The 57,671-nt window shown below is 52.1% G+C and carries 50 protein-coding genes (2 of these 50 running past the window's edge); 24 read left to right on the top strand and 26 right to left on the bottom strand.

Annotated features, from left to right (window positions below; translation table 11 throughout):
- Positions 1-1,249 carry the 5' portion of an Rne/Rng family ribonuclease gene (locus BLQ17_RS06530; RefSeq protein WP_092221010.1) on the bottom strand. The gene continues 1,121 nt to the left of window position 1, outside the view, so only the first 1,249 of its 2,370 coding nucleotides appear in the window; it begins with the start codon at positions 1,247-1,249; its stop codon lies off the left edge, out of view.
- 695 nt (positions 1,250-1,944) lie between these two features.
- On the opposite strand from BLQ17_RS06530, the gene BLQ17_RS06535 reads away from it, so the two are divergent.
- From BLQ17_RS06535 to BLQ17_RS06555, 5 genes are all read left to right on the top strand, one after another.
- On the top strand, positions 1,945-4,275 hold the full coding sequence (locus BLQ17_RS06535) for an LPS-assembly protein LptD (RefSeq protein ID WP_092221013.1): 2,331 nt from the start codon (positions 1,945-1,947) through the stop codon (positions 4,273-4,275).
- Between the two features lie 75 nt (positions 4,276-4,350).
- Positions 4,351-5,313, top strand: coding sequence for an acetyltransferase (locus tag BLQ17_RS06540; RefSeq protein WP_092221016.1), 963 nt, complete (start codon positions 4,351-4,353; stop codon positions 5,311-5,313).
- 56 nt (positions 5,314-5,369) lie between these two features.
- Entirely contained in the window at positions 5,370-6,419 is a 1,050-nt protein-coding gene (locus BLQ17_RS06545; RefSeq protein WP_176761115.1) for a lytic murein transglycosylase, read from the top strand.
- A 247-nt stretch (positions 6,420-6,666) separates the two neighbouring features.
- On the top strand, positions 6,667-7,854 hold the full coding sequence (gene mltA / locus BLQ17_RS06550; RefSeq protein ID WP_092221023.1) for a murein transglycosylase A: 1,188 nt from the start codon (positions 6,667-6,669) through the stop codon (positions 7,852-7,854).
- 11 nt (positions 7,855-7,865) lie between these two features.
- Positions 7,866-8,675, top strand: coding sequence for an SAM hydrolase/SAM-dependent halogenase family protein (locus BLQ17_RS06555; RefSeq protein ID WP_092221026.1), 810 nt, complete (start codon positions 7,866-7,868; stop codon positions 8,673-8,675).
- A gap of 133 nt (positions 8,676-8,808) precedes the next feature.
- On the opposite strand, the gene aroA is transcribed toward BLQ17_RS06555, so the two are convergent.
- The 3 genes from aroA to BLQ17_RS06570 form a co-directional block, all read right to left on the bottom strand.
- The gene (aroA, locus tag BLQ17_RS06560) at positions 8,809-10,092 is read right to left on the bottom strand and encodes a 3-phosphoshikimate 1-carboxyvinyltransferase (RefSeq protein WP_092221029.1); all 1,284 of its coding nucleotides are present in this window, start codon (positions 10,090-10,092) and stop codon (positions 8,809-8,811) included.
- Between the two features lie 79 nt (positions 10,093-10,171).
- Positions 10,172-11,116 carry a dihydroorotate dehydrogenase gene (locus BLQ17_RS06565; RefSeq protein WP_092221036.1) on the bottom strand — a complete coding sequence of 315 codons (945 nt, stop codon included), beginning with the start codon at positions 11,114-11,116 and terminating at the stop codon, positions 10,172-10,174.
- Entirely contained in the window at positions 11,104-11,892 is a 789-nt protein-coding gene (locus BLQ17_RS06570; protein WP_092221039.1) for a dihydroorotate dehydrogenase electron transfer subunit, read from the bottom strand. The genes BLQ17_RS06565 and BLQ17_RS06570 overlap by 13 nt, the downstream gene beginning before the upstream one ends.
- A 70-nt stretch (positions 11,893-11,962) precedes the next feature.
- On the opposite strand from BLQ17_RS06570, the gene BLQ17_RS06575 reads away from it, so the two are divergent.
- Positions 11,963-12,754 (top strand): prepilin peptidase, encoded by a 792-nt coding sequence (locus BLQ17_RS06575; RefSeq protein ID WP_092221042.1) that lies wholly within the window; start codon positions 11,963-11,965, stop codon positions 12,752-12,754.
- A gap of 41 nt (positions 12,755-12,795) precedes the next feature.
- Here BLQ17_RS06575 and BLQ17_RS06580 read toward each other — a convergent pair whose 3' ends face one another.
- The 8 genes from BLQ17_RS06580 to BLQ17_RS06615 all read right to left on the bottom strand — a co-directional run bounded on the left by BLQ17_RS06580 (position 12,796) and on the right by BLQ17_RS06615 (position 22,038).
- Entirely contained in the window at positions 12,796-13,428 is a 633-nt protein-coding gene (locus BLQ17_RS06580; RefSeq protein WP_143005450.1) for a flavodoxin family protein, read from the bottom strand.
- A 297-nt stretch (positions 13,429-13,725) separates the two neighbouring features.
- A complete protein-coding gene (dsrP, locus tag BLQ17_RS06585) occupies positions 13,726-14,904 on the bottom strand; it encodes a sulfate reduction electron transfer complex DsrMKJOP subunit DsrP (RefSeq protein ID WP_092221048.1) in 1,179 nt (392 codons plus the stop codon).
- Positions 14,905-14,911: 7 nt separating this feature from the next.
- A complete protein-coding gene (gene dsrO, locus BLQ17_RS06590) occupies positions 14,912-15,739 on the bottom strand; it encodes a sulfate reduction electron transfer complex DsrMKJOP subunit DsrO (protein ID WP_092221050.1) in 828 nt (275 codons plus the stop codon).
- Entirely contained in the window at positions 15,739-16,140 is a 402-nt protein-coding gene (gene dsrJ / locus BLQ17_RS06595; protein ID WP_092221053.1) for a sulfate reduction electron transfer complex DsrMKJOP subunit DsrJ, read from the bottom strand. Before dsrJ ends, dsrO begins: the two co-directional genes overlap by 1 nt.
- Positions 16,141-16,168: 28 nt before the next feature.
- On the bottom strand, positions 16,169-17,800 hold the full coding sequence (gene dsrK, locus BLQ17_RS06600) for a sulfate reduction electron transfer complex DsrMKJOP subunit DsrK (protein ID WP_092221058.1): 1,632 nt from the start codon (positions 17,798-17,800) through the stop codon (positions 16,169-16,171).
- A 21-nt stretch (positions 17,801-17,821) separates the two neighbouring features.
- Complete coding sequence (dsrM, locus tag BLQ17_RS06605) at positions 17,822-18,862, bottom strand: sulfate reduction electron transfer complex DsrMKJOP subunit DsrM (protein ID WP_092221061.1); 1,041 nt, start codon at positions 18,860-18,862, stop codon at positions 17,822-17,824.
- A 104-nt stretch (positions 18,863-18,966) separates the two neighbouring features.
- Entirely contained in the window at positions 18,967-19,482 is a 516-nt protein-coding gene (locus BLQ17_RS06610; protein ID WP_092221064.1) for an RsbRD N-terminal domain-containing protein, read from the bottom strand.
- Positions 19,483-19,665: 183 nt separating this feature from the next.
- Positions 19,666-22,038 (bottom strand): carboxy terminal-processing peptidase, encoded by a 2,373-nt coding sequence (locus BLQ17_RS06615; protein ID WP_176761116.1) that lies wholly within the window; start codon positions 22,036-22,038, stop codon positions 19,666-19,668.
- Between the two features lie 163 nt (positions 22,039-22,201).
- Here BLQ17_RS06615 and BLQ17_RS06620 point away from each other — a divergent pair, with 163 nt between their 5' ends.
- Entirely contained in the window at positions 22,202-22,501 is a 300-nt protein-coding gene (locus BLQ17_RS06620; RefSeq protein WP_092221067.1) for a nucleotide pyrophosphohydrolase, read from the top strand.
- Here the strand turns inward: BLQ17_RS06620 and BLQ17_RS06625 are convergent.
- The 8 genes from BLQ17_RS06625 to BLQ17_RS06660 form a co-directional block, all read right to left on the bottom strand.
- Entirely contained in the window at positions 22,498-22,998 is a 501-nt protein-coding gene (locus BLQ17_RS06625; RefSeq protein WP_092221071.1) for a hypothetical protein, read from the bottom strand. The genes BLQ17_RS06620 and BLQ17_RS06625 overlap by 4 nt on opposite strands.
- Complete coding sequence (hemA, locus tag BLQ17_RS06630) at positions 22,991-24,280, bottom strand: glutamyl-tRNA reductase (RefSeq protein WP_092221074.1); 1,290 nt, start codon at positions 24,278-24,280, stop codon at positions 22,991-22,993. Before hemA ends, BLQ17_RS06625 begins: the two co-directional genes overlap by 8 nt.
- Entirely contained in the window at positions 24,270-25,097 is an 828-nt protein-coding gene (ccsB, locus tag BLQ17_RS06635) for a c-type cytochrome biogenesis protein CcsB (RefSeq protein ID WP_092221077.1), read from the bottom strand. Before ccsB ends, hemA begins: the two co-directional genes overlap by 11 nt.
- Positions 25,098-25,154: 57 nt before the next feature.
- Positions 25,155-25,862, bottom strand: a complete 708-nt coding sequence (locus BLQ17_RS06640) for a precorrin-2 dehydrogenase/sirohydrochlorin ferrochelatase family protein (protein WP_092221080.1) — start codon at positions 25,860-25,862, stop codon at positions 25,155-25,157.
- A 35-nt stretch (positions 25,863-25,897) separates the two neighbouring features.
- Positions 25,898-26,593 (bottom strand): class I SAM-dependent methyltransferase, encoded by a 696-nt coding sequence (locus BLQ17_RS06645; RefSeq protein WP_092221083.1) that lies wholly within the window; start codon positions 26,591-26,593, stop codon positions 25,898-25,900.
- Positions 26,594-26,623: 30 nt separating this feature from the next.
- Positions 26,624-27,445 (bottom strand): undecaprenyl-diphosphatase UppP, encoded by an 822-nt coding sequence (uppP, locus tag BLQ17_RS06650; protein WP_092221085.1) that lies wholly within the window; start codon positions 27,443-27,445, stop codon positions 26,624-26,626.
- 250 nt (positions 27,446-27,695) lie between these two features.
- Complete coding sequence (gene extJ, locus BLQ17_RS06655; protein WP_245695010.1) at positions 27,696-27,905, bottom strand: selenite/tellurite reduction operon protein ExtJ; 210 nt, start codon at positions 27,903-27,905, stop codon at positions 27,696-27,698.
- A gap of 153 nt (positions 27,906-28,058) precedes the next feature.
- A complete protein-coding gene (locus BLQ17_RS06660; protein WP_092221091.1) occupies positions 28,059-28,556 on the bottom strand; it encodes a TlpA family protein disulfide reductase in 498 nt (165 codons plus the stop codon).
- Between the two features lie 223 nt (positions 28,557-28,779).
- On the opposite strand from BLQ17_RS06660, the gene BLQ17_RS06665 reads away from it, so the two are divergent.
- The 4 genes from BLQ17_RS06665 (at position 28,780) to BLQ17_RS06680 (ending at position 31,947) form a co-directional block, all read left to right on the top strand.
- Entirely contained in the window at positions 28,780-29,784 is a 1,005-nt protein-coding gene (locus BLQ17_RS06665) for a SurA N-terminal domain-containing protein (RefSeq protein WP_092221094.1), read from the top strand.
- A 55-nt stretch (positions 29,785-29,839) separates the two neighbouring features.
- Entirely contained in the window at positions 29,840-30,505 is a 666-nt protein-coding gene (locus BLQ17_RS06670; RefSeq protein ID WP_092221097.1) for a helix-turn-helix domain-containing protein, read from the top strand.
- Between the two features lie 3 nt (positions 30,506-30,508).
- On the top strand, positions 30,509-31,273 hold the full coding sequence (recO, locus tag BLQ17_RS06675) for a DNA repair protein RecO (protein ID WP_092221099.1): 765 nt from the start codon (positions 30,509-30,511) through the stop codon (positions 31,271-31,273).
- A 164-nt stretch (positions 31,274-31,437) separates the two neighbouring features.
- Positions 31,438-31,947, top strand: coding sequence for a hypothetical protein (locus tag BLQ17_RS06680; protein WP_245695012.1), 510 nt, complete (start codon positions 31,438-31,440; stop codon positions 31,945-31,947).
- Positions 31,948-31,957: 10 nt separating this feature from the next.
- Here BLQ17_RS06680 and BLQ17_RS06685 read toward each other — a convergent pair whose 3' ends face one another.
- Together BLQ17_RS06685 and BLQ17_RS06690 are read right to left on the bottom strand one after the other, a co-directional pair.
- Positions 31,958-32,899 (bottom strand): biotin--[acetyl-CoA-carboxylase] ligase, encoded by a 942-nt coding sequence (locus tag BLQ17_RS06685; protein ID WP_092221102.1) that lies wholly within the window; start codon positions 32,897-32,899, stop codon positions 31,958-31,960.
- Positions 32,900-33,556: a biotin/lipoyl attachment domain-containing protein gene (locus BLQ17_RS06690; RefSeq protein ID WP_092221105.1), complete on the bottom strand. Its 657-nt coding sequence runs from the start codon at positions 33,554-33,556 to the stop codon at positions 32,900-32,902.
- A 271-nt stretch (positions 33,557-33,827) separates the two neighbouring features.
- On the opposite strand from BLQ17_RS06690, the gene BLQ17_RS06695 reads away from it, so the two are divergent.
- From BLQ17_RS06695 to BLQ17_RS06730, 8 genes are all read left to right on the top strand, one after another.
- Positions 33,828-36,245, top strand: coding sequence for an intermembrane phospholipid transport YdbH family protein (locus tag BLQ17_RS06695; protein WP_176761117.1), 2,418 nt, complete (start codon positions 33,828-33,830; stop codon positions 36,243-36,245).
- A 1-nt stretch (position 36,246) separates the two neighbouring features.
- Positions 36,247-36,444: a YnbE family lipoprotein gene (locus BLQ17_RS06700; RefSeq protein WP_092221111.1), complete on the top strand. Its 198-nt coding sequence runs from the start codon at positions 36,247-36,249 to the stop codon at positions 36,442-36,444.
- Between the two features lie 132 nt (positions 36,445-36,576).
- Complete coding sequence (locus BLQ17_RS06705) at positions 36,577-36,849, top strand: YdbL family probable chaperone protein (RefSeq protein ID WP_218121731.1); 273 nt, start codon at positions 36,577-36,579, stop codon at positions 36,847-36,849.
- The gene (gene cmoA, locus BLQ17_RS06710) at positions 36,834-37,604 is read left to right on the top strand and encodes a carboxy-S-adenosyl-L-methionine synthase CmoA (RefSeq protein WP_245695014.1); all 771 of its coding nucleotides are present in this window, start codon (positions 36,834-36,836) and stop codon (positions 37,602-37,604) included. Before BLQ17_RS06705 ends, cmoA begins: the two co-directional genes overlap by 16 nt.
- A gap of 15 nt (positions 37,605-37,619) precedes the next feature.
- The gene (gene cmoB / locus BLQ17_RS06715; RefSeq protein ID WP_092221116.1) at positions 37,620-38,588 is read left to right on the top strand and encodes a tRNA 5-methoxyuridine(34)/uridine 5-oxyacetic acid(34) synthase CmoB; all 969 of its coding nucleotides are present in this window, start codon (positions 37,620-37,622) and stop codon (positions 38,586-38,588) included.
- A 93-nt stretch (positions 38,589-38,681) separates the two neighbouring features.
- The gene (locus tag BLQ17_RS06720; protein ID WP_092221118.1) at positions 38,682-39,227 is read left to right on the top strand and encodes a hypothetical protein; all 546 of its coding nucleotides are present in this window, start codon (positions 38,682-38,684) and stop codon (positions 39,225-39,227) included.
- Positions 39,228-39,616: 389 nt separating this feature from the next.
- On the top strand, positions 39,617-40,213 hold the full coding sequence (locus BLQ17_RS06725; RefSeq protein WP_092221121.1) for a rhodanese-like domain-containing protein: 597 nt from the start codon (positions 39,617-39,619) through the stop codon (positions 40,211-40,213).
- A 3-nt stretch (positions 40,214-40,216) separates the two neighbouring features.
- Positions 40,217-40,972, top strand: a complete 756-nt coding sequence (locus tag BLQ17_RS06730; protein ID WP_092221126.1) for a rhodanese-like domain-containing protein — start codon at positions 40,217-40,219, stop codon at positions 40,970-40,972.
- A 149-nt stretch (positions 40,973-41,121) separates the two neighbouring features.
- Here the strand turns inward: BLQ17_RS06730 and BLQ17_RS06735 are convergent, their stop codons facing one another.
- Positions 41,122-43,029 (bottom strand): biotin/lipoyl-containing protein, encoded by a 1,908-nt coding sequence (locus BLQ17_RS06735; RefSeq protein WP_092221129.1) that lies wholly within the window; start codon positions 43,027-43,029, stop codon positions 41,122-41,124.
- Positions 43,030-43,094: 65 nt separating this feature from the next.
- A complete protein-coding gene (locus BLQ17_RS06740) occupies positions 43,095-44,537 on the bottom strand; it encodes an acetyl-CoA carboxylase biotin carboxylase subunit (RefSeq protein WP_092221132.1) in 1,443 nt (480 codons plus the stop codon).
- 598 nt (positions 44,538-45,135) lie between these two features.
- Between BLQ17_RS06740 and carA the strand changes: the two genes are divergently transcribed.
- The 5 genes from carA to BLQ17_RS06765 all read left to right on the top strand — a co-directional run bounded on the left by carA (position 45,136) and on the right by BLQ17_RS06765 (position 54,797).
- Complete coding sequence (gene carA / locus BLQ17_RS06745; protein ID WP_092221135.1) at positions 45,136-46,248, top strand: glutamine-hydrolyzing carbamoyl-phosphate synthase small subunit; 1,113 nt, start codon at positions 45,136-45,138, stop codon at positions 46,246-46,248.
- Between the two features lie 70 nt (positions 46,249-46,318).
- Complete coding sequence (gene carB / locus BLQ17_RS06750) at positions 46,319-49,531, top strand: carbamoyl-phosphate synthase large subunit (protein ID WP_092221137.1); 3,213 nt, start codon at positions 46,319-46,321, stop codon at positions 49,529-49,531.
- Positions 49,532-49,716: 185 nt separating this feature from the next.
- Entirely contained in the window at positions 49,717-51,756 is a 2,040-nt protein-coding gene (gene ftsH / locus BLQ17_RS06755; protein WP_092221140.1) for an ATP-dependent zinc metalloprotease FtsH, read from the top strand.
- Positions 51,749-52,558: a dihydropteroate synthase gene (gene folP / locus BLQ17_RS06760; RefSeq protein WP_092221141.1), complete on the top strand. Its 810-nt coding sequence runs from the start codon at positions 51,749-51,751 to the stop codon at positions 52,556-52,558. Before ftsH ends, folP begins: the two co-directional genes overlap by 8 nt.
- A 64-nt stretch (positions 52,559-52,622) precedes the next feature.
- Positions 52,623-54,797: a Tex family protein gene (locus tag BLQ17_RS06765; protein ID WP_245695015.1), complete on the top strand. Its 2,175-nt coding sequence runs from the start codon at positions 52,623-52,625 to the stop codon at positions 54,795-54,797.
- Between the two features lie 67 nt (positions 54,798-54,864).
- Here BLQ17_RS06765 and BLQ17_RS06770 read toward each other — a convergent pair whose 3' ends face one another.
- Both BLQ17_RS06770 and BLQ17_RS06775 read right to left on the bottom strand, forming a co-directional pair.
- The gene (locus BLQ17_RS06770) at positions 54,865-56,172 is read right to left on the bottom strand and encodes a histone deacetylase family protein (protein ID WP_092221204.1); all 1,308 of its coding nucleotides are present in this window, start codon (positions 56,170-56,172) and stop codon (positions 54,865-54,867) included.
- 20 nt (positions 56,173-56,192) lie between these two features.
- Positions 56,193-57,671: the 3' portion of a hydantoinase/oxoprolinase family protein gene (locus BLQ17_RS06775; protein ID WP_092221144.1), read on the bottom strand. 168 nt of this gene lie beyond the right edge of the window; only the last 1,479 of its 1,647 coding nucleotides appear in the window; the start codon falls outside the window, past its right edge; it ends in the stop codon at positions 56,193-56,195.

Below are 57,671 nucleotides of genomic sequence, written 5' to 3' on the forward strand. Positions count from 1 at the left end.
CCACGCATCGTCCCGGAATGGAGAGGTAGGTGGTCATGTTGGCCCCCTTTTTCCCCACCTCTTCCTTGACGACCTGGGCAAGTATCTCCTGCCCCTTTTCCATCACGTCGGTAATGGAGAGCTTTTTCCACTGATGAGTATCGACAAGATGCCGCAGTTCCTTGCTCAGGTCCTGCCTGTAGTATTCCGGATGTATCTCGTTAAACGGGAGAAACCCGTTCTTTTCTGCACCGTAATCGACAAATGCAGCTTGCAGACTGGGCTCAAGAGCAACTATCCGGGCCTTGTAGATATTGTTTTTGCGCTGGGTACTTGATGCGGTGGAGATATGAATCGATTCGAGTTTACCGTCCTCAAGAAGTGCAAGACGGCACTCCTCGGGCTCCTCGGCATTGATGAGGAGTTTGCACAGTTTTGATGTTTCGGCTTCTTCCTGTGTCTTGTCCGGCCTTGAATCAACCTCGGCCTCGGCAGACACCGTCTGTTCGCGCTGTTTGCTTACGGCTTCTTTTTTAGCCGCAGCCTCTTTTTCTGCAGGCGCATCTTCTTTGGCACCAGCATCCGGCGTCACCTCGCCACTCTTTTCGGCTTTTCCCGCTTTGACCGCAGTTTCCTGCGCTGCAACCTCCTGTTGTTCAGGAACAGCCGAGACCGCCTCTTTCTGTTGCTTGTCCGCCGTCCGGCCTTTTTTTCCCTGGGTAGTTTCGGCGCCGCCACCCTTTTTGCGCGGCCTTGCCCTTTTGGGCTTTGGTTTTTCCTTTACTTCAGCCTCCACCCCGGGACCTTCGCTTTGCCCTGCTTCACCCTTGCCCCTGTTGCTCTTTTTGCCGACACCAGCGGCCGGCGCCTTTTCTTCAGGTGTCGACGCAGCCGATTCCTTGGTGCTACCCTGATCAGCTGCTGCTTTTTTCCGGGTTCTTCCCCTCTTAGCCTTGGCAGGCTCCTTTTTCACCGGCTCAGAGCCATCCGCAGACAGTTCCTGTCCGGCAGCGTCCGCTTCAACCTCATTTTTTCCTGTAGCCGGACTCTTTTTCCGCGGTCTTTTTGGGGCGGAACCGGTTTTCACCTGTTTCCTGCTTTTTTTCTCAGGTGCTTCCTGTTGCTGTGCTACTGCCGTTGCCGGGAGTGCATTATCCTTCGGCTCTTCCTGGGGTACCTCGAGTTTGGAGGTGCTTTTCCACCATGCACCGGTTGTTGCCTTGATCTTTACGATTTTTTTGTCTTTTGCATTTTTGTTCGTTTGAACCATATTATTCCTTTGCCGCATACCTCTAACCGGTGTAGGGACATACGGCCTTCGTTCTCGATACCCGGACCGATTGCGCCTTTGATCTAAAGCAGAACCAGGCCGGACGTTTCTTGATTACCAACTACTGTTGTGATTAAAAAGATGCTGAACACGCTTTCCAGACAGTAACGGCTCCGAAGAACACCGGTCATTCTTAGAAAATTGATTTATTGTGGGCTGGAGTGAGAAAATTCGTGTGCAGAATCTTTTTGCAATTTTTTGTGTCTGTAACAGTGCCGCCTGACCATCATCGAGCGACAACCGTTTTCTTCAAATGTTTCTTCAGTCATTAAGTGATCAAAAAACAGACACCCGCAAACACTAGTACTGTCTATTGCATCGAAACACAAATATTATTTGATTGTGTGTGCTTTTTTTTACCTGCTACTGCTTATTTTTGCACTATTTTCAGAGAAGAAGGCCCCTGTTTTCAACTTACCGGCACAGCAAACCTGCGGTGCTTCTCTTTTTTCCAATCGACTTCAGCTGCAGCTGCGGAGACCGCCGGTCATAAAATCACGACTTTAAACTTGACAGTGGTCACTCTGAACCGTAAACTTCCATGTTTATTAAAAAAGAGATTCAAAGTCATGTTGATTTCGCCAACATAGACCACTAGCTATTCAATCAACCAAATCATAAATATCGATAACAATATGGTGACCTTGTCCCCCGGAAAAAATATTCGTAACTGCTGCCTGTTGTTCAGTGCTTTGATATTCACCTCGTCGACAACCGCAGCCCTGGCTGATGTAGTGTCCACGGAAGAATGGAACATATCCGCCGACAAGGTCGTTCGGTATGAATCCCCTAATAGCATAGTAGCCACAGGAAATGTTGTCCTGGAAAAAAAGGAGAAAATGTCCCCTGCGGCACCCAAGGATTCGCAAGCACTGACCAGCTGGGCCGAACTTCTTGAAGAAGATGATGTCGAGCAAGTGCAGGCGGCAGGTGAGGTGGAGAGGAATGCCGAACCGGTCTTCCAGACAACCGTTTCAATAAAAGCGGACTGGATAGTCTACGACGTTGATCTTGAATCGATCAAGGCAAAGGGCAACGTACAGATAATAACGGATGAGGATCAGCTGTTCGCCAATGAGGGCACGCTCAATCTTGTCAGCGAAACAGGAAAATTCGAAGACGCTACCATCCTGAGGGAAAAAGACTCGCTTCACCTTGAAGGCGAGGTGATTGAGAAGACAGGTTTTGACACCTACAGGATTGTCGACGGCTGGGCTATCACCTGCAAGGTTGAAGGCGACGAACCGCCCCCCTGGTCGTTTTCAAGCGCCCGCACCGACATAAGACAGGGAGGGTACGCCGTTTTAAAGCACGCTAAATTCAATATCCGCAACGTGCCCGTTCTCTACACCCCGTACCTTATCCTGCCGGTAAAAGGCACCCGGCAGACCGGTTTTCTTTTTCCCGAGTTCTCAAGCTCCTCTGAGGGCGGCTTTGCTTTTGATGTTCCTTTTTTTCTCAACATATCCGACTCTGCTGACATCACCTTCTTTCCCGAAGTTTATCTAAAAAGAGGCGTCATGCCGGGAATGGAGTTCAGATACGTTTCAAGCCCCACCGACAAGGGAGCGTTTACGCTTTCATATCTCGACGATGATCTCTCCGATCCTTCGGAAACAGAGTATTATGAAAACACCGGATATACCCACGACAACAGCGACCGTTACTGGGTCAGGGGAAAAGCGGATTACACTTTCGGCGACAACTGGCAGACACGCCTTGACCTGGATATTGTCTCCGACCAGGATTACCTCAAGGAGTTCAACAGTGGAACAACAGGCTATAAAAAAACCTACGAACGCTATCTTGAAACCTTTGGCCGGGGTTTCCAGAACGACACCAGCGTATTGCGGGAAAACTCGCTGAAAATGCTCAAAAACTGGCGTGGTATTTCCCTGCAGGGAGAATTGCTGGCCATCAACGATACGTATACGACGGCGAATGAGTCAGTCACCGACGACACCGACACTCCTCTTTTTAAGCTGCCCAGCATTGATTTTTCCGGCACCATCCCCACCAATTATGCCGGAATCAGTTTCAACTGGGACAGTGAATACGTAAACTACTGGCGGGAAGACGGCGTAGGGGCCAACCGAGTAGATTTCGCACCGTCGATCTCGGCTCCCCTGCCCCTGGGACCATATCTGGAATCCCGCGCCGAGTTCAAACTTCGTGATACTTTCTATCTGGTCGAAACCTACGGCGATGCGGAGTGGGAGCACGACGATACCCAGAATCGTTTTTACCCCGAGTTCACGGCAGACCTGGCCACTACTCTGGAAAGAGACTTTTTTACCAGCAATGCGGAACTTGCCACCCTGAGACATCAGATCAGGCCTTTTTTGGCCTATGGATATATCCCCGACGTCGACCAGGACGAGCTGCCCAAACTTGACAGCGTCGACAACATAGCTGAAAGAAACGCCATCACCTACGGACTTGATAATTTCTTCGACAAGGTAGCTTCCGGTTCCTCCGGGTGGGACTCCCTGACCGAATACGCTACCTACAAGATTCAGCAATCCTACGATTTCAGTGACGACTCGGATGAACCTTTCTCCGATATATTCAGTGAACTGCGGTGGAAACCAATCCACAGGACGTATTTCGAATATAAGACCTACTACGACGTCTACGATTCGAAATTCAACAGCCACACGGTTGAAGGCAACTATACCAACACCAGGGGAGACCAGTTTGGCCTTGAGTACAGCCTCAAAGACAGTGCCGACATCGAGCAGATCAACGCCTTTGTCAAGGCAGCACTGGTGGACCGTTGGCTGTTTAAAGGGGAGATCCAGCACTCCCTTTCCCTGCAGGAGACAATAGAGGCATTCGGCTCCCTGACCTATCAGGCGCTGTGCTGGTCCGTCAGCCTGGAAACGAGATACACGCCCGAGGATACTTCCTACTTAGTGACCTTCAACCTGGCAAATATCGGTCTTCCGCTGGGAATAGGCCTGTAACACCGCTCTCATCTACTTCTATGCTGGTTATTTGCGGTCTGCACCGCACATAACCAGCCAACCGGTACTTACCTTATGGAGCAGTACGATATTTTCAACGGGGATGCCGACGGCATATTCGCCCTGCACCAGTACCGCCTGAAATATCCGGAGAACAATGCAGTCAGGATAACAGGCGTAAAACGCGATATTGGTCTGCTCCGTCAAATAGAAGGCGTCAAAAACTGTTCGGTCACAGTCTTTGATATCTCTTTTGACAGCAACAGAAAATCTGTCGACACACTGCTGGCCGACGCCAATCACATTACCTACTTCGACCATCATTTCTGCGGCAACACGCCGCACGATTCCAGGCTCACGGCCCATATCAACCCGTCGGCGGATACCTGTACATCGATAATTGTCAACGACACCATCGGCGGCGAGTACGGTTTATGGGCGATTTGCGGCGCTTTCGGAGACAACCTGCAACAGCAGGCGGCAGAGATGACCAGCCGTTTTCACCTTGACCCGGGCCGGACAAGTCAACTGAAAGAACTCGGAGAACTCTTTAATTACAACGGGTACGGCGCAGATATACAGGATCTTCATTTCCATCCGGATAATCTTTACCAAGCCGTAGCACCATACCGCGACCCTTTTGCGTTCATCGCCGACTCCGAACAACTTCTTACCCTGCGTCACGGCTACCACGACGACATGGCATCTGCTCTTGGCCAGCCCGAATACAGGACCGATTCGAAAAACAGGGTTTTCATTTTTCCCGACGCACCGTGGGCAAGACGAGTTTCCGGGGTGTTCTCTAACCTTAAGGCGGTAGAAAAAGGATCCTGCGCCCACGCCATCATTTCCGAAAATCCGGACGGCAGTTTTCGGGTGAGCGTCCGCGCTCCCTTAGACAACAAACGTAATGCCGACACCCTCTGCAGACAGTTTCCAACAGGTGGAGGCAGGGCCGGCTCCGCAGGCATCAACCAACTTCCAAAATCGCAGTTTGACCTGTTTATTGAGACCTTTCTCAAGATGTATCCGGACTGATCATGTATACCTGCAACAAACCGTCCTCCCGTTACTCCGCCAACAGAAGCATGCGGATGCGGTGCTTCCTTTCGCTTCTGCTGTTCTCCGTTATTTTCGTGCAGCTGTTTTCTCCAGACGCTCCCCCGGCTTTTGCCGGAACCAACGAAAAAATCAAGGCCGCAGACCTTGTAACCGACAATCAGCAGATCAACACAGCCAGCAGCCGTTACCAGCTGCTTTTCATGGAACTCAAAGCCGAGCATGGTTTTACCGCGGCCGAACTCAGAAATCTGTTTCAGGGTGTTGCCATTAACCGCAGGGTGCTCGAATTAATGGACATGCAGTGGGAGGCAAAACCCTACTATGAATACTGGCCGCGTTTTATAACTTCGGCGACTGTCAGACGCGGCAAACAAAACCTGGCGAAATACCAGCACCTCTTTGACAGGGTTGAGCAGAAATTTGGCGTAAACAGGGAGGTTATTGTCGCCATCTGGGCTATCGAGTCGCGCTTTGGCACCAACATGGGGGGCTTTAATATTTTCCAGACCCTGAACACCCTCTTTGACGCCTACCCCAGGAGATCCGATTTCTTTCGCAAGGAGCTGCTGAATTTCCTTATACTCTGCAAAAAAAACAAGATCGATCCGCTGCAGGTAAGAGGTTCCTATGCCGGTGCTTTTGGCCAGGCGCAGTTCATGCCGTCGAGTTACAATTCATACGCCGTTGATTTCGACGGCGACGCAAGAGTGGACCTGATCTCGTCGCTGCCCGATATATTCGGCTCCATCGCAAATTACCTGAAAACATTCGGCTGGACTCTGAACGCCCCGGTCTTCCATGAAATAGGAGATGAGCTACGCTCGGTAAAAGCCATCCAGGTTTACAACAAAGGCAGACTTGGGAGAATAGACTGGCGCTATCTTGCGCAAACACAACAGATCAACCTGCCCCGGCCCCCCGGTGGAGGCATGCTTTCCATTGTCGGGGTTCTGCTTGGGCCCGACCGCGGCGATAAAACCAGATATGTCGCCGGGTACCCTAATTTCCACGCTATTACCAGCTACAATCACAGCCATAAATATGCCATGACGGTTAGTGAACTGGCAGCGGCTTTTAAGTAATGCGTCTTCAGTGTTTCGTGATCGGAAGGTGCGCCTTTTTCCTGTAAAATGATTTCACTTTACAGCTTTGGCTGTGTAAACTGAGTTATGCTGTTACTGCTTGTTATAGATGACATAGCCATACAAAGAACAATCGTGGTTCTATAGTCTGCAGGTAAAAAGGTTCGCGGGTTTTGTGTGTTGATGTTGCAATTCAATCAAAAAATCTTTTCGATAAAAATGTCCATGAAGCATCCGCTCTGAAGCCATGAGAACTGTCCTGCGCATCCGGTTCCTGATACCGACTGGCTTCCTCCTGCTTCTTGTTTTCGCCTGTTCTCTGCTTTACCTCTATCGTTATCAACCCCTCCATCTGATTCCCCCCAAGTCAGTCCCGTTTTTCACCGACGACTTCGACCGGAATTCGCTGATCCTTGCGGCGGAAAGGCAGCAACGCTATCTCCTGCGGCAACCGCCTGAAAAAACAGTGCAGTTTGGCCAGAAAGCAATTTCCTGTCGATGGCTTCTTGTTTCGATGACCGAGCTTCTGGACAAGCTGCGCCAATCTCCAGACATCTGGGAATTCAACGAGTTTTTACGAAAAAATTATACGATATTCCAGGCTGGAGGGAGGAAAAGACCGGGCCCCCCGACCATGCTGGTGACCGGCTACTACGAGCCTCTTTTTGCTGGCAGCCTTATAGGCAAACCTCCCTTTGTTTACCCTATCTATTCGACCCCACCTTCCCTGATGGTGAGAAAAAACGGGGACGGCATAAGCAGCATCGGCAGATACGACCGCGTCAACAACTTTGTACCTTTCTGGAGCCGGGAACAGATTGAGAACCAGAACCTGCTGCGAGGTCACGAACTTGCTTATCTCGCCGATCCATTCGACGCCTACCTTCTCCATGTCCAGGGATCGGGCAAGATCCTCCTGCCCGACGGCTCCTTGCGCACGGTACGCTTTGCCGGATCAAACGGCCTGGAGTATAACAGCATCGGTAAATTGCTGGTCGACGAAGGGATTATGGATCTGGAGGATGTTGATATTGAAGCCATTCGGCAATATCTTGCACAAAATCCCGAGCAACAAAAACGCATACTGCACCACAACCCCAGATTTATTTTTTTCGGCTGGGGAAATAGCGAAAATCCAGTGGGCAGCAACGGTATAGAGCTTACTCCGGGACGTTCGGTGGCTGTTGACCAGAATTTACTTCCAGCCGGAACGTTCGCTTTTCTCAGCAGCTCCCGGCCGCTAATTGATGTCAATGGCAAGATCATCGGCTGGACTGGTCTTAACAGGTTTGTGTTCCCCCAGGATTCCGGAGCAGCAATAAAAGGCACCGGGAGGGTGGATTTGTTCTGGGGCAGCGGGCCACAGGCGGGAGCGGCGGCGGGCACAATGAAGCACCGAGGCAAATTGTATTTTTTTGTTAAAAAAGGCTTTTGAGGACAAAACTGATGGTTTCCCCTCCATTTCCGATCGTCACTCTCCTTACAGACTTTGGTCTGTCCGACGAATACGTTGGCGTCATTAAAGGGCTTCTGCACAAATTCTGCCCGGGAGTGCAGATCATTGACATTTCGCACACAGTCGACCCGCAAAACAGCAGGAAGGCAGCCCACCTGCTCACCAGGGCATACCCCTATTTTCCGCCCGGCACCGTCCACCTGATAATCGTGGACCCGGGTGTGGGGTCAACCAGGAAAATAATAGCCTTCAAGACCTCCGAGCAGATTTTTGTCGGACCGGACAACGGGCTGTTCAGCATGATCTTCAAAAAAGAAGAGATTCTTGCCATCCACCAGGTAACAGCCCGGCACCTGTTTCTACCAGCCCCCAGCAACACCTTCCACGGCAGGGATATAATGGCGCCGATAGCCGCAAGACTGGCAGGCGGCCTGCCCATCGAACAGGTCGGCCCGTCTATTTCGGTCGGTGACTGCATAGAACTGCCGACGCCGCAGATTCTCCGCGACCCGCAACAACTCACAGGAGAAGTGACCCATATTGACAGATTCGGCAACCTCTGCACCAATATAAGCAGTGAGGAAATTGACGTTTTTTCCGAAGGATGCGGTGTCGAAATCAACATCGGTCCAGTGTCCATCTCGTCGATATCACGCAGCTACAGCAGCTGCAACGTAGGACAGCCGCTTGCTCTTTACGACAGCCAGGGATTACTTGAGATCGCCATAAACTGCGGCCGGTTCGCCGCAACCCATGGGATCAAAGAAGGTGAGAAAATTACGGTGAAAAAAAACCTGTGATCATTTTCTCGATATGTGCTGCGGCTGCACCGCAGCTGTTCCTGCCTGCCGCACCCCGTTATATGCCGTAGCCGGCTTGCACCAATTTTCCCAAGCCTGACGGACGAACTGCCATGGGATGCGGCCGGTGGAGCTACCCTTTAATATAGAGCAACCGGAACCGCTCCCAGAAATCGGGAAACGATTTGGCAACACAGGACTCACCGGTGATCTTCACTCCCGGCACCCTGAGACCGGCGACAGCCATGCTCATCGCCATCCGGTGATCCTCGTAGGTTTCGATTTCGCCACCGTGGAGGCCCTGGCCGCCGTTGCCATGTATTACCATCGAATCCTCTTTCTCTTCAACATTTGCACCAAGCCTGGTCAATTCGGTCACCACCGCGCTGAGACGGTCGCACTCCTTGATCCTGAGATGGGCAATATTGTTAATCACCGTTTTCCCATGGGCAAACGCTGCCACCACGGCCAGGGTCGGAACGACATCAGGCATATTGCCCATATCCACCGTGATCCCCTCCAACCGGTCGGGGCCTGTAACCGAAATACCGCCACCAACCTGCCGCACCTCGCACCCCATACGGCCCAGAAGCGGAACCAGCATGGCGTCGCCCTGAAGCGATGGAACAGGGACGTTGGTTACCGTCACAGTTCCTCCGGTAACGGCCGCCGCCGCCCAGAAATACGAACTGTTGGAGGCATCCCCTTCGATGCGATACTCCCTTGATTGATAACAGCCCTGGGGAATCTCAAAATAGCTGTAGTCCTTGCTGCACTCGACCAGGATTCCGAAATCGGCCATCACCGCCAGGGTCATGGCAACGTATGGCTTTGACAACACCTCCCCCTCTACCCGGAGCACCGCCTTTTTTTTGGCATATGGCGCCACCAGCAGCAGCGAGGAGAGATATTGGCTGCTTTTTCCTTCAGGTAGAACCGTTTCCCCTCCTGCTATGCCGTCCAACCCTTTTTCGTTGATTTTAAGCGGCGGACAGCCGGTTCCCTTGACCGAAACTATGTCAACCCCCCACCCCTTAAGAGCAGACATCAGAGGCCCGATGGGGCGCTGGTGCATCCTGGGATCGCCGTCTATGATAAACGCTGATTTGCCCAAAGCAGCCACCGAGGTGAGCAATCGGGTCGCGGTGCCGTTGTTGCCAAGGAAAATGGGGTTGTCAGCCGGCTGGACTTTGCCGCCATTCCCCATGATTATCCAATCTTTTCCCTTTTCTATCGTCACCCCCATCTGGGCGAGCGCCCCTGAGGAATATTCTGTGTCTTCACTTTCAAGCGGCCCGATCAGGCGGCTTTTCCCTCCGGCAAGGGCCGCCGTTATAAGCGCCCGCTGAGTCAGGCTTTTGGAGCCGGGCACCTCTATTGACGCCTCGATTCTGCCTGTTGTCTCAATTTCTATCATTTGTATTCACTCATCTGGTTATGGTGCCGTTTTATAGCTAGCCCTGTCCGGTTCGCTATTTTTCCGGACAGTACGCTTGTTATTCTGTTATGAGTCCGCCGATAATTGACCTGATCGAGACCAGTTTCTCCGTCGTTGCATACTCGATCAATCCATCAATAATATCCTCGCTTGCCCGCGGATTAACGAAATTGGCCGTCCCTACCTGAACCGCGCTCGCACCGGCGAGCATAAACTCCAGAGCGTCCGTTGCGGTTTCGATGCCACCGATACCAATGACCGGAACCGATACCGCCCGAGCCACCTGGTAACACATCCTCAAGGCAACCGGCTTTATCGCCGGCCCGGAGAGCCCGCCGATAATGTTGGCCAGCGCTGGCTTTCTGGTCTTCAGGTCGATGGCCATCCCTATGAGGGTGTTGATCAATGAGACAGAATCAGCTCCTCCGTCTTCCACCGCCCTGGCGATCGCAACGATATCGGTGACATTGGGCGACAGTTTTACCATCACCGGGACATCAGCCCTATTCTTGACGGCTTTGGTGACGGACGCCGCCATGAGCGGATCGGTGCCAAAGGCCACTCCGCCCTTTTTGACATTGGGGCACGAGATGTTCACCTCGATTCCCGCAACCCCTGGAACACCGTTGAGCCTGGCACAGATCTCCTCATACTCACCAAGTGAATCCCCGAGAATGTTGACGATCACCGGCACTCCCAGCTTGGCAAGATAGCCCATTTTTTCGCTTATAAACCGGTCAACGCCGACATTCTGCAACCCGATCGCATTGAGCATGCCGCAGGAGGTTTCGGCAATTCTGGGCGGCGGATTGCCCTCCCTGGGATGCAGCGATATGCCTTTTACAATTACCGCTCCAAGCCTGCCAAGGTCCATGAGATCAGCAAACTCCCTGGCGTATCCGAAAGTGCCGGAGGCGGTCATCACCGGATTTTTTAACTCAAGCGAACCGATATTAACACTGAGATCGGGGCCTTGTTCATCCTTTGGTGCTAGATATTCCATGCTAATTTCTCCGCGTCAAATACTGGTCCGTGCACACACACATGGGTGTAGGTTCCATCCTTTGCCGGACGGGAGCAGCCCAGACATGCACCCATACCGCATGCCATGACACTCTCCACAGAGACCTGGCACTCGATATTGCGGTCGCGGCAGAACGCTCCCAGCGCCTTGAGCATCGGCTCGGGCCCGCACCCGTAAAGGACGCATGAAGGAGGCAAGGCGATGTTTTGCAGAAGTTCAGTTACAAAACCCTGTTGCCCAAACGATCCGTCGTCGGTTGAGGCGACGACGGAAGGACCGTAGACTTCGAAATCGTCGACAAGCGGTGCGACCTCGCTTTTGTCACGGCCACCGAGAAGAACGATGTCTTCTCCGCACTCTTTTTTCAGCCTGCAGTACTCCTTTACCAAAAACAGTAACGGCGCGATTCCCATGCCGCCGCCGACAAAGATTGCGGGTTTGGTGGAATTTAGCCGATATCCGCGACCCAGAGGACCGAAAACGGAGATCTTTTCGCCTGGCGAGACCTTTGACAAAAGATCGGTTCCCCTGCCGACAACCTTGAAATAGAGCTGCAGACTGCCGTCGCCCAGACATTGATGAATCGAAAAAGGGCGTCGTAAAAGGGGGTCTTTTGAGGTGGTGGTACGAACCATCACAAACTGGCCGGGTTCGGCACAACCGGCTATTTCCGGACAGTTGAGCGTGATACGATAATTTGTTGCGGAAAACTGTTCAACACGAGTAACAGTTGCATTTTCCTGGTATTGTGACATAGTTACTCAAACCTTTTATGATGATAATATTACCAGAAGATACATTCCTTGCGGAGTTATTGATTGCGTTATGGTTATAGAACATATTCTGACCGTTTTTGCCGCACTTTTAGGGGTCATTGCCGGCAGCTTCCTCAATGTCGTCATCCTGCGCCTGCCCGACCCTGACCAGTCGATCGTTTTTCCCGCATCCCACTGTCCGCGTTGCTCGGCCCCGCTTCACTGGTACGAGAACATCCCAATAGTAAGCTACATTGTTCTTCGGGGCAAATGCAATCACTGTTGCGGTGCAATTTCTCCGCAATATCCTGTGGTGGAACTGACAATGGGACTTTTAGCTGCAGCGCTTATCGCCAAATTCGGGTTATCCATCGTTTTTTTCTGTCTTTTCCTGTTTTCCGGAGCGTTGCTGGCAATAATAGTGATAGATATCCACCACCAGATTATACCCGACGCGATAAGTTTACCCGGAATAGTTGCAGGGTTGCTCTTCTCACTTGTAAGCCCCTCACTCAGCTGGCAGAGCTCACTTATAGGCATTGTCGCCGGAGGCGGGATTCTTTACGCAGTCGCGGCTCTTTATCTGATGCTGAGGAAAATCGACGGAATGGGGGGCGGCGACATCAAGTTGCTGGCGATGATCGGGGCATGGCTGGGCTGGCAATCGCTCCCCTTTGTCATCTTCACCAGTTCCCTGTCCGGTTCCATTGTCGGCTTGATCGCTATGCGATATCAGAAAAAAGGCGGCAGGACCAGGATCCCATTCGGCCCTTTTTTGTCAATTGCCGCCCTGGTATTCATGTTTTTCTCAGAAACCATTCAGTTCTACTTTCAGCTCTACCTCGCCGGGCAATGGCCCTGACCTGCAGTGCTTGCAAGTGAACCTGGGCAGAGGCCTGGGATCTATTTCGCTGTTATCTTTCTTCCCATTTCAACGCCCTGCTCAAAAGCGAGCGCAAACTGCTCCCTGCTGTGGCCATACCCCGGATAATGTCTCCTGAACCAGCTGCTTTCTTTTCTGACCATCCTGCCGGTCAGCTGCATGATGAGTCCGACAAACCTGAACGGCTCCTTCGTTGGGTGTTCAAACACCATGGGCGGCGTGACTTTGGCCCCGCATTTCAGCAATGTTTTCCTCATGCTGAAGTAGTTAAGCCTCCAGTACGACCTGGCGGAAATAATGACGGTCACATCCCTGTTACCGCATATTTTCTCCGCATATCTGTCCATGAAGTCAAGCACCGGACCCGAGGGGTTGTAGGACCATGTGGGGCCGGCTATAACGATGCGGTCATAGGATTCGTAGCATCTGTCGCTGAGCGGTTCAATCCTGTCTCGGTGCCTAAAGAAGGTGCGCGCCATCACTGCGACAAGGCGCAACACGGACCTGAAGGGAAGTTCGTAGGGCGCGACAGGCAGCAGCCGTTCGGCAACGACCTCCACCCCTTGCTGTTCGAGCCCCTGGGAAAACCGCTTGACCAGGAGCCTGGTCTGCTGGGTAAAAGAGTAGTATATGATCAGAACACGTTTAGCCATAGTCATCGCCGCGGTTGACATCAGGACCAGGAACAACAGTAATACCCCTTTTCAAGCAGGCACTTTCCGGCAAAAGAGCAACAATCAATACTGTAGTACCAATATTGAATTCTGCCACTATGAATTTAAAACAATAACAATCGGTTATCTCTCATCTCGATCCGGTGCTCACCTGAGAGGCGCCAGTTCACAGCCGGTTCAGGCAACTTGCAGCTGATCAACCGTATAACATGGTGCAACAAAAAAAAAAGCCTCCGACAAAGTCGGAGGCTTTTAATACGTGTCGAGGAACCGCTCTTAATGTCCTTCAACTTCGTGTTCTACACTCACCGCAATTTTATAGAGCATGGTGAGAACGAAGAACCCGGTAGCCCAGATTCCAAGAGTAATGCCGATCTCGTTTGCGGTAGGATAGTACTCGACGACTTCCTCAAGGGGGCTGACAGCCAGGCCACCCATGACAAACCCGAGTCCCTTATCGAGCCACAGCGCGATAAATATAGCAATACAGCCGATTGCCATGAGCGTGTCGGTATACACCTTGGCGATCTTCATGTAGCCAAACAGTGCCAGGCTGCCGAAGCAGAGGAACACCGAGGTCCACATAAACGGGACGAGGTTGTTGTAGACGTGTCCGTGATGCTCAAGACCGAAAAACAGATAATCGAGCGAATGCTTATGTCCGGGGATATTGGAGTAGTAACCTACAAAGAATTCGAGGCAGACAAAAAATGCGTTGATCAGGGCTGCGTACATGATGATCGTCGTCAGCTTGTTCATCGCCTCTTTGCCGGCGTCAAAATTAGCAAACCGCTTCATGATCAGACAGGCTAATGCTATAAGGGCCGGACCTGCCGCAAAAGCCGATGCGAGAAATCGCGGTGCGGTAATGGCGGTCAGCCAGAAATGACGTCCGGGCAGACCGCAGTAGAGCATAGCGGTGACCGTGTGGATCGAAACTGCAAACGGCAGTGAGGTGTATACAAAAATATAAACCCATTTCGGCGGCTTCACCTGCTTGCGCTCAGAGGTGAGGATAACCCAGCCGCAGATAATGTTAAGCGTGAGATAACCAAGCAGCACGCACATATCCCAGAACAGCATCGAGTTTGGGGTCGGATGAAGAATCATGTTCAACGCCCTCAGAGGCTGTCCGATATCGACCATGATGAACAGCAGACACATGACGATCGCCGAGATCGCGAGGAATTCTCCGAGAATGGTAATGCGGCCGAACACTTTGTAGTTGTGAATATAGTACGGCAGCACCAGCATCAACCCCCCCGCGGCAACCCCGACCAGGAAGGTGAACTGTGAGATATACAATCCCCATCCGAGATCGCGTCCCATACCGGTCAATCCCATACCATAGTTGAATTGCCTGATATAGCAGATCGCGCCCACTGCTATGAATGCACCCAGAATAGCGAGCCACATCCAGTATCTGGAATTACCTTTTAATACTTTTTCAATCATGACTCCCTCACACTATGTAAAAGACTGACGGTTTAGTTCCAAGAGCCGGTTTTCTCTGAATCGTGTGATTCTCCCTGAGAATCTTGGCGATTTCCGAGTCCGGATCATTTAGATCACCAAAGGTTATTGCGCCGACCTCTTTTAAAGCTTCAACACAGGCGGGCTCCAGTCCTTTGGCGAGCCGTTCACCGCAGAAATTGCATTTCTCGACGACACCGCGCATCCTGGTGGGAAATTCGGGGTTGTACTCCTTGATATACGGGCGAGGATCGAACCAGTTGAAACTCCTGGCCCCGTAAGGACAGCCCATCATACAGAAACGGCAGCCGATGCACCGGTGATAATCCATCGCCACAATCCCGCTCTTCTCAAGGACAAAGGTAGCCTTGGTCGGACACACCCTTACGCAGGGTGGCTCATCGCAGTGATTACATACGGCCATGAAGTCGTTATTCTCGGTGCTCTCGGAGGCATGATACGCTGAATGCTCCGGGAACACGTTGTTAAAAGGCGCTCTCCAGATCCATTTAATCTCAGATTTCTTGGAGTCGATCTGGGGAATGTTATGGGCCTTGTTACAGGCGTTGATCGCCTTGTCCATCAGCTCCGGGTGACCGTAGAACTTCCTCATGTCAAACACCATGCCCAACCGTACGCCGGAGGGCGTTTCCTGCTTGTGGGAGGCGTCGCTATTCCCCTGACCTTCAGCAACTGCGCCGTGACCTGAGGAAGCAAGAGCAGGAGTGGAAGTCAGTTTGACCACAGCGGGGGCGCTAATCCCTGCCAGTGCTGTTGCACCCGCAACTTTTAAAAACTTTCTTCTTTTCTTATCCATTAGTGTGTCTCCTTCTTTGACGCTGCCAGCGATGGGGTCAAATGGCAATCCCAGCAGTACGGGGTGACAGATGCGTACTCGTGACAGGAATCACAGAACTTCTCTTTGTTGGTATGACATTCCATACAAGCCATCTGCAGACCTTTACGATAAACCTTTCCTTCTACGGTAACTGTGGTGCGGTTTCCGTTGCGCAGTACGTCGTCTCGCCATTCATTGAGCATTTGCATATGACTCGCACGCATCTCGGCAGCAGGTGCGACACATTGTTTTTCACCGCCGGGTGGCAACTCGACCTTGGGTACCGTGCTAGCAGTCGAGAACGCATTGAACCAGAGCGGAAAAGTTACAAGCAGGACGAATATTATCAGTCCCGGTATAATTGTTACTTTGTTGTACATTACTTTACTCCTATGTTCTGTTCAGGATTTAAAAGAGCATGGTACGGAGGCCTTCCTCGAGTTCCGGACGGGTCTCTCCCTCCTGAACTATTGCGTTGGCCACAAGTTCAGTGAGCCCGCACACCCCGACCTCAGGATTCCAGTAATTCATAAGAGAAGTGAGTGTTGCACGGTCGATTGCACAGACACACGCCAGCATGTTTACATCGAATTTTTCGTGTACATACTTGACTGCATTTGCCCTGGGCAGCCCGGCGCGCATTCTCAGTTCCATAATTTCGTCGGTATTGAGCCCTGTTCCCGAACCGCAGCAGAAGGTCTGTTCACGGATGGTGTTTTCCGGCATTTCCACCCAGTCGACGACATGGTCGAGGATATAGCGCGGCTCATCCAGCAGCCCCATGGCCCGCGCGGTGTTACAGGAGTCGTGCCAGGTGGCCTTGACGTGCTTGTTGCGGCTTTTGTCGAGCTTGAGCTTGCCGTGGCGGATAAGGTCGGCGGTAAATTCGCTGATATGAACCATCTTGGTCGACGCGGCATTTTCAAATACGGTGCCGGTGATGGGTGAAACCGGCTTTTCAAGAAAATCTGCGGGGCCGTTCATGGTGTCCATGTACTGATGCAGCACCCGCCACATATGACCGCACTCACCGCCGAGAATGTATTTGACACCGAGCCGTTCCGCTTCGGCATACATCTTCGCGTTGAGTTTTTTCATGGTCTCGTTATTGGTGAACAGACCGAAGTTTCCTCCCTCAGATGCATAGGTCGACCAGGTATAGTCGAGGCCTATCGCTTCAAACAGGATCATATAGCCCATGGCGGTATAGAGGCCGGGCTCGGCAAAAACGTCAGCGGACGGGGTGATAAACAGGATCTCCGCGCCCTTTCTGTTAAAGCTGATGTTAGGCCGGACACCGGTCAGGTTCTCAACATCGTCTACCAGAAACTCGACGTTGTCCTTGAAAGTGTGAGGCTGCAGCCCCATGTGATTACCGGTACGGTTTGAGTTGGAGGCGGGCTCGAGAATCCAGTTGATCCCCACCCCGACCAGATGCAGCAGCTCGCGAAGCATCATGGTAACCTCTGCGGTATCAATACCGTACGGACAGAACACAGAGCATCTCCGGCATTCGGTGCACTGGTAGGAGTACATGAACCACTCCTTGAGTACGCCGACGGTCATTTCTCTTGCTCCGGCCATTTTACCGAGAATCTTTCCGGCCAGGGTGAAGTCGTTGCGGTATACTGAGCGCAGCAGTTCGGCACGCAATACCGGCATGTTTTTCGGATCTCCCGTTCCGAGGAAGAAATGACACTTGTCCGCACATGCGCCGCACCGTACGCAGCAATCCATGAAAATCTTCAGAGATCGGAACTTTTCGAGTCGTTCAGCTAACCCCTTGATGATTATATCCTTCCAGTTTTCCGGCAGTTTCCAGTCGTCATCTTCCGGCGACCACTCTCTGGAGTTTGGAAAGTGCAGCCCTTTCTGGCTGTCGAGATATGCTACTTTTTCCGCCTTTGCAGGGTAGGCGTAATTGCCAGGCTTGAAAGCAACCGGAATATCCATCCAATCCATGGTAGGTATCGCTCCTGTCGCCAAGGATGGTCCCTGCACTACGCTTTTCGATAATTGTTCTAATTTGGGAACTGACATCGTTGTCTAATCCTTATAAGCTTAGTTTTGGATCGATTTATCTGCCTCATCCTTTGCAGGAGACAATTCCTTTTCCACAGGAATTCCGGCTTCCACCATAAACTCACGGAACTCATCCTCATAGGCCGCATAGGAGTGAGGTTTAATTTCCGGATTCCATGGATTTACGTGGCGAACCGCACGGCTGTTGTTCTTCATGTTTCTGGTGGGACTCATGAACACTCCCCCCAGGTGCATCAATTTGCTGAACGGAAAATAGGCAAGCAGGACACAGACCAGAAAGAGGTGGATGTAGAAAATAGCCCCGATCTCACTTCCTATGGTCGGAGAGAAGGTAACAAGGCCAACGGCGAGCTGCTTGATATTGACGATATCTATATCGGTGCGCACCACGTACCGCATAAGAATTCCGGTCAGCGCTATGGTAAAGATGAGCACCAGCGGGAAATAATCGTTTACCAGGGAAATAACACGTACATGGCGGTTGATCAGCCTTCTTGAAAAGAGCAGGAGACAGCCGAGCAGCAAGCCGACATCGGTAACATACCAGGTCGGAGCACCAACCTGAAAAATCCCGTCGCCAAACTCGAGCCAGCCGATCCAGAAAGGTACCGGATCAAGAAAAAGACGCAGGTGCCTGAGGACGATCATCAGGAAGGAATAATGAAAAATCAGGGCAAACAGCCAGAGCCACTTTGATGACTCATAAGTGATCTGAGGGCCATCGTGAATCTCAGATTTGGTGTTTCTGAACAGTGACCTGAAAGTGACAATTTCCAAAAACATTCTTGCCGCAACCTCTGCCGTAGTGTTAGGCGCCTCAAGTTTGTTATGCTTGATGAAATCCAGCGATTTTCCCTGGCCGCAAGTTGTCTGGATAGAAAAAGGTACCGGGGATTTCGCCCAGTACACCACTCTATAGACAAAGCCACCAAGGAAGATCATCAGTGCCAGATACGGGAAAGCTACGCCAAACAGGTAGGGCATCCCTGGGATCTGTGATCCGAGCCAGGCAATCAATACCAACGCTATGACTGCCAGGAATGAGAAGGCATACTTCATTTCTTACCTCGCTTCAATTGAACTGTTTGTGGAATCCATGACAGCCGCACCCCCTGCCTCGACTGCTGAATACCGGTTAAATACCGTTGACCTAAGAAAAAACCTTATTTATTTTTTTCAGACAGCAAGTTCGATGGACACTTGGCGTCCGTTAAAACATGATTTCCAGAACGAATTTCGTCAATCCGCACTTTGTAGAGCCGTTCACGAAACCGCATGTAGATATCGAAGGCTGCCAGCACCGCCAGATCGACGGCGAAATCAAAATCATACAACTCGTCGACAAGATGTCTTCTTTCCTTGTCAGCCTTGAAAACTTCCCGGGTGATGTGTTTTACTGCGTTAAGCGGCGCAACAGCCTGAGACGGTGAAAATTCCTGCACCGCCCTGATGGCAAGCAACTGCTCAAGGGGCTTTTTGAACTGCTGGCTGTCTTCGCCTTTTGCCAGAAGAGAAAACAGTGCGGTCAATGCTTCCCGCGTATTGCCCCCAACCGGATTGGCAAATTGGTCTCGCTCCTTTTTAAAAAACTTCGAAGAACCGTAGGATGAAAGCGTATACTCCACCCACTTGTTAATTATTTTTTCTTTATGGTTCCGAAAACCTTCAGCGAGATCCATGAACAACCTACCCTTTCAGCTGGCTATTTTTTACTTTCACAACTGCTAACATCTTAAAACAAGGCCCTGAATGGCCATTCATAAAGGGCCATTTCTAGCATCTTTTCCCTAGTTTTTCAAGTAGATTTTTGTTTCCGGAAACCCTGCGCGAACATCTGTAAAGTTGAGTTTCACACGGTTTTTTTACCGGGAATATTCGATTATATCGCCTACGATATTTATCGCTTCACGGATGTATGGATCGCCGTTGACCTCGCTCAGCCATTCTTCCGGCGGGTTCTGTTCGTCTGCATCGCCCAGGTCGCCATCCAGCTCGTCCACAAGACTCTCGTCACGGAATCTTTTATAATACTCACCGACCTTCTGGCGCATCTCCTCAGATTCTTCCCGCTTGCCTCTCATGTCAGCCAAATTGAGCGAGACCATGGTATCTTTGCTTCTGGCCGCAGCCTTCTGCTCTTCTTCCTCGATTATTTTCAGTCCCTTATCCGCAGCCACACGCGTCCTCGACCTGTTTTTGATCTTCTCCAGGTCAAAAGGGCTCCTCCACAAGCTGTAGGGTACCGCTTCTATCGAGTCCCAGGGCAGGCTGTAATCGAGGTAACGCTCCCCGGACTTGATGTGCTCGAGCAGATTCGGCAACACGATGTCCGGCTCCACCCCTTTATATTGCGTAGAGCTCCCGTTTATCCGGTAAAACTTCTGGACCATAATCTTCAGCGCGCCGAGATCATCGTATTTCTTGAGGTGCAGAAGCGGTATTCTCTCATTGAGATCGAGGATGGTCTGGACCGACCCTTTACCATGGGTATGTGTTCCGCCGACAATGACAGCCCTCTTGTAGTCCTGCAGGGCGGCGGCGACGATTTCCGAAGCCGAGGCGGAGAACTTGTTGACGAGAACCACCAGCGGACCGTCATAATAGATGGCGCCGTTTTTGTCACTGAGCACCCGCTTTTCACCAAAACTGTTTTTGACCTGGACCACCGGGCCGACCTCGATGAACAGGCCGGTAATATCGACAGCGTCAACGAGGGCTCCGCCGCCGTCGTCGCGCAGATCGAGGATTATCCCGTCAACGAATTTTTCCTTGAGTTTTTCGATTTCCGCCCTGGTGTCATCGGTCGAGTTCCTGGCACGGCCGGCATTTCTTGCCCCCTCGAAATCGCGATAGAAGCTGGGGATAAAAATGTAACCAATTTTCCCGCCGTTTTCAGAGTCTAGAACCGTACTTTTGACAAAGGTCTCCTCTATCTGGACCACATCCCTTACAATCGTTATGGCCTTTTTGGTTCCATCTCCTTTTTTGACGGTTAAGGTAACAGCCTCACCTTTGGGGCCGCGGATAAGCCTTACTGCATCCCGCAACCGCATCTCGGTGATGTCTACCGGCTCTTCCCCCTCCTGCGCCACTTCAAGAATGATATCTTCAGCCTCGAGCATTCCCTGCCTGGCGGAAGCGCTGCCCGGGATTATCCGCACCACCTTTATAAACCCGTCGTCTTCACGCAGCAGCGCGCCGATCCCCTCCAGGCTGCCGCGCATGCTGATATCAAACTGTTCTTTACCGGCAGGGGGAATATAGTTGGTGTGCGGGCCGAATGCCCGGGTCACGCAGTTGAAAAAACGGTCGTAATGATCCTGCAGCGTCTCCTGCCTGAGGCGCTGGAAGAAACTGCGATTGCGTTTTTTCACCTTTTCGATCGCTTCCAGCCAAAGATCCCGGTCCGACTTGACCGTTTTATCGTCCTGCTCTTTTGCTGTCAGGTTGGCGTCACGTTCCTCCTCCAGATCCAGATACTGCGAGACAAGCTGGAGCTTGAGGATCTGCCGCCACCTGTCGCCAAGACTTTCCAGGTCCGCTGCAAAATCGTTTTTTTCAGGATCGCTCTGGTAGAACTCTTCCCTTGTAACCGTAAAATTGCCGACCACCAGCCCAGGTGACGCAGAACCGAACTGACGTATTTTCAGGACCTGGCCAGCCTCGATTTTGGACGGATCAACAAGTGCGTTGTCGGCTTTTATGTCATCAACCGTCACCCCGGTAAATTTACTGGCAACCGAGAACAGAGTTTCTCCGCTTTTTATCTGGTAATCGACAAATCCTTTGTGAAACCGGTGCTGCTCCTCCTTGCTGCCAAGTCCTGAAATCCGGTGTTCCCCGAGCATCCTGTCAACCATCGCCTGGACCTGGTTGATTCTCTGGTTAAGTATCTCATATCCGGTATCCGGCAGTACGATCTTGCCGCTTGCGAGGTTGTTGTCAATTTCAAGGGAATAGGATTTGAGTTTTGCTATATCCGCCCGGACCAGGAATCTTTTCTGGTAATCGAGCTGGTTGATATAGAGGTGAAAGGCTGCCTGGGAAAGTTCATCGTCAAGAGCCTTGGCGCTGTAATGAAGAGCTGGAAGCTGCTGGGACAGGATATACCCGATCAGGCGGTTACGCTTACGATCAAACTTCTGTCCGTACCCGGTTTGTCCAAAACTTGGGGGGACTAGGAAAAGACATAGCAGCAGCGGCAGAAAAAAAAGTTTTTTATTTGAAAAATTCATTGTACCAATTGTATCTCTCTGGAAATTCCAACAACCGTTGAGCTTTTAGGCCGTTGCAGGCAACCATACTAACAACTGTCCATCCCCAAAACTTCCGGCTTGCAGGCCGACTGCTGTTAGAGATAACAGAAGCCAACCACAAATACCATGACAAAGGCGTAATATGAAAAATTTACTGTCGGAAATTCGAAATTTCATTCACAAGCGGAACTGGCAACAATACCACAGCCCGAAAAACCTGGCCATGGCGCTTACCGTAGAAACCGCCGAACTGCTGGAAATTTATCAGTGGATGAGCGCCGAGGAAAGTGATAACGTCGACCCCGCAACCCTCCGTCACATAGAAGAGGAGATTGGCGATATACAGATCTATCTCGCCACCATTGGTGACCGTTACAATATAGACCCTGTCGAGGCGGCGCACAAAAAACTCTTGAAAAACGAAAAGAAATATCCGGCCTAGTCCGGACTACAGCACCGTTTTTCAAGCTCTTTGTATCTGGGCGCAAATTCAACTCCAAGCTCACCGGCATAGGCAACAAGCTCCGGATAACTGCAGTTGAAGGCAGATGGACCTGACCTGGACGGGGGCAAGCTCAGTTCGGCTTCGAGAAAGCGGACAAGGGCCTGGGCTGCCTCTGTCGTGACCGCTGCCGGGTCGACCTGATGCCTGGAACAAAACCTGACAAACCGCCTGTGGTTGCAGATCGACCTAGCAACCCCCCGGTACGCAGGGGTATCAATATTGTCGTGATCCAGATCACGCAGCACGATTTCACGATATCTCTCAACCGCAGCATCCCTGAGAGCTTTTACCTGGCCAGGTGAAAGCTTCAGCTTCGGGCCGTCTTTGGCGCGGGTCAAATGGTAAATTGCCGAATTGTAGGCGATCTCGGGTATTTCTCCGGAATACCTGACGATATACCACTCGTTTTCTATCAGCTGCTGTGTCTCACTCATTTTCCGAAGAGTTGCCGAGGCCGAACAGTTCTCTTACCGCCGACACCTTCTGGTCACGACGGTCCCGTCCGGCACAGGAATTGTTTTTCAGGTACATGAGCGGATTATGCATAATCTTATTTCCTATGGCCAGCGCCATTTTCTCCAGCCGCTGTTTATCCTTGGCCGAGATCGACTCGATTTTCGACACCGTCTTTGCCAGCTCGGCCCTTGATATCTGTTCAATCATCTCCCGCAGTTCCTGAATCGTGGGCGCGACAGCAAGGCTCTGATAATAGCGCTCAAACTTCAACGTTTCCTCATCAACGATCCGGGTTGCCTTAACCGCCTCCTTATCCCGCTCCGTCTTATTCATTTCGACAACATATTTAAGGTCGTCGATATCATAAAGATAGACATTTTCAAGGTCATTAAGCCCCGGATCAAGATCGCGCGGTACCGCGATATCGATAAAAAACAACGGCTTGTTCATCCTCGCCCGCATCACCGATTTTACCTCGTCGCGGTGGAGGATGATATCGGTCGCCCCGGTCGAACTGATGATTATATCGACAAACTCCAGCTGACCGACCAGCTCTTCGATTGAGACAGCGCTGCCGTGAAACCTCTTGGCCAGGTCAACGGCTCGCGACAGGGTCCTGTTGGCGACAACAACCTTTTTCACCCCTTGGCCGACCAGGTGTTCGGCTGCAAGCTCAGCCATTTCCCCGGCCCCGATCAGCAGAACCTTCTTCTCTGTTATGTTGCCGAAAATTTTCTTGGCAAGCTGTACCGCAGCATAGCTTATGGACACCGCGGCCGAACCAATGGCGGTTTCGGTACGCACTCTCTTGGCAACCGAAAACGATTTATGCAACAGTTTATTGAGCAGCGGACCGGTGGTGCCGAGACCGGCCGCATGGCGATATGCCTCTTTTAACTGGCCGAGAATCTGAGCCTCGCCCACGATCATCGAGTCAAGGCTTGCAGCAACCATGAACAGATGGTGCACGGCGTCATTGCCGCGAAGAATATACAGGTAGTCAAGGCACTTGTTCTTGTCGACCTGCTCCCCGAACAGAAAACGGATGATTTCATCCTCGACAGCCTCCCTGTCATCGACAACAAGCAGGAATTCCACGCGGTTGCAGGTTGACAGAAGATAGTACTCCCGCAGCCCCTCTGTCCCCCGCAGCGCGGTAAGCGGTGCTTCGTAGCCGTTTGAAAGCGCAATTTTTTCCCGTACTTCAACAGGCGTGGTTTTATGGTTTACTCCCATCAGGAGGATTTTCTCAGCTGGCATAACTATGGATCCCCCCCAGCAGATACGTTACCCCCCACAAGGTAAACAGAACAGAGGCAAAGCCGACTATAGCCATCACCGCAGCTCTCTTGCCCCGCCAGCCGACGGTAAAGCGCTGATGAATCTGGACCAGGTAGAGAAACCAGGTAATCAGTGACCAGGTCTCTTTCGGGTCCCACTGCCAGTAGGTGCCCCACGCCTGCCGGGCCCAGACGGACCCGGTTACTATTCCCAGGGTCAAAAAGATGAACCCTGCTGTAATACAGTGATTATTTAATTGATCAAGGGCATCCAGAGATGGGAAGCGGGAGAAGAAGAAACCGAATTTTTTGCTTTTGAGCTCCCGCTCCTGCAAGAGATACATCACCCCGCCGCAAAACGCCAGGGCGAGGAACCCGTAGGCCAGTACCGACACCCCGGCATGAACCGGCAGCCACGCACTCTGCAGAGCCGGCAACAGCGGAGGCATCTCCCTTGAGGAAAATAGCGAGATCAACAGCAGCACAAAGATGAGCACGGACACAAATGTGCCGAAATTTTTCACCGTGTAGCGCCACCTGAAAGAGAGATAAGCCCAGGTGGAAGCCCAGGCAAAAAAGATGACAGCTTCATGCTGCGAGATGATCGGGGTGTGTCCCCCCTGAAAAAAACGGCTCAGGATGTAAAGGGTCTGAACCACGCCGGAGGCCACCAGGATCATCCTGGCAATCTTCCTGACCTCGGTGTTCTGGCGGACGAAATAGACAAGATACGCCGCAACGGCAACCCCGGTCACGCCTAGTACCGTTATATAGAGGATATCACTTAGTTCTCTCATCTATTCTCCACCTGGTGTTTACAGCCCGCCCGACAGATCTTCACCTGAACAAGACCGTCAGGGCAAGGGATCCTGCATATTTTCAAAGCTGTCGTATTTTTCCAGAAATTTTTTCAGAAACTGTGAGCTGTCTATTTCATCTGGTAAAACCCTTACCAGCAGCATCTGCAGATCGAACCATTTGGCCTCCAGCACCAGGGAGACCAGCCCCTGGTCAAGCAGGGCTCGAAAAATTTCTCTATTGCGCTCCGATTCTCCGCCCACCCTGAGGACCTCGGTTCGTATCCAGGCCAACAGATCCAGGACCCCTTCGTATTCCGGAGAAATAACAGTTTCCAGGGACTCCCTTAGCTTTCTTGCAAGAGCGGGGCTCCCTCCCCCGGTCGACACCGTTACCAGTATCTCGCCGCGGCGAAAATGCGCCGGGACATGGAAATGACTCCCCTCCGGGTCGTCTGCACTGTTAAGCAACGCCCCGGAAGCGGCAGCCTGCTTGGCCACCGTTGCCTGCACCTCCCTGTTATCGGTGGCGGCATAGACCATGAAAGCGCCCTTAAGGTCCCCATCGGCAAATTTTCTCGAAAACCATTCCAGCTGTTTTTTCTCTGCGAGGCTTTCAATTTGACCGACCACCTCCGGACTGATGACCCGGACTCTTGCGCCCGCTTCGATAAGCGCTCTGGCTTTTCTCAAAGCCACGTTGCCCCCACCGACAATCACGCAGAGTATATCGACAAGATTCAGATTAATAGGATAAAGATGCATATCGCGCCCAGAAAATACCTCTTTGTTGCAAACCTCTATTTCTTTTTACGTCGCAGCCGGTTGACTATGATCGTAATATTTTTCCCGTCTCTTTTGATATTCTGTTCTTTAAGAGCGATATCAAACTCTTCTCCGGCTAGTTTGAGAAATTTCCACAGGCTTTGTCTCTTCGCGTCATGGGCCAGCATTATCGTCCCGTCCGGTTTGAGGCTTGTGTCGAACACCCTGAGCAGCGGGGCGAAAAACTCTTCACGAAAAAGAATTTCGGCACCGGCAAGTACATCAAAAGGTTCGAGGGACGGCGGATTCAGCCAGTCGAGATGACAAAAATGGACATTGTCAAGCTTTGAGGCGGCAGCACTCACTCTTTGGAAATCGAGAATAATGTCCTCATAATCACTGAGGGTTACGTCGAAACCAGCGGCGGCAGCCATGAGCCCGGGAGCCCCGAGTCCGGCACCGAGCTCGAGAAGACGCTTCCCCTCAGTACGCTGCTGGTTGGCAAGGACATAGGACAGAATAATGGCACTATCCCACAGCCGTATCCAGAACGGGAACTCGGAGACATCGGCAAACGGATCTTTGCCATCGAGAAATTGTTCGAGATCTTCGATTTTCAGGAGCCGGATTTTTTTCTCTCCAGCCTTGAGAGTGTCAAAGGTAAGTTTGTATTTACTGCGGATACGGTTATATATTTCCCGCTCCAGTTCCGGTAATGTACGAATATCCATTTAGAATCGCCCGGTGTAAAAATTAATGTATTACGGATAAACAACGTTTAATACGTAGTAACCAAGCCCCGCTGAAGCAAGCAGCAGGCAGTAATAGCCGAACCACTGCAGCCGGTCTTTTTCTATGATATCGAGCAAAAATTTTATTGCCAGGTACCCCGACACCGCAGCAACTACCATACCGGCAGCAAGATTGCCCCAGATTTCAGCGGCGGGCGGCTGGGCCAGCAGCTCCTTGGAATGCAGTACCACCGCTCCGAGGATCGCCGGTATCGACATAATAAAAGAGAACCTGGCAACAGTCTGACGCGGAACCCCGAGCGCCATTCCCATGAAAATGGTCGATCCGGATCTGGAGAGACCGGGAAGAATAGCTCCCGCCTGGGCACAGCCGACCAAAACGCTGCGCCACCAGGTAAGCGATTTCTCTTTTTTTGGCAGATACCGCGCGCAGATCATCAGGATGCCGGTAACAATCAGCATTATGTAAGCCACAAGAACCGAGCTAAACAAACTTTCTATCCGGTCCTTGAAAAACAGGCCGACAACCACAGCAGGCAAGGTTGCCACTATAACATATATATCCCAGAGAAAGAAAGTCCTGGTGTCCCGATCGGTTTGCCCGGTCAGCACCTGCAGCGGAGCCATTGCCATCGCCTTGATCTCCCGCCGGAAAACAAGAAGAACAGACAACAACGTCCCAAGGTGCAAACAGACGTCAAACACAACCCCCTGCTCCTGAAAATTCATGAGCTGAGAGCCTATTACAAGATGACCGCTGCTTGAAACCGGCAAAAACTCCGTAACTCCCTGGACAACCCCCAGAATAACCGCCTTGAAAAACTCCAACATAAGCCTCTATAAACTCCCGGCACGACATCAGGCTAACCCACGATTGAAGCCATCGACCATCCCGCCGATGCCGCCGGAACACCCATATCCATTCAAAAAGTCCCGCCACCGGGTGACGAATGCACAGGACTCCTTTGCCCGCGGGACAATCCGGCTCATCGACCACAGCCACCAGGGACAAAAAAAAAGGTCGGCTGATCAAAAAAATCAGCCGACCCCTAATGTTACTTGAAAAAAGAGGCTATGTCAATTAGCAACCCTCGACAGCAGCCGTCTTCTTCGTTTGGACTTTCACCTTGTCACCAGCTTCAAGCTTGTCAGCCTTTTTGCAGGTCATGGTCACCTTGTCACCATCAACCGAATCAACGGTGCAGTTCACTTTTGCAGCAAAACCAACGCTTGCCGTGCTCAGAGCAAAAACCACTGCCAGCATAAGAGATGCAAACTTCCTGTTCATCATTATTCTCCTTTATTGTGTATTAGTTTTTTTAGGAGCATTGCCCCACCTGAGAATTCATATTTATTTCTCCAGATACGCTAACACCGGGCATTGTATTTCATTTTTTGGTGGAATGCAAGGGAGATAACCTAACACAATGATTTTCAATGACAATCAGTTGAGCAGACTCCGGACATCCTTGTCCAGCACCTGGTGGCCGACATAGCCCGTATATTTTTTCACCACGTTCCCGGCCCGATTTACCAGAAACGCTACGGGAATTCCATAAATACCGCCAAAGTCTCTGGCCGTTCCCGCTCCCGCCATGAGCACCGGATAGTTGATCCGTTTTTCTTCGACAAACTCGGCGACGGTAGACACTCCCTGCTGATCAACCGACAGACCGACCACGGAAAAGCCGTCCCTGCCGTATTTTTGCTGCAGTTCGTTTAATACCGGTACTTCCGCAGCACAAGGCGGGCACCAGGTGGCAAAAAAGGTCAGCAACAGGACTTTACCGGTAAAAAAACTCGAATTGATCTTTTTCCCGTCGCTCACGCTCTCCAGGGAAAAGGTTGGCATTTTGGTGGCGGCCAAACCGGCTGTCGTCGATCCGAAAAGGAAAATAACTGTGAAGAGGCAACAGATTACTGAACTGCTTATTTTTTTCATCAACAGACTCCCTGAGAGATTTCATTATTCATATTTCTATGATATACTTATGCGTCAAATTATTCCACAACTATCAGAGCGCAGGATAAAATTACGCTAAAACGGCCGGTTACATTCTTGCGCAATTTGACAGGCAACAACAGGAAATAATCGTTGCAGAACACATTCGCACCTCCTTTACCGGAGGCTACCCTACACTATTTGTCTGCTGAACAGGAATTCAATGAAACAATTTAATTCTTTTTCGTTTTCATTTCCCGCTGCCTCCTTATCGGTACTGGTGCTGATCTTTTCAGCATGTTTTTTTTGCCGGGCAACGTCAGCGGAAATGATTGACAAGGTGGTTGCAATCGTCAACGACGATATTATTACCCTCAGCGAACTCGAAGCTGAAACAGGGGAACTGTACCAGTCCATTGCCAAGGTCAAATCAGGTGAGGAACTGCAGGCGGCAATCAGCGAGGTCAGGGAAAAAACACTGGATTCTATGATCGATCAACGTCTTGTTGAACAGCGAGCGGCGTTATACAATATCACGGTCACCGACGACGAGGTAGATGCGGCCTTTAGCGGCGTCAGGCAGAAAGCGGGCCTTGACTCCGGTGAATTTCTGCGCAGGCTGCAGCTTTCCGGGTATACCGAAGAGAGCTACCGGAAAAACATCTATTCATCGCTGCTACAGAACAAGCTGCTTGCCATTGATGTCAAGTCCAAGATCATCGTCTCCGACGAGGAGGTTCTCGACTATTACGATCAAAACTATACCAGCCGGATGGAAGAGGACGGGTACTATCTGCTCCAGATCGGCTTTAACTGGAAAGATGGCGACCTGGACGACAAAAAGCGTGCTTTTGAGTTGGCCACGCGGGTACACAAGATGGCCCGCGACGGAGACGATTTTCACAACCTGGCGAGAAAATATTCGGAACTTCCATCGGCTGTCGATGGCGGCGATATCGGAGTCTTCATGCTCGATGAAATGGTTCCGGCAATGCGCTCAGGTGTGGCAGGTCTCTCTCCCGGAGAAATAAGCGACATTATCCAGACACCTGCGGGATACCAGTTTTTCAAGCTGCTATCGAACAACAACGAGGCCATTGTTACCACCGCCCCATACGAAGCGGTGGAGAACGAAATCCGGGAAAAGCTTTACCAGACAAAACTTGAAGAGGCGTTTCGCAACTGGGTAATACAACTGAAGGACAAAGCATACATCCAGAAGCTATAGGCCGGACAAGAAAAAGGTCCGGTCCGCTTCTCAAATCGAATATTGAAGCAAGATCATGATGTCAGAAGAACACGAACAACAACACACTCCGCTGGGAGAATATCTGCGGTCTAAGAGGCACCAGCAGGGACTGGATCTCGACACTGTGGCGACCAGGACCAAGATATCCCTGAAAAACCTCTCCGCCATCGAAAGTGGCAGCTACGAAAAGCTTCCGGCAGAAGTTTTTGCAAGGGGATTTTACCGGCTCTACGCCGAGTTGCTCGGCCTTGATCCTGATGAAGTGCTGGCGTCTTATGACCTGGAAAAAACTCACCACCCAAAAGACGGGCTCCATGAAAGCCGGGTGCGCATTTTCCATTCCGAGGATGTCGGCAACATGGCCGAGAGACCTTCATTCTTCTTTTTTTCCTCCATCGGGTTGCTGCTGCTGGTGCTATTGCTGTTCGGTGCATTTCTCTGCTGGTATTTTTCATGGAACCCTGCCACCTTTCTCAGTCAGAAGTTGCGCAGCCTCCAAACCGTACCCGAAACTGTTGAACAGGTCCACAATGACCGTAGCGGGAGTTCACCGCTTGCGCTGCTGAAACATATGCCCTCACTGGAGTTCCAATCCACGGCAGTTGCTTCACAGCAATCGCCCGGTAACCCGTATTACGATTTCTGCATTGAAACTCAGCAACAACCTGCCCGTTTTCAGACCAATCCCCATTCACCTTAAACCATGCAAGAGGATGCGCTTGTCCTGGATACCGTCGACCACGGCGAGTCCGACCTCATCGTCACCTTTTACGGCCACCGGCTGGGTCGTCATTCAGCCATCGCCAAAGGAGCCAGGAAAAGCAAAAAGCGATTCGTCAACAAGCTGGAGCAGTTCACATTCTTAAATATCACCAGCACCATCAAGGCCAACCGTTCACTGGGGTTTCTTGTCGAGGCCGAACTCTACACGAGCTTCCCGGGCCTTCGTCGTAACCCGCGTCTTTACATCATCGCCTCCATTGTTGTCGAATTCCTGCTGCTTGGCACCAGGGAAGCGGAGCCTGACCCGAAAATTTTCCGTCTGAGCCTTTGGGCGCTCCATAATATCGAACACACCCCCCACCCCATGGCGACACTTGCCCTTTTCCTTATCCGCTATTTTGGATTGCTCGGCTACCGTCCGGACCTCGACAACTGTGGCGGCTGCAACGAGCCCTTTACCAACGACGCAACTTACCGTTTTGATCCTGCGGGCGGTCGTATTGTATGCTCGAACTGCCGGTCCGACGGGCATTTTGTTATCCCCGTCGCCAACGGCACCATCAAAGCCCTTCGGGCCGCCCAACAACTCGACCTTGACCGCCTGCAGCGGGTGAGTTTGAAAGGTACCATTCTCGAACAGTCTTTGACTCTTGCCCGCAGCTTCGGATATCACATTTTTCAGAGGGAGGCCGTATCCTGGAAAACTCTGAAAAATTTCGAGTCACCCAAAGATAACCCTTTATAATTTTTCACTTTTACTGTATTAACTAACAATTAATATAAGTTCATTGGCCTGCCGGTCTCCATGACCGACCGTGCCTTTTTTCCGCAAAAATACTGCAAAACCAAGGTCGCCGGGCAAAACCTTCCAAGCCGTGCCACTTTGCAAAACAACTCATTCAATCGACTATGAAAAAAGCAATACTTGCAGCTCTCCTGATGACGATATTTTTTTTCCCCCCAACCGGCTTTGGTGCCGAGCACCGGTTGGGGGGCGGAACCAACTACTGGGTAACACTTGACGATATTACCGACAGCGACGACAATGGCATCGACGACGACGGGTTTTCGTTCATCGCGTCCTACCAGTACCGCGCGGGTCTTTTGGGGTTTGAAGCCGACCTCGAACTACTGCCGGACAGGTTCGGGGAAACGGCCATCGCTCCCCAGGCCTATATCCTGCTGGGAAAGGCGATCTATGTCGCAGCGGGCATCGGAGTGGTGTACAGTGACGACGAGTTTGCAGACGAGCCTTTTTTCGGTTTGCGCGGCGGTTTTGACATGGAGATTCTCCCCGGCATATATGCCGACATCTACGCCAATTACCGTTTCAACGACCGCGCCTCCCTCGATAACGAGGACACCGACATCGACACCGACACCGTCTTTCTCGGGGCGATGGTGAGGCTGAGCCTTTAACGGGGCACAATCAACGATAACGGACCTCGCCGCTGTATTCCGTTTTGCGGTGGCCGTCCTCGAGCTCAAGAATCAATCCTCCACTGTCATCAACCCCGACAACCCGTGCCGGATACTGGGGGTTGGTGACAACATCGAACCCATATATCACATCCTGTCCGATGGTATCGGAAAGCTCCAGCCACCGGGCCAGCAGCGCGTGGATTCCACCGCGGCCGGAAAAAGGCTTTCCAGCCAGTTCGCGTTCTTCTTCATGGTAAAGAAGACCGATGTTCCAGGCGAGTCTTGCCAGAAACGAGACACCAAAATCCGTCAGATCCACCTCACGTCCCAGGTAATCGCTAACCGACCCTGCAGTCCCGGAAAGATCCGGAGGAAACGATGAATTGTTGACGTTAATGCCGAAACCGACCAGGTTGAACTCTTCTTTAAAACCTGGCTCGGTATATCCTTCAACCAAAAAACCGGCAACCTTCCTGCCTTCTATCAACACATCGTTGACCCAGCGGATGGCAGCCGGCTCGCAGCCCAGTTCGCCTACCGCCTCGCAGCAGGCAACCCCCACCGCCATCGGGATAAAGTGTCTGGACTGGGGGAGCAGTGTATTGGCGTGAACCATGCATCCCCACAGGCCTCCCGGGGGCGCATGCCAGCTCCTGGTAAACCGCCCCTTTGATTTTGTCATGGTCTCGGCAATAATAACTGTACCACTAGCAAAGGAACGGCCCGCCGCCGACTCCCTGACGATAAGATCCCTGGCATGATCCATTGCCCTGGGAAGAGTCGGGTGACACCGAATCACCGACCCAACCTGAAGTCCGTAACCAACCACCTTGCCTATATCAAGCCGGGACCGGCTGTACCCTCCAAAACCGCTCCCGGCGAAAACTGCAAGTTTTTGTCCGACCGCTTCAGGGGTTAAACGCTGAAGAAACATGGCTCTGGTTTTCACTCAATGGTCCACATCCCAATCCGCTTTCACCCGGGTGATGATTTTCTGGATCAGGGGTAATTTATCCGGTGCGCAGATCCCGACAAGAGGCTGTCCCTGCTCAACGGAGACGCCGGGCTTGAAATAGATCGAGTGAATAACTCCCCGGTCGCCGTCGTAATATACCGGGGTATCCCGTTTCATCAGGGACATGGTGAAAATCTCGTCGCCTTTATCTATGGTCACCGTCCTGGCTCCTTCTTTGTCGATTCGCGACTGGATATCCATGGCAAAAAAATACTTTGCCGTCTCGGGGGCGGTAAACAGGGTGAGCACTTCCTTGAGGATATTTTCGATAATCTCTTTTTTCTTCAGCGGATGCTTGATGGTCATCAACTTTTCACCCGCTTCTACAAACGTATTGTTGAGCTCACCGTACACCCTGGCCACTTCTCCATTGGTAGTGGCCGTGACCAGTTTCGGATTTCTTTCCCGATTAATTTCATACAGACTGGTTCCCGGGACCTGAAGCCACTGGCCGCTAGGCGCTTCCACCTCATCACCTTCACTTACCTTAAATGACACGTATCCCGTGTGAACCGCAAAAACATCTACATAGTCAAAAGGATCTGACTTATACTTCACTATCAATTCATCAAAATCTATAACACTTGCCATATCAGCTACCTGTTGTTTCATAAAAAACAGGGCAGACACCAAGGTCTAACCCCAATCGGCTACAACTTATTTTTCTTGAAGATTTTCCCTCATCCGGCTGTAACAGAGGTGGAAAAAACGTATTTTCACCGCCGAACGCCAACACAATAATGCGGGTGCATCCAAAAGCCATAAAGTTTATACTGATTGGTATGATACAAGGCAAGGTTATTATTTGCCGCTTACCGTCATGTCAGCATCGATACGGCAACACAGCCCTACAACGGACATCATGAATAAACGATCAACAAATCTGATCTGGCTGATTGGATCACTGGCTCTTGCGGCCGTCTGCCTCTATCTGCTGCTGCCCCTGCTCTGTGAAAAATACGTATTGCCGCAACTCACCCGCAGCCTGCCTTTTTCCATCAGGACGATTACGCTATCGACGCTGTCGCCGACAACAATTTCCGGCACCGTGGAACTTCATCAACAAGACAGGGAAGTTCTGTCCCTGCCTCGGTTTGAGCTCAACTATACCCTCTCATCCCTGAAAAACCGGGAGATTGACTCCCTGCTGCTCGAATCAGTCACCCTTAACCTGGAAACCGACGGAGATACAATTTACCTCACCCCGCCCCCTGCCGTATCGCACCAGCGAGACGGCCATTCCGGGATTTCCTTGTCCGCTTGGCCGCTGGCAGTCAGAACGGTGAAAATCAAAAACGGGGTGATCATCCTGCACTCCAAAGACGGCGGTGCTGAAAATGCCATCACCCTGCTGCTCAACGGCAGCGCAGCACTTGACTTTGCCACCATGGCTGACGGGAGCAAGGTTTTGCGCAGTATCTCAGCCACTGTGCAAACCGGCGGCAACACCGCGCTTACCGCAAGACTCGAGGCAAACAGCAACGAGGGCGGCGAAAATATCGACATAGCTGCCACAATCCCAAACCTGGCACAGCTGCTTCCGCGCAGGGGAGCCGCAGGAAATGTTGACACAGAAGGAAGTCTGGACCTGACCCTCAACCTGCGGCTGCATAACTTTCGACAACTCGTCAGCTTTCAGCTGTCCGCTTTGCTGGACAATTTCAGGCTGAGCAGCCACGGAACCTCCATAACCCAGCAATCTCCTGAAAATCCAGTTACAATCCGCCTTACAGGCGACAGTAAAAAAATAGACTATTCCCTGACAAACCTGGCGCTTGCCACTGTTCGCCAGATAGACCTCGCCTCTGATGGTACCATTACGGTGCAGGACCAGACGACGGCCGCCGCCGGGAGTGTTACCGTCACCGTCAATGAAGAGGTGGTACCAACTTTTGCAGCCGACTACACCGCCACCATAGACAGGAAAGGTTCCTCCATCGACCTGGCCGTGACGACCGGCCCGATGACAGTCGGCAACAGGTTCTCATCAGGTCCGGTTACGGTTCACACCTTCCTCGACATGAATCAAACCGGCGTACGGGGACGTATCGAAGGATCGACTCCTGCCTTGACAGAGCTGCAGCGTGATCTCCGTGCATCCGGCGTCGCCTTTACCTTTCCTTTCCAGTTTCCTCCGCCGTCTGCCAAGAGCCCGCCTCGGGCCGGCACTGTTACCGTGGACAACCTGAGCTTAGGCAACACATCTCTTGCCACCTTCAGTTCAACCCTCACGCAGCTTTCTGGTGAGCCGGGGATCGGTTTTCAGTCAACCTTGACAAGCGACTTCGACAACCGCATGACCGTAAACTGCAACGGTGAGGCTCTCCTCAATTTTCCCCTGAAACTTTCCTGCACCCTGCCCGCCACCCCCTTCGACTCCTCACTACTGCCTCCGCCACTCTTGCCACCGGGCATTCCTCGTATAACCGGTACCATCGAAGCAGCTGTTGATGCAGAACACGACACCTCAGCCCTCAGGGCGGAAGCAACAGTGAGTTTTTACGGGGGTACCGTAATTAAAGGGGACACCGTATTGTCAGGGATCGATGTCAAAGTCAGCTTCCCGGATCTGCCAAAATTTCGTTCGGCCCCGGGCCAGATCTGTACAATAGGCAACATCTCATCGGGCACCATTGACATGGGCGGAGCGATCTTTTCGTTTCGCACCGAGGATGCGAATTCGCTTTTTATTGAGAAGGGGCAGGTATCGTGGTGCGGCGGCAAAGTCGAACTGGGAAGCCTGTTGCTCACCAGGGACATGGACCGGCTCTCCACAACACTTTACTGCGACCGGCTCGGGTTTACCGACCTGCTGAGCCAGTTCGGGGTGGAGGAAACGGAAGGAGAGGGCGCGCTAAACGGTAAAATTCCGATCAGTTGGGGTAAAGAGGGGCTGGTGTTCGATGACGGTTTTCTGTTTTCCACACCGGGCGATGGTGGTATAGTCAAATTCGGCAACACCAGACAGCTGCAGCAGGGAATGGCCGGGATGAACCAGAGTGCCTACCTCGACTACTCGCTGATGGCGCTTGAAAATTTTGCCTATAACTGGACAAGACTCAAGCTCAACACAATCGACGACAACCTGCTGCTCACCATGGAGCTTGACGGGAAACCCGCCGCTCCACTCCCGTTTGGATACAATAAGGGGCGAATTGTCGCCTCCTCCAGGGGACCGGGAATACAGCACCCGATCCGGCTCGATGTCAATTTCACAGTGCCGCTTCGGGACCTGTTTAGGTACGGGAAAAACTTTCAATCATTAATGGAGAATATGTGACATGACGAGATATCCAAAACAGACCATTATAGCACTTGTGCTGTTTTCTCTTCTGTCAGCCGGCGGCTGCACCAGACACGAAGTTGCAATTGCCCCGGTGGAAATAAAACCGATCCATATTACAATAGACGTCAATGTCAAAGTGGATAAAGCCCTGGATGACTTTTTCGGGGATCTTGACGAGAACCTTGCCGAATAACACCACAAAATAAAACATGAGGTAGCCACAATGCGCAAATACAGCTTTTATTGTTCTTCCTTATCTGCCATTTTAATCTGTTTTTTTCTCTTTTTTGCTGACACTGCCTTCTCAGCCTCAATCAAGGAGAGGATGGCGGCCAGGCAGCCGGCGATAACCAGTCTTAAGGACCAGGGTATCATCGGTGAAAACAATTCGGGTTTTCTGGAATTTCTTGGCAGCAAAAAGGATGCATCCACGGTCGCGGAAGAGAACCGGGACCGCGGCATGGTTTACGACGCCATCGCTAAGAAACAGGGGGTGGACGCCGCTCTTGTAGGTGCCCGGCGGGCGAAGATGAACGCTGAGCGGGGGCCAAAGGGCCATTGGTTCGAAAAGGCCGACGGAAAATGGTACAAGAAGTAGAAAAATCCTCGACCATGACCGAGTCTTCAAAAGATAATCTCTTCAAAGTAGACTCCATTGAAGAGGATTTTGTATTCAATGAACGGGTTGTCGAAGTTTTCGACGATATGCTCGAACGCTCCATCCCGTGCTACAAGCAGGTAATCGAGAGTTCCGCCCGGCTGCTGGTAAAATTCCTGACGCCTGGGGATACACTCTATGACCTGGGCTGCTCCAACGGCACCAGTCTGCTTGCCATCGCCGGCATGCTGCCCGACGACTGCGGATTCAGCTATACAGGCATTGACAATTCGGCGCCGATGCTGGAAAAGGCACGACTGAAAACCGAGCTTTTCAGCAAACAGGACAGCGTTTCCTACCTTCTTGAGGATATCACCCAATTCAATCACCCGGGAGCGGGCGCGATCATTCTAGGCTACACCCTGCAGTTTATTCGTCCCCTTCAGCGCGAATCGTTTCTTAAGTCCCTTTACCGATGTCTGCGGCCGGGGGGAGTGCTGCTCCTGAGTGAAAAAATCATCAGCCACGACCGGAGACTGAACCGGGAATATATCGACATCTATCACCAGTTCAAGAAATCAAGGGGGTATTCCGAGCTTGAAATCGCCAAGAAAAGAGAAGCCCTGGAGAACGTCCTTATTCCTTTTTCCATCGCCGAGAACAAGGAGATACTGACCAAATGCGGATTTACCGCAGTGGAAACCTATTTCCAGTGGTTCAATTTCGTCTCCATGATTGCTGTCAAAACAGTATAAACCCACCTAGCCGCAATGACATATTTTCCCCTTCTTCCACCTTCGGTTCAGATCGATGCAATTGAACAGGAACACCTGAAAAAACAGCAGTGGGTCGGCCAGGATAAAAAGGGTTTTTTGCGTTACCGAACCCCCTATCTCGCCCTGAGCCGCCACCAGGCGACTTCTTGCAACTGCGCCGGCGACACCGTGACCATAGGCGCCGCGGATGAAATCGACGATGCCGGCCGGGCCGCAGTCAAAGAAAATCTTCGCGCCTTTATGCCGTGGAGAAAAGGCCCTTTTTCAATCTTTGGGATCGATGTGGACGCCGAGTGGCGCAGTGATAAGAAATGGCGAAGAATAGTTCCCGAACTTCCCGAGCTAAAAGATAAAATGGTGGCCGATATAGGGTGCAACAACGGGTATTACATGTTCAGGATGACTGAACACGCCCCCCGGTTCGTCCTCGGTTTCGAGCCTTCCGTACAGCACTATTACTGTTTCAAGGCACTCAACGCCATGGCCGGATGTTCAAACCTGGATATCGATCTGCTTGGGGTTGAACATTTGCACCTTTTTGCAAACTGCTTCGATGTGGTGTTTTTGATGGGCATTATCTATCACCGCCCTTCTCCCATCGACACGCTACGCGATATTGTGACCGCGCTTGCTCCGGGGGGCACACTGATCCTGGAAACCCAGGCGATCCCCGGAGAAGAACCGTACGCCCTGTTCCCGCAGAAGACCTACGCCAAAGTTCCCGGAACCTATTTTGTTCCTACCGCGTTATGTTTGATAAACTGGATGGAAAAGGCCGGGTTCACCGATATAAGCTTCTTTTCCTCAAGCCGCACCACCCCTGAAGAGCAGCGAAAGACCGAATGGATGCAGTTTGAGTCCTTGACCGATTTTCTTGACCCGCACGACCCCACTCTCACCATTGAGGGGTATCCCGCCCCCTTGCGGATTATCGTCAAGGGGAGAAAAAAGATCGTTAAATAATCGACAAATGCAGTCTCGCAGTTGCCTTTCCCCGCAACTGAGGTTACACTGGCACAGAACTATTTTACCGGTTGCCCTAAAAAGGAGACATTTATGGATTTTTCGAACTACACACTCTACACCAGCGGACTCAAGGGGTCGGAGGCCACTTTTGGCGAAGAAGCGGAGAAGCTCGGCATTCAGGAAGTTGTTTATTCTTTCGAAGGTCATAAACTCTACCGCGACAAGAATGTCAGGATTCTTGATAAAAACCAGCTGGAACGTGGCGATATCAGCATGGAGCTCGCATCGCGAATGCTCAACCGCACCTATTACGAGACGGATAAGATACGCAAAGTACTGCAGACCATTTTTCACATGATCAACTCCGGCCACCAGGTTTTTGTCGTCGGATCGATTCAGGAAGACGGATCGGTCAAAGGCGGAACCGGCTGGGCTGTAGAACTTGCTAAAATGTTCAACCGCCCTCTTCACGTTTTTGATCAGCCCACCAAGGCGTGGTACACATGGAAGGGCCAGTGGCAGGAAGATTCCCCCCGCATAGAATACGAGACCTTCGTTGGCAGCGGAACCAGATACCTCAGCGATGCTGGCCGCAACGCTATCTCCCAGCTTTTTATCGACTCTTTCAAGTCGTAACCAACCAGACAGCGTTGCACCGACCCCCAGGCCGCAACGCTGTTTTTTTTTTTGCATATATCCCCTGTCTTTTTCACTGCTCCACCCGCATTAAGCCGTTTCCCTCGCACTCGAGCCCGACATTTTTTTTGCAATTGATGCGCAAAAATACTATTATTACACAATTCAATTAATTTATTGACAACCTTCCGGCGCAAAGAATCCTGTGCAACTCAACCCTGCTGCCGGTATTTTCCACAAAAAAACTTCTTCATTCCAAGATGTTGCAAAATTCTGCATGCAACGAGCAAACAATGCGAGTAAGAGTTTAAGAATTTAACTACGCACTGGAATGCAGCGACAGGTCCGGATCTGTCGCTATAACCTATAATAACCGCAAGAGGTAGAGTATGAAAAGACAGATTCTGAGATGGGGGGTAAGCGGGTTTCTTGCCGCTTCGCTGCTGCTCTCGACCAACATGTTCCTTCCCATGGAAGGCTCGCATTTTGTGGTCGGTGAAGCTAAAGCGGAAACAGGAAAAGAAGCGCAGGCAACAAAGGGGAAGATCACCAATATTTCCCAGAAGGCGAAAACCATTGCCATCGCCCAGAAGGACAACGATTTTTTCCTGTTGAAATTCACCGACGACACCGTGCTTAAAAACGTAGAGTCGGCCAAAGACTTCAAGGTCGGAGAAGCGATCCTCGTTCATTACAGATCCAATGAAAAAGGAGAAAATATTGCCGTATCCCTGGAAAAAGCCCTGGTCAAACTGCCAGAGGGCACCAGGGAAATAAAAACCGATGAGCTTGCCGATCTCGTCGCCAGAGACCAGAACGTGGTGATCGTCGACGCCAGACCTGAAGCAAAATATGCGGTAAGCCACATTCCTGGTGCAATTTCAATACCTTTTGCCAAGGTCAAGAAGTCAGGCGATGACGGCGCCAAGCTTTTTACGCAGTACATGGACAAACAGCTGGTTTTCTACTGCGGTGGCCCAACCTGAACCATGAGTCCAAAATCCGCCGGTCTGGCGGTTAAATGGGGACACAAGACTCCGCTGGTTTACAAGGACGGCCTGCCATCCTGGAAGAAGTCCGGTCACCGCACCGTACCAACCATGGCTCATATTGCCAAAGGCAATGTCGTTATAGTTGATCTTCGCGATGCAAAATCAGTAGAGAAGGGTTACATCCCACGGGCATACACCGTTCCTTTTGGCGAGCTGGAAGATTACGAAGACGCATTTCCGGCAGCCTACGGCGCACCAATCTATCTCTATTCAGACAAGGATGAAGAGGTGTCAGCAGCAACCAGGATCGTCAAGGATTGGGGATATAAAAACGTCAACGGCTTCTACGGCGCCCTGGACGCATGGATCTCCTCAGGCCGCACGCTGCAGCAGGGGCCGGCCCTGACCGCAAGCGACGACACCCCGATCTTCTGGGAAAAAATTCTTGGCGACGGTGAAATCAGCATAACCGACTTCACCAAATCACTTCACTCCGAACTGATATTCGTGGTCGATGCAAGAACTCCCGAGGAATACGAATCTGGCCATTTTCCCGGTTCCGTCTCTATTCCGCTGGAACTGATGAAATCCAGACTTTCCGAGATTCCCAAAGACAAGTTCATCGTTGTCCACTGCAAGACCGGGGGCAGGGGAGAAATAGGTTATCGGTTACTCAAGGAGGAAGGATACGCAGTCAAGTTTCTCAACGCCGAATGCGAATGCGACCCCTCCGGTGAATATAATATCTGGTAACAGTCCGGTTCAGCTGTACCCTGCATCTTTTTCCGGCATCCTTGTATTGGACCTATAACGATACAGCCTGCCAGCAGGTGCCGCCCCCCGATGCGTGCAGAGCGCATCGGGGGGCTTTTTTATGCTCAAACCAGAGGCTGCACTACCTGCTACTCATTGAGATCGATTTTCAGAATCTTGGCCCCCGGGTGCATGGTATCGCCTTTTTTGGCGCTGATGGCGGTAACGATCCCGGCCATCTCACACAGGATCGGGGTCTGCATCTTCATGGCCTCCATTATCGCCACCCGGTCGCCGACCAGAACCTCCTGGCCTTCCTCCACGGAGATCTCAACAATTTTGCCGTTAAACGGAGAGCGGACGTCTCCGGCTTTTGCCAGATCGATAATCTCTTCCTTGGTGAGGACCTGAACTGCCGCATCCCCTCCTGCAGCAGTCTTCTTCTGGTAGGTATAAATTGTCTGGTGATGATCGACCATGAGATAGACGCTGGTCTCTCCGGAGTTGGTGACAGGAGAAGGCCCCACCTCGATCATATGCTCCTTGCCGTGATAATCGCGGAACGAGAGTTTTTCACCCTGATAAAAGCCCCCCTTGCGAAAAAAGATCGAGGGTGGCAGGACATGCACCTGGCCGTATTTCTCTTCAAATTTGAAAAAATCCACTGCATCGTTTGGGTGTTGCAGATAGAGCACCAGCTGTTCGTCGGTGGGTTCAACCCCGATCAGCGACGACAGCTCATAGCGTTCCAGGGCAAGATCGATATCGGCGATCTCCTCAATACCGCCCTCTTCCTCAAGCACCTGCCGCCAGTTCTCCCCCAGAACCTTTTCGTAAATCCAATCTTCCGGCTGATAAAACGGGAACGGACCGTACTTGCCAAGCAGCAGGTTGCGCAGATCGCCCGACGGATTGCCGTACCTCTCTCCGTCGAGCACATTAGCGACGGCAGTAGTCCAGAGGATCTGGGATCCGGGGGTAACTGACCAGTAGTTGCCCAGCTCTTTCTGCACCCGTGGCAGTTCTTTATGTAGTATCTCCGGCATCTTATCAAGAAATCCGCCTTTGGATGCCTGCTCCAGGCTGGACCCCATCGCCCCGCCCGGCAGCTTATGGATTTGCACTGTCGGTTGAAATCCCTTGATCTGCGATTCAAACTGCTCGTAATAGACCCGCTCGTCGCGAATAATCTCTGAGGTTTCAATCACAGCGTCCTCATCCAGACCTTCCGGATGAAACCCATATTCCCTCAGGGTCTGCACCACCGACAGAATCGGCGGGGGCCCGTAAAAACCAGTAAATGCAGAGTCAGCCGCATCGACGATGGAAGCACCGTTCTTCACAGCCTCAACGATCCGACCCACGTCGTTTCCGTCGGTGTTGTGCCCATGGTAATGGATGGGAATATCACCAAAATTCTGCTTCAACGCGTCGACCAGCTCGCCAATCCGCACCGGGCTGCCGAGTCCGCCGTGATTTTTTATGCAGAGGGTTATATCCCTGCCGGTTACGTCAATAATTTCCTGTGCCTTTTTTACATAAAATTCGTTGGTGTGTTCAGGTCCTGTTGAAAAACAGAGGCACGGTTCGTTGAGCCTGCCCGCCCTCGCAACTTCCTCAAAAACAGCCGTCATGTTCGGGACATGATTGAGAAAATCAAAAGTACGCCACACATCCACGTATTTGGCAAACTCACGGACAGTAAACCTTACGATATTCTTCGGATAGGGCCGGTACCCGAACAGATTGACGCCGCGGCACAATGTCTGAAACATGGTGTTTGGCATCTTCTCCCGTAATTTTCTCAGCTTGGTGAACGGGTTCACCTGCTTTCTGAGCATATCGACATGGATTGATGCCCCGCCGGTTATCTCCAGGGAAAAATACCCGGCATTGTCTCTTTTTTCCGCCGCAATCAGATCGGTGTGAAGAAGTAGCCGGTTCTTGAAATCCGACTGCGACAGGTCGCGGGCGGTATTGGTGAGGTAATATCCCTTCGCGCTGCGCAGGGTGTCAACTATTTCTTTTGCCGGACTTCCCGGTATTATTCGTGCCATATGTGAATCCTTTTATTTTTCAAAAAACAGCAGTACAAAAATTATTTATCAGCCTTAATAGTGCTTTACTTGGCAAAAGGATTTTCTTTTGCGTAATGAATTTCGGCCACAAACCTGGCCAGTTTACTGGCTTCGCTTGAATCCTCTTCATAATGAAAAATATACGGATGTGTGTCTATATACGAGGTATCAAAGTCCCCGTTCACGAAGTCCCGTTCATTGGCGATGTTCTGGTAGAACGGGATCGTCGTCTTCGGGCCGCTGATGGTGAAGTTGGCAAGACATCGCCTGAGACGCCCCACGGTCTCTTCCCAGGTAAAGCCGTGGACGGTCAGCTTTACGAGGAGTGAATCGTAAACCTCGGGGATTATGTATCCCTGATAGACAAAACCGTCGAGCCGTACCCCGAACCCGCCGGTGGAGCGGTAGACAGACACTTTTTTTCCGCCCTCCGGCATGAAATTATTTTTCGGATCCTCCGCGTTGATCCTCACTTCAATGGCATGCCCCCTGATATTCACATCCTCTTGGCCAAAAGAGAGCGGCTTGCCGAAAGCTATATTGATCTGGTTTCTTACGATATCGATACCCGTTATCATTTCGGTTACGGTGTGCTCTACCTGGACCCGGGTGTTGATCTCCATGAAATAGTAGTTCATGTCGCTGTCGATCAAGAACTCCACCGTACCTGCGTTGAGATAGTTCGCCGCCTTGGCGGCCAGAACCGCGGTTTCGCAGATATTGTCGAGAAGTTCCTTATTTTGTATCATCGATGGAGCAATCTCCACCAGCTTCTGGTTGCGACGCTGGATGGAGCAGTCTCTCGTTCCCAGGTGGAGGGTCTTGCCGAAACTGTCGGCCAGGATCTGAACTTCCACATGTTTTGGGTTCACCACCACCTTTTCGAGGTAGACGGAGTCGTCGTTAAACGCCGCCAGCGCCTCCGCCCTGGCTACGGGGATCTGCTCCACCATGTCCTTGTCCGACTCAATCCGGCGTATTCCCCGTCCCCCGCCGCCAGAGGTTGCCTTGAGCATAACCGGATATCCGTACTTTTCAGCAAATCCAAGCGCTTCCCTGATCCCTTCTTTACCCTGGGACAGATTTGCGGTGCCGGGCACCATCGGGATTTTCGCATCACCCATTATCTTCCGTGCTATTACCTTGTTTCCAAGGTTGGATATAATCTCGGAGGACGGACCGATAAATATCACCCCGGACGCTTCACACGCCTTGGCAAAGTAGGGGTTTTCGGCTAAAAAGCCGTAGCCGGGATGGATTGCAGCCGCTCCCGATTTTTTCGCCGCCCGTATGATCTTGTCGATATTGAGATAATCACTCCTCGGTCCCGGCCCGAGACAGACAGCCTCGTCGGCAATGCGAATGTGGCTCGACATCTCATCCGGCGTTTCATAAACTGCTATCGCTTCGTAGCCAAGCTCCTGTATTGCCCTGATCAGGCGAATAGCGATTTCCCCACGATTTGCTACCAGTATTCTAGTTTTCACTTTTGTTCCTCATACTATATGACAAAATTCTCAGAAACTTTTCCAGGCCTCTTCCCTGTCTCCAGAAATGGTACGGACCGGCTCACAAAAGTTCCGTATAGACCTTCTATCCCCTCGTTGTAAGTAATCCGGCAGGACGGCGCAGTCACCTTCACTGCATCCGGGCACCAATGACGCGAATTGGAAAGTTACGAGCCGTTCAGCAGACAAGCACAATAATCAAATTCAATGATCCAATCAATAAGCAAAATCAAACATAGTCTTTTTTTTATCAATGTCAACAGCACCAAGAACGACTGCTATTATCAGTGGTTACCTGAAATTCTTCTGACTACCCCAACCATGGTATCCGAATAAGGTTGACTAACCGGGCTTCGTCAAGTTATATTTTAGAGTTTTGTCTGCACGGCCAGAGGGACAAAAAAAACACCACCCTCCACTTGCTTCAAATGCATTCAGAACGGATCGCCGGCGACTCCGCGACACCGATGAGTAGACCGGAAAACAGCATGTACGGGTAAACCACACCCTCCAATCATTCTCAGCAGCCACCACGGTACACCGATGACCACGGCGCAAAATTAGAGGACAGACTGCCATGAAAGCAATCATCGCCCTGGAAGACGGGACCACCTTTGAAGGGCAATCATTTACCGGCCACGGAGAAGCTGTAGGTGAAATAGTTTTCAACACTTCACTCAGCGGCTATCAAGAAGTTCTGACAGACCCATCCTACACCGGTCAGCTGGTCACAATGACCTATCCGCTGATCGGAAACTACGGGATCAACCCGGAAGACATGGAGTCGGCAGCCGTCCACCCAAAGGCGTTTCTCGTCAAAGAATACAATTCGTTTCCCTCAAATTACCGCTCGACCAAGACCCTGGCCCAGTTCTTAAATGAATTTGACGTCCTCGGCGTGGAAGGATTCGATACCAGAGCCCTGGTTCGCCATATCCGCAGCCAGGGGGCGATGAAGGCGATTGTCTCGACCAGGGATCTCGACACCGCTTCCCTGATAAGAAGAGCCGGAGAATGGTCCGGCCTGGTCGGTCAGGACATGGTAAAAAGAGTCACCTGCACCGAGCCGTACGGCTGGAGCGACAACGGACCGGTGACGATGTCCTCTTTTGCCGAGACCACGGGCAAGAAATTCAAGGTGGTGGCGTTTGACTTCGGCATAAAATACAACCAGCTGCGCATACTCGCAGAAAAAAATTGCCAGGTTATCGTCGTCCCTGCGACTACCACCGCAGAACAGGTACTGGCAATGAATCCCGACGGTATCTTTCTGTCCAACGGGCCCGGAGATCCCGAAGGGGTCGAGGGAGTGGTGGACACCGTCCGTTTCCTCCTTGGCAAAAAGCCGATATTCGGGATCTGCCTCGGACACCAGATGCTCGGCCTTGCCTACGGCGGCTCGGCCTATAAGCTCAAGTTCGGACACCGGGGCGGCAATCAGCCGGTCAAGGACCTCACCACCGGACATGTCGAAATCACCTCCCAGAACCATGGGTTCTGCATTGACGAAAAGACCCTTCCGGGAGATGAAGTAGAGATAACGCATATAAATCTTAACGACAACAGCCTCGAAGGAATGCGGCACCGGAAATACCCGGCATTTTCCGTCCAGTATCATCCGGAATATGCTCCTGGCCCGCACGATGCAAAATATCTCTTTGATCGTTTCATCAACATGATGTGCAACTGACAGCGCTTCCCGTTGCCCCATTTACTCAGCCCCAAAGGGTTTTAAAACTTCAGAGCAAAATTATCAGATCATGCCGAAAAGAACAGATATAAACAAGATCCTCATCATCGGTTCCGGACCCATTATTATCAGCCAGGCCTGTGAATTCGATTATTCTGGTGCCCAGGCGGTAAAAGCGCTGAAAGAGGAAGGTTACGAGGTTGTCCTTATCAATTCCAACCCGGCAACCATCATGACCGACCCCGGTCTTGCCGACGCCACCTATATCGAGCCGATCACCCCGGAATTTCTAGCCAAGGTCATTGAAAAGGAACGACCGGACGCCATGCTGCCCACCCTGGGCGGACAGACCGCACTCAACACGGCGATAAAAGTTGCCGAAATGGGGGTATTGGAAAAATACGACGTCGAACTGCTTGCCGCCGATATAGATGTCATAAAAAAGGCGGAAGGCCGTGAAGAATTCCGCGATGCGATGTACAAGATCGGTCTCAAGGTGCCCGAGTCGAAAATTGTCAAGACTCTTGCCGACGCCATGGCATCGGGAGATGAAATGGGTTTTCCTATTATCGTCCGCCCCTCCTTCACCCTCGGCGGCACAGGCGGCGGGGTGGCCTACAACAGGCAGGAACTCGAAGAACTCTGCAGCGCCGGGCTCGATCTGTCGATGAACACGGAGGTCATGCTCGAACGAAGCCTGCTCGGGTGGAAGGAGTATGAGCTTGAGGTGATGCGCGACCGCAATGACAACGTTGTCATAATCTGTTCCATCGAAAATGTCGATGCGATGGGGGTTCACACCGGCGACTCCATCACGGTTGCCCCCGCCCAGACCCTCAGCGACCGCGAATACCAGGAGATGCGCGACGCCGCAATAGCCATCATCCGTGAAATCGGGGTGGAGACGGGCGGCTCCAACGTCCAGTTTGCGGTGAACCCCGCCGACGGCGAACTGATGGTTATCGAAATGAACCCGCGGGTATCCAGGAGTTCCGCCCTGGCATCAAAAGCGACCGGTTTTCCGATAGCCAAAATAGCCGCCAAGCTCGCGGTCGGGTACACCCTTGACGAGCTGAAAAACGACATCACCCGCGAAACCCTTGCAGCGTTTGAGCCCACTATAGACTACTGTGTGGTCAAGATACCGCGCTGGACCTTCGAAAAATTCACGGAAGCCGAAGATTTTCTCACCACCTCGATGAAATCGGTGGGTGAGACCATGTCCATCGGCAGAACCTTCAAGGAGGCTTTTCAAAAAGCCATGCGCTCCCTTGAAACCGGCAGATTCGGCTTCGGCGGAGACGGCAGACAGATACTGACCCACCTTGACGACGACGACCTGCGCCAGGGTCTGGTCACCCCTAACTCCAAGCGTGTTGCGCATATTTACGAAGCGCTGAAAAGGGGCATGGGGCTTGAGGAACTTCACGAGCTCACCCGGGTCGACCCGTGGTTTCTTTTCAACTTCAGACAGATAACCGAAACTGAGAAGGAAATATCTGAAAGAGGCTTCCAGGGCCTTGACCAGCGGTTTCTCACCCACTGCAAACAACGGGGCTTTTCCGACATTCAGCTTGCCTATCTCACCGGGACCAGTGAAAACGACATACGCCAGCTGCGCAAGGAAGTTGGAGTGGTTCCGGTTTATAAACTCGTCGATACCTGCGCAGCGGAGTTTGAATCGTACACCCCCTACTACTACTCAACCTACGAGCAGGAAAACGAGGCGATCAAGACCGAAGGCAAGAAAGTAGTAATCCTCGGCGGCGGTCCCAACAGGATCGGCCAGGGCATCGAATTCGACTACTGCTGCGTGCACGCAGCGTTCGCGCTCAAGGAAATCGGGGTAGAATCGATAATGATCAACTCCAATCCGGAAACGGTCTCCACCGATTACGACACCTCCGATAAGCTGTTCTTCGAACCCTTGACCAGGGAAGATGTGCTCAACATCATCGACCAGGAACAGCCGGACGGCATTATCGTCCAGTTCGGCGGGCAGACTCCCCTGAATCTGGCCGTTCCCCTTGCGGATGCCGGGGTGAAGATTATCGGCACCCAGCCCGATGCAATAGACAGGGCCGAAGACCGCAAACGGTTCCAGCAGTTTCTGCAAAAACTCAACCTGCGCCAGCCGGAAAATGACACGGTCTACAATCTCGACGAAGCCCTTGATGCCGCCAATCGGATAGGCTATCCGGTGGTGGTTCGTCCATCATACGTGCTGGGTGGAAGGGATATGCGGATCGTCTACGGCGACCAGGGCATAAAGGATTTCATGCAGTCGGTAGGCGCGGCAAACCTCGAACACCCTGTGCTTATTGACAAGTTTTTAAAAGACGCCATCGAAGTGGACGTCGATGCCATCAGCGACGGCACCGCCACGATCATCGGCGGAATTATGGAGCACGTCGAGGAAGCGGGGATCCACTCCGGGGATTCCGCCTGTGTTCTTCCGCCATACACTCTTTCCAACGAGCTGGTGGAAGAAATCAAACGGGCCAGTAAATCGATGGCCAAAGAACTTGGAGTCATAGGCCTCATGAACGTTCAGTTCGCCGTAAAAGACGAACAGCTCTACGTTCTCGAGGTCAATCCCCGGGCTTCAAGAACTGTCCCGTTTGTCAGCAAGGCAACGGGAGTGCCGCTGGCTAAATTAGCCACCAAGGTAATGCTGGGACTGAGCCTTGAAGAACTCGGACTGACAACGGAAGCCACCGTAAAGCACTGGGCGGTCAAGGAAGCGGTCTTTCCTTTTGACCGGTTTGAAAATGTCGACACCCTCCTTGGACCAGAGATGAAATCAACTGGCGAGGTGATGGGCATTGACGACAACCTCGGCCTGGCGATCGCCAAGGCGCATGTCGCTGCAGGCTCCAAGGTCCCGGCGGTGGGCAACGTGTTCATCAGTGTCCGTGACGGCGACAAAGAGGGCATTGTGCCGGTTGCCCAGGCTCTTCTGGATCTCAGCTATTCGATCTATGCAACCACAGGCACCGCCAAGTTCCTTCAGTCCAGGGGGGTCGCCTGCGAACTCATAAACAAGATTTCCCAGGGACGGCCCCATATTCTCGACAAGGTTCAGGACGGCCAGATTACTTGGATCATCAACACCTCCATGGGTAAAAGGACAACAGAAGATTCTTATCGCATAAGAAGGTCTGCGCTTGATTACCACATCCCCTATACGACAACCGTCAGCGGTGCACGTGCGCTTGTCAAGGGATTGCGCGAACTTACGGATAAAGATCAAGGGGTGCAACCCGTTCAGTACTTTACATAATCTATATGACAGGGTAAAATATCGTCATTTTGCACCTCGACATTTTGCAATTAATATTTACCGTTAGGTTGCGTGGGGAAATTCCCCGGGGAGATTGCTGCGTCGATTAGCCATATCGGCAGTTCCGGCAACTAGTACTGTAACGTGGTGATTTGCACCCTAACCATGAACCACTGGAGGGTTCGTTGAATACTTTTTACAAAAACCTCAGCATGTGGCTGGTGATTGGCCTTACCATGATCCTGCTTTTCAACCTTTTCAACAAACCACAGGGGAATACATCCTCGCTTACCTACAGCGAATTCATGTCTTCCGTTGAAAACAAGTCCATAAACCGGGTAATCATCAGCGGTGACACCATATCAGGCACTCTGCTGAACGGCAAACCGTTTCAGACAATCTATCCCGCAAACGACACAGACCTGATCAGGATCCTTAGAGATTCCGGGGTCGACATGACCGTTAAGGAGACCCAGAAAGACTCCTGGCTGATGACCATTTTTGTCTCCTGGTTCCCGATGCTGCTGCTTATCGGTGTATGGGTCTTTTTTATGCGCCAGATGCAGGGCGGCGGCAAGGGGGGCGCCCTGTCCTTTGGTAAAAACAGGGCCCGGCTCACCGAACAGAGCGACAACAAGGTAACCTTTGACGACGTGGCCGGCATTGACGAAGCAAAAGAAGAGCTGGAAGAGATCGTGGAGTTCCTGAAAGACCCCGGCAAATTCACTTCACTCGGCGGTCGCATCCCTACAGGAGTGCTCCTTGCCGGCGCACCGGGTACCGGAAAGACCCTGCTGGCAAAGGCGATAGCCGGGGAAGCCGACGTGCCGTTTTTTTCAATTTCCGGCTCCGATTTCGTTGAGATGTTTGTCGGTGTCGGTGCCTCGCGGGTACGTGATATGTTCGCGCAGGGCAAAAAAAGCGCGCCGTGCATTATTTTCATTGATGAGATCGACGCCGTAGGGAGACACCGTGGTGCCGGACTTGGCGGCGGCCATGACGAACGAGAGCAGACACTCAACCAGCTGCTGGTGGAGATGGACGGTTTCGAGACCAATGACGGCGTCATCATAGTTGCCGCAACCAACCGCCCGGACGTGCTTGACCCCGCGCTGCTGCGCCCGGGCAGGTTCGACCGGCAGGTTATCGTCCCGGTTCCCGATGTCGGAGGCCGTAAGAAGATCCTTGAGATTTACGCCAGAAAAACCAAAATGTCTCCGGAAGTCGATCTTGAGATCCTCGCCAGGGGCACCCCCGGTTTTTCCGGAGCGGATCTTGAAAACCTGGTCAACGAGGCTGCGTTAATGGCGGCACGCTCGGGAGCCAAGGAGATCGATCTTGAGCTTCTGGAAAAGGCAAAGGACAAGATCATGATGGGTGCGGAAAGGCGTTCCATGATAATCAGCGAGAAGGAGAAAGAGGTAACCGCCTACCATGAAGCGGGGCACGCCCTCATTGCATGGCTTCTTCCCGGCACCGACCCGATTCACAAGGTGACTATCATACCGCGGGGGCGAGCGCTTGGCCTTACCATGCAGCTTCCGACCGACGACAAGTACACCCATACCAAGAGCTATCTCGAAAACCAGATATGTATCCTCTACGGAGGCAGGCTTGCGGAAAAACTCATCTTTGACGAGATCACCACCGGGGCCGGAAACGATATCGAGCGTGCGTCGGGGCTTGCCCGCAAAATGGTGTGTGAATGGGGCATGAGCGATGAGCTGGGCGCACTTGCCTACGGTAAAAAGGAAGAACAGATTTTCCTGGGCAAGGATATCGCCCAGCACCGTGATTTCAGTGAAGATACCGCCAGGCAGATCGACATTGCCGTACGCAAAATCATCGACAAAGCGATGGACACCGTATCGACCCAGCTCAACGAACATCGCGATATTCTTGAGCAGATGTCAGTTGAGCTTTTGGAAAAAGAGACCATCGTGCTCTCAGATATGGAAAGGATTATAGAACAGCTGCGTCCCGGCAAGTACAGCGATAAAATGTCCGCCAAAAACAAGCCTGTCAAACCGTCTCAGACCCCGATCAGTGACGCCATGACAGAGTTCAGCGTCCAAGAGAAAACAAGCGACGACGTTGCGCCAGCCGACAGCACCACCGTTGATGGCCAAGCCGATGCAGCCGCCTCACCGATCCAGGGAGACACCCCTGGAAACGCTGCTGGCGAGATCAATCCAGATGAGCAGGATCCGGCAAAAAATGGATGATACAAAAATCAAGATAATGGGCGTCCTTAACGTGACGCCCGACTCTTTTTCCGACGGTGGCCTGTACGCTTCATTTGAGACAGCCTGTGCCCAGGCTGAGAAGATGATCGCCGAAGGCGCCGCCATTCTCGATATTGGCGGCGAATCGACCCGACCCTTTTCTGATCCGGTCAGCACCGACGAAGAGCTTAAACGGGTAATCCCCGTAATTGAGGCGATTCGCCAAAAACACGATATCCCCATCTCCATCGATACCATGAAAATGGAGGTGGCAAAAAAGGCCATTGCTGCCGGTGCGACGATAATCAACGACGTGTCCGCCCTGAGGGGTGATCCGCGCATGGGTGAGCTGGCCGCCGATACCAGGGCTGACGTTATCCTTATGCATATGCAGGGAACCCCCGCCGATATGCAGGTAAAACCCACCTACGACAATGTCGTTGAAGAGATCATCGACTTTTTCAAAGAGCGAATCGATTACGCCCTCGGCTGCGGCATTTCGCGAGACAGGATCATTGTCGATCCCGGTATCGGTTTCGGCAAAAATCTTGCCCACAACCTCTCGATTCTCAAACACCTGGACAGATTCGCTACGCTGGGTCTTCCAGTGATGCTGGCTCATAGCAGAAAACGGTTCCTCGGAGAAATCACCGGCGTTCAGGCGGAAATTGAAAGGGATATAGCCACAGCAGTCGTTGCCGCTGTCTGTGCCGCCAAAACGATCGACTACGTCAGGGTACATGACGTGGCTACCACCCGGCAGGCGATCAGGCTCGCCGAAGCGATCGATTGCGCCAGGTAACGCTACCATTTTACGGTGACACCAGTTATGGGGGAATCAACGACCACATCCTCCAGGGTCGCAAGTGCTGGCGCCACCTGGGCGCCTGAAACTTGACCCGTTTTTCCACAACCGATATTCCGCCGTCATGCACTGTTCTACTATTGCCGCAACTCTGGATCTCACCTTGCAGCAGGTGCAAAACACCCTTGATCTGCTCAACTCAGGAGCAACCACTCCTTTTATCGCCAGATATCGTAAAGAGGCCACCGGCAGCCTTGACGAAGTTGCCATAGCCGCAATAGAGGACCAGTTCCATAAACTCGAAGAGATTGACAAGAGAAGACGGACCATTGTCGAGTCTCTTGAAAAAAACGAGCTTCTGAGCAATGAGCTTGCAAGAAAAATAGAAGCCGCCGCCACACTCACCGAGCTCGAAGACATCTACCTCCCCTATCGGCCAAAACGTAAGACCAGGGCGTTGATTGCAAGGGCCAAGGGGCTGGAAGAACTTGGTGGAGCAATTTATGAAGGCCAAGAGAACCTACCTATTTCGTCGTACCTTAAAAACGCTACTGTTGCCGACACCGAAGAAGCTCTGGCCGGGGCTAGAGACATCATCGCCGAGAATATAGCCGAACACGGACCGACCCGGGACGCACTGCGCCAACTCTTTGTCAAAGAAGGTCGGATAGTTTCCACTGTTGTTAAGAAGATGGAGGAGCAGGGAAACAAATACAAAGACTACTTTGACTGGCAGGAACCGGCGGCGGTGGCGCCTGGTCACCGGCTGCTGGCAATGTTTCGCGGAGAACGGGAAAAAGTTCTGCATCTGTCTCTTGCCCCACCCCCTGACAGCAGTCTGCGGCTAATTGCGAGACTTCACCTCAAACCGGGCCGGTGGCAACGGGAGCTGAGCAGTGCCATTGAAGACAGTTACAAACGCCTTCTCGGCCCCTCCCTGGAAAATGAATTTAGTGCAAACCTGAAATCACGTGCTGAAGACGAGGCGATTGAGGTGTTCTGCAATAACCTCAGGCAGCTTCTTCTCGCCCCTCCTCTTGGACAGAAAAGGGTCCTCGCCATCGACCCCGGCTATCGTACCGGCGCCAAGGTGGTGTGCCTCGACCAGAACGGGCGGTTTCTCGAGACTACCACTATTTTCCCGACCTTCGGCGGGGCCAGGAAAAAAGAGGCGGAAAATGAAATTCGGCGGCTCGTCGCCACCCACGCCATTGAGGCGGTGGGGATCGGCAACGGCACGGCCGGACGTGAGACCGAGATGTTTATCCGCGAACTCAGGCTGGGCAAAGATATCGTCATCACCATGGTAAACGAAGACGGCGCCTCCATCTACTCGGCTTCGGCAATTGCCAGAGAAGAGTTTGGCGATCAGGATATTACCGTGAGGGGAGCCATCTCCATTGGCAGACGGCTTCAGGACCCTCTTGCGGAGCTGGTCAAGATCGACCCGAAATCAATTGGGGTTGGACAGTATCAGCACGATGTGAATCAAGCCAAGCTGAAAAGGGCCCTTGACCGGGTGGTCGAGCATTGCGTCAACAGCGTAGGGGTGGAACTCAACAGCGCCAGCGCCGCGCTGCTTGTCCATGTTGCCGGCCTGGGCACAACCCTGGCGCACAATATCATCGATTACCGCAACGAAAACGGTCCGTTCGGTAACCGTAAAGAGCTGCTGAAAGTCTCCCGGCTGGGCAATAAAGCGTTCGAACAGTGCGCAGGCTTTCTACGCATCCGCACCAGTACCAACCCACTTGACGCAAGCGGGGTGCATCCGGAACGTTACCCGCTGGTGGAGACCATGGCCCGGGACCTCGGCGTAAGTGTCAAAAAGCTGCTGGCCTCCCCTGCGCTTATTGACAGCATCGACCTGGACCGATACACCAGCGACTCGGTGGGGCTGCCCACCCTGAAAGATATCGTCGAAGAGCTTGCCAAACCGGGCCGTGACCCGAGACAGGAGTATCAGAATTTTCGCTTCGACGAATCCATTCATTGCATGGAGGATCTGCAGGAAGGGATGATACTTCCGGCGATCATCACCAATATTACCCGCTTCGGAGCCTTCGCCGATATTGGCATTAAGCAGGACGGACTGATCCATATAAGCCAGCTTGCCGACCGTTTCGTCAAGGATCCGGGAGAAGTTGTCAAGCTCGGTCAGCAGGTGAAGGTCCGGGTAGAGCAGATCGACAACATTCGGCGCCGAATATCGCTTTCGATGAAGAACGTCAAGTAAATTTCACTTTTCGACACGTCCGGAGCAGTATCCGGCGGCTTCCCCCGACTCGCTTGCAAAACGGTTATCACTTCACCTCATATATATCGTCAATCCTGTCCTGCAGCACCACCATGCGACGGGAGGTTCCCCCCGGCGCCCTTTGAAAATGATCCCTGGCCCTGGTCTGGCACGAACGGCAGCCGTTGAAGGGAACGCAGAAGGCGCGAAGATCGGTGTTGTTGCCGCTCGCCTCTATCTCCGTATACCCCGGACATTCCGGACAGAGATGATAGATTTTCGTTTCATCCACCATGAAACCGGCGGTATCGTAAAAGATGCGCTTGCGGTCCATTACCGTCCGCTCTGCCGTTTTTCCTGTTGCGGTACCCGTTCGATTGCGAAACAGCTGCATGGCCTGGTCACATATGGTCTCTATATGTCTGTTGACTTCACTTGACTGGCGGAACTTGCCGGGATAATAGTCGGGTTCTTTAACATGGGAGGTGTCCATCCCTGCCATGGCCAGGATTATTCCCAGATTGGTATACGGCAAGGCTCCCTCGATGGAGTATCCCCCTTCAAGGACACAGATATCAGGGCTGAGCAACCGGTTGAGGCGGGCATACCCCTGCGCGGTGAAGTTCATATTGGTGAGGGGGTCGGTGTAGTGATTGTCCTGGCCTGCAGAATTTATAATAAGCTCAGGCTTAAACTCCTCGAGCATCGGCAGGATCACCCGCTCCATCACCGTATCGAATCCTTCCTCCGAGGTGTTCGGAGGCAGGGGCAGATTTATGGTATAGCCCGAGGCGGCCGGCCCCCCTTTTTCTCCCAGAAAACCGCTGCCAGGGTACAGGGTTCTGCCATCCTGATGCAAGGAGACAAAGAGCGTATCGGGATCGTTGTAGAAAATATCCTGGGTGCCGTCGCCATGGTGGCAGTCGGTGTCGATAATGGCGATCTTTTTTACCCCATAATGTTTGCGGATATATTCAACCATGACCGCCTCGATATTGACCACGCAAAATCCGCGGTCGCCAAAAACGGTCTGCATCGCATGATGGCCAGGCGGACGGACTATGGCAAAGGATTTTTCCACGTCTTTTTCCATTACCGCCCGTGCCGCCCTTATGGCACCTCCTGCGGAGATAAGATGAGAATCGGTAAGCAGATTTTGCGCTGAGGGTACACAGAGATGGACCCTGTCAATATCGCGGTAATCGGCCAGTTCCGGATTAAAAAACTGTATGTTTTCAATATCCTCAAGACCTTCTTCGATCAATTGATCCTTGGTATAGAGCAGCCTTTCTTCCCTTTCGGGATGGGTTGGACTGATGCACCAGTCAAATGCGGGAAACAGGATCAGTCCGGTTGAGCATTTTGCTTGCGGCATACATTTCATTCTCGTCTCCGTTAAATCTTGTTTAGGCCCGGCATCAGCTGCGCCTTGAGTGAAAGAATTTTTCCGGTGGTATAGAATCCACTGACTGTGTTGAGTTCCTGACGCTCAATAAATTCTATATCGGAAAGGTCGCCCATACCGCATTCCCTGGCAAGACTCGTGATGACCTGGGTAAGTCTTTTTTCCGCGTCTTTCATGGTGTAGCCGTTGTGAATTTTCTCCCGGTGACCGATCTCGGCAATGGAGAGAATCTTCTCGCTGGTATCAGCAAAAAGTGTGGCCTGCATGGTAGGCCGTGTTCTCGCGGCGCCAATGGCGTTGGCTACCTCGAAATGTTCGGGAACGGTGACCGGTATCTTAAAGTTTTCTCCAAGACAATTTTTCATTGCCGACGCGGGCCCTCCGACAACAATGAGCTCTGCCGGCTCAAGCCGCTTTCGTCCCAGCAGGGCGGAAACCGTGTACACCGGCCGGCTGAAGACCTCTTCCACCATCTGCTCTACGGCGCGGTGCAGCTGTCCGCAGAACGTCTCAAGAAGTTGTTTGGCAGTGTGCACCGGACTCTGATCGCCGACGAGAGCTGTCATCGCCTGTCTCGCTTTTTCCCTGCTGCCCCCCGGCAGCTGCCCCAGAACGATCATGGCGTCGGTAGGGGTCGGCACAACGCCGCCAAACGCCATCGGCGGCCCCACCCTTCCGGGACCGATGACGAACTCGTTGTCCCTGTAGGCAACCGTGCTGTCCCCTCCCAACCCGACACTTCTGGTATTAAGAGCCCTGATGAGGGTCGGCCGTCCGGCAATGGTCACACCGTAAGGCTCGAAAAGCGGGACGCCTTGAGCAAGCAGCGCAATATCCGTTGTGGTCCCCCCTATATCGAGCAGTATCGCGTCATCGTCAACCGGGGCGAGCGCCAGCCCGCCCATTACGCTCGCCGACGGCCCTGAGTGTACTGTTTCACAGGGCAGTCTGGCTCCAAGATCAAAGGGCATGGTCCCCCCGTCCGCTTTAAGGATAAAGCAGGGGCAGTTGAGACCTAACTTTGCAAAACCTGAGAGAATTGCCTTCCTGAAGCTGTCAAAACGGGATTGCAGGCCGCTGTTTATCCATGTCGTGTAGACCCTTCTTGGGAAGTTGGGCAGTCCGGACATCCGGTGCCCCATGGATATATGGCTGAAGGAATCGACCATGTTATCCGCGATCATCCGCTCATGGACAGGATTGCGGTGGGAAAATTTGGTCACCACCCCGATACTGTCAAGACCGCAATCCCTGAAATGCTTTTTAGCTTCGGCCAGCAGACTTTCATCTGGCTTTTTGACGACGTGTCCCCGGTGGTCTATTGCACCGTCGGAGAAGAAGACATGATCACCACACCGTAAAAACGACGGGTTCAGCCCCGGCCCTGCCTGAATTATCATGCCGACCTCGTCAAGGGCTCCGTTGACAATGGCGTTGGTGCAAAGGGTTGTGCTGAGATGTATCTGATC

Origin of the sequence: Desulforhopalus singaporensis (assembly GCF_900104445.1) — a bacterium.
Taxonomy (GTDB): Bacteria; Desulfobacterota; Desulfobulbia; order Desulfobulbales; family Desulfocapsaceae; genus Desulforhopalus_A; species Desulforhopalus_A singaporensis.

What these genes read in the sequence shown, in the direction of transcription:
- dsrP (WP_092221048.1), bottom strand. Translation starts at nt 14,904, where the DNA reads ATGATTGAAAAAGTATTAAAAGGTAATTCCAGATACTGGATGTGGCTC.
- BLQ17_RS06735 (WP_092221129.1), bottom strand. Translation starts at nt 43,029, where the DNA reads ATGGCACGAATAATACCGGGAAGTCCGGCAAAAGAAATAGTTGACACC.
- BLQ17_RS06640 (WP_092221080.1), bottom strand. Translation starts at nt 25,862, where the DNA reads ATGCATCTTTATCCTATTAATCTGAATCTTGTCGATATACTCTGCGTG.
- BLQ17_RS06565 (WP_092221036.1), bottom strand. Translation starts at nt 11,116, where the DNA reads ATGGAATATCTAGCACCAAAGGATGAACAAGGCCCCGATCTCAGTGTT.
- BLQ17_RS06720 (WP_092221118.1), top strand. Translation starts at nt 38,682, where the DNA reads ATGGATTTTTCGAACTACACACTCTACACCAGCGGACTCAAGGGGTCG.
- BLQ17_RS06770 (WP_092221204.1), bottom strand. Translation starts at nt 56,172, where the DNA reads ATGCCGCAAGCAAAATGCTCAACCGGACTGATCCTGTTTCCCGCATTT.
- dsrJ (WP_092221053.1), bottom strand. Translation starts at nt 16,140, where the DNA reads ATGTACAACAAAGTAACAATTATACCGGGACTGATAATATTCGTCCTG.
- BLQ17_RS06700 (WP_092221111.1), top strand. Translation starts at nt 36,247, where the DNA reads ATGACGAGATATCCAAAACAGACCATTATAGCACTTGTGCTGTTTTCT.
- BLQ17_RS06705 (WP_218121731.1), top strand. Translation starts at nt 36,577, where the DNA reads ATGGCGGCCAGGCAGCCGGCGATAACCAGTCTTAAGGACCAGGGTATC.
- mltA (WP_092221023.1), top strand. Translation starts at nt 6,667, where the DNA reads ATGAGAACTGTCCTGCGCATCCGGTTCCTGATACCGACTGGCTTCCTC.
- BLQ17_RS06535 (WP_092221013.1), top strand. Translation starts at nt 1,945, where the DNA reads ATGGTGACCTTGTCCCCCGGAAAAAATATTCGTAACTGCTGCCTGTTG.
- BLQ17_RS06725 (WP_092221121.1), top strand. Translation starts at nt 39,617, where the DNA reads ATGAAAAGACAGATTCTGAGATGGGGGGTAAGCGGGTTTCTTGCCGCT.
- hemA (WP_092221074.1), bottom strand. Translation starts at nt 24,280, where the DNA reads ATGCCAGCTGAGAAAATCCTCCTGATGGGAGTAAACCATAAAACCACG.
- dsrO (WP_092221050.1), bottom strand. Translation starts at nt 15,739, where the DNA reads ATGGATAAGAAAAGAAGAAAGTTTTTAAAAGTTGCGGGTGCAACAGCA.
- carA (WP_092221135.1), top strand. Translation starts at nt 45,136, where the DNA reads ATGAAAGCAATCATCGCCCTGGAAGACGGGACCACCTTTGAAGGGCAA.
- BLQ17_RS06610 (WP_092221064.1), bottom strand. Translation starts at nt 19,482, where the DNA reads ATGGATCTCGCTGAAGGTTTTCGGAACCATAAAGAAAAAATAATTAAC.
- BLQ17_RS06695 (WP_176761117.1), top strand. Translation starts at nt 33,828, where the DNA reads ATGAATAAACGATCAACAAATCTGATCTGGCTGATTGGATCACTGGCT.
- aroA (WP_092221029.1), bottom strand. Translation starts at nt 10,092, where the DNA reads ATGATAGAAATTGAGACAACAGGCAGAATCGAGGCGTCAATAGAGGTG.
- cmoA (WP_245695014.1), top strand. Translation starts at nt 36,834, where the DNA reads ATGGTACAAGAAGTAGAAAAATCCTCGACCATGACCGAGTCTTCAAAA.
- BLQ17_RS06575 (WP_092221042.1), top strand. Translation starts at nt 11,963, where the DNA reads ATGGTTATAGAACATATTCTGACCGTTTTTGCCGCACTTTTAGGGGTC.
- BLQ17_RS06580 (WP_143005450.1), bottom strand. Translation starts at nt 13,428, where the DNA reads ATGGCTAAACGTGTTCTGATCATATACTACTCTTTTACCCAGCAGACC.
- BLQ17_RS06660 (WP_092221091.1), bottom strand. Translation starts at nt 28,556, where the DNA reads ATGAAAAAAATAAGCAGTTCAGTAATCTGTTGCCTCTTCACAGTTATT.
- dsrK (WP_092221058.1), bottom strand. Translation starts at nt 17,800, where the DNA reads ATGTCAGTTCCCAAATTAGAACAATTATCGAAAAGCGTAGTGCAGGGA.
- BLQ17_RS06545 (WP_176761115.1), top strand. Translation starts at nt 5,370, where the DNA reads ATGCGGTGCTTCCTTTCGCTTCTGCTGTTCTCCGTTATTTTCGTGCAG.
- recO (WP_092221099.1), top strand. Translation starts at nt 30,509, where the DNA reads ATGCAAGAGGATGCGCTTGTCCTGGATACCGTCGACCACGGCGAGTCC.
- folP (WP_092221141.1), top strand. Translation starts at nt 51,749, where the DNA reads ATGGATGATACAAAAATCAAGATAATGGGCGTCCTTAACGTGACGCCC.
- BLQ17_RS06570 (WP_092221039.1), bottom strand. Translation starts at nt 11,892, where the DNA reads ATGTCACAATACCAGGAAAATGCAACTGTTACTCGTGTTGAACAGTTT.
- carB (WP_092221137.1), top strand. Translation starts at nt 46,319, where the DNA reads ATGCCGAAAAGAACAGATATAAACAAGATCCTCATCATCGGTTCCGGA.
- BLQ17_RS06680 (WP_245695012.1), top strand. Translation starts at nt 31,438, where the DNA reads ATGAAAAAAGCAATACTTGCAGCTCTCCTGATGACGATATTTTTTTTC.
- BLQ17_RS06730 (WP_092221126.1), top strand. Translation starts at nt 40,217, where the DNA reads ATGAGTCCAAAATCCGCCGGTCTGGCGGTTAAATGGGGACACAAGACT.
- BLQ17_RS06645 (WP_092221083.1), bottom strand. Translation starts at nt 26,593, where the DNA reads ATGGATATTCGTACATTACCGGAACTGGAGCGGGAAATATATAACCGT.
- extJ (WP_245695010.1), bottom strand. Translation starts at nt 27,905, where the DNA reads ATGATGAACAGGAAGTTTGCATCTCTTATGCTGGCAGTGGTTTTTGCT.
- ccsB (WP_092221077.1), bottom strand. Translation starts at nt 25,097, where the DNA reads ATGAGAGAACTAAGTGATATCCTCTATATAACGGTACTAGGCGTGACC.
- BLQ17_RS06690 (WP_092221105.1), bottom strand. Translation starts at nt 33,556, where the DNA reads ATGGCAAGTGTTATAGATTTTGATGAATTGATAGTGAAGTATAAGTCA.
- BLQ17_RS06540 (WP_092221016.1), top strand. Translation starts at nt 4,351, where the DNA reads ATGGAGCAGTACGATATTTTCAACGGGGATGCCGACGGCATATTCGCC.
- BLQ17_RS06625 (WP_092221071.1), bottom strand. Translation starts at nt 22,998, where the DNA reads ATGAGTGAGACACAGCAGCTGATAGAAAACGAGTGGTATATCGTCAGG.
- dsrM (WP_092221061.1), bottom strand. Translation starts at nt 18,862, where the DNA reads ATGAAGTATGCCTTCTCATTCCTGGCAGTCATAGCGTTGGTATTGATT.
- BLQ17_RS06665 (WP_092221094.1), top strand. Translation starts at nt 28,780, where the DNA reads ATGAAACAATTTAATTCTTTTTCGTTTTCATTTCCCGCTGCCTCCTTA.
- cmoB (WP_092221116.1), top strand. Translation starts at nt 37,620, where the DNA reads ATGACATATTTTCCCCTTCTTCCACCTTCGGTTCAGATCGATGCAATT.
- uppP (WP_092221085.1), bottom strand. Translation starts at nt 27,445, where the DNA reads ATGTTGGAGTTTTTCAAGGCGGTTATTCTGGGGGTTGTCCAGGGAGTT.
- BLQ17_RS06555 (WP_092221026.1), top strand. Translation starts at nt 7,866, where the DNA reads ATGGTTTCCCCTCCATTTCCGATCGTCACTCTCCTTACAGACTTTGGT.
- BLQ17_RS06620 (WP_092221067.1), top strand. Translation starts at nt 22,202, where the DNA reads ATGAAAAATTTACTGTCGGAAATTCGAAATTTCATTCACAAGCGGAAC.
- BLQ17_RS06615 (WP_176761116.1), bottom strand. Translation starts at nt 22,038, where the DNA reads ATGAATTTTTCAAATAAAAAACTTTTTTTTCTGCCGCTGCTGCTATGT.
- BLQ17_RS06670 (WP_092221097.1), top strand. Translation starts at nt 29,840, where the DNA reads ATGATGTCAGAAGAACACGAACAACAACACACTCCGCTGGGAGAATAT.